Origin of the sequence: Tenacibaculum adriaticum (assembly GCF_008124875.1) — a bacterium.
Taxonomy (GTDB): domain Bacteria; phylum Bacteroidota; class Bacteroidia; order Flavobacteriales; family Flavobacteriaceae; genus Polaribacter; species Polaribacter adriaticus.
In genome coordinates, this window is the sequence record NZ_VNIA01000001.1 from 628,063 (window position 1) to 685,733 (window position 57,671).

Below are 57,671 nucleotides of genomic sequence, written 5' to 3' on the forward strand. Positions count from 1 at the left end.
ATTCTTAAAAAAATTATGGAAGTTATACCACAACGGAGATAATTTTGAAGTTTCAGATGCTGAACCAACCAAAGACGAGTTAAAAACCTTACATAAAACCATCAAAAAAGTAGAAGAAGATATCGAGAATTTCTCGTTCAATACATCAGTTTCTACTTTTATGATTGCAGTGAATGAATTATCTGCTTTAAAATGCAACAAACGAGTTATTTTAGAGCCTTTATTAGTATTGGTTTCTCCGTATGCACCGCATATTGCTGAAGAATTATGGGATAAATTAGGTTATAAAGAATCAATTTCAATTGCCGATTTCCCAAAGTTTGATGAGAAACATTTGGTAGAAAGTGCTAAAAACTATCCAGTTTCATTCAACGGCAAAACGCGTTTTACCTTAGAATTGCCATTAGATTTATCAAAAGAAGAAATAGAAAAAATTGTGATGGCAGACGAAAGAACGCAAGCACAATTACAAGGACGTACACCTAAAAAGGTAATTATCGTCCCTGGTAAAATCATTAATTTGGTAGGGTAGTTACCTTTTTATAAAAAGACGATAGAACCACTATGAATTTATCATAGTGGTTTTGTTTTTTAGTGACTTTTTTAAATATATTCGCAGCTTTAAAACAAAAACAAAAACATGAAATTGCTAAAAAAAATATTTCTACTATCAGTAATTATTTTATTAACGAGTTGTGCTTCTGGTTATAAAACAATCAATCCGAACAGTTTAAATTATATATCAAACAGCACAGATAAGGGAGTTTTATTAGAATATAAATATGAACTTCTAGAGAAAAAATATGAAAAGAAAGAGTTAGCAAAAGGAGTTAGGTTAATTGCAATAAAAATAACTAACAATTCAGATAAGGATTTGGTTTTCGGAAAAGACATCAAATTAGCGTATGGAAATGAGAGTAATCTTTATATCATGGACAATGAAAAAGTTTTTAAAACCTTAAAACAAAGTCCTGCTTCATATTTATGGTATTTACTATTAACTCCATTGAATTTATACACAACAGAGAGCACTAATGGATATCGAACAGAAACTAATTCTATACCTATCGGGTTAGTTGTAGGACCTGGATTAGCAGGAGGAAACATGATTGCAGCAGGGAGCGCTAACAAAAAATTTGAACAAGATTTGATGAATTACAACATCAATGGAAAAATTATAAAAAAAGGAGAAACAACTTCAGGCTTAATTGGAGTAAGATCAGATAATTATGATGCAATTCAAATTGAGGTTAAATAAACAACGACATTTAAGTATAAAAAAAGCACCACTTCAATTTTTGTTGTGGTGTTTTTTTTATTTAAAAAAGAGTTTATTATGTAAAGATTACTTAATTTACCGACAAATTTAGGGGTTATTTTATCACATTTGGATTTCTGTATAAACACACATAACGCACATTATTTTTCTTCCGTAGAGGAAATTCCTGAAGAAATTTGGCATAGTTTGGATTGTATCCATAATGTGTATTTTCATCCAAATTATTTGTCGGCACTGGCCAACAATCACCCAGAAATTGAATTTTCATACGTTGTTTTGTTCGATGAAATTAACAAACCAATTGCTTTTTCAACTATTCAAATTGTAAATTTTCAGTTAGAAAGTGTCCAAAACAAATCAGAGTTATTTTTAGAAAAAGTAAAATGTTTGGTACGTAATTTAGGGGTTATTTTACCAAAAAAACCTTTTAAAATAATAACTTGTGGAAACACGTTTGTGAGTGGAGAACACGGTATTTTTATTAAACAAAATCAAAATAAACAAGCTGTGATCAAAGAATTAGCAAAAGCGGTTTTGCACTTTGTAAATTCTAATCCAAAACTTAAAAAGGAGATTAGTGCTTATATGTTAAAAGATTTTGTAAAAGAATCGTTAGTCATTACCAATGAATTGCATGAATGTAATTACTATTCCTTTAATGTGGAGCCTAACATGATAATGTCTATTGATGGAGAATGGCAAAATTTTACTGATTATTTAGCCGATATGAAAACGAAGTTTCGTGTAAAAGCTAAAAAGGCAATGGAACGAAGTTTTGTGTTAGAAACAATTGATATTTCAGAAGAAAATATTGAAGACTATCTTTCTGAAATGACTTATTTGTATAAAAATGTTTCCTCTAAGGCTGGGTTTAATTTAGGTGAGTTTAATATTCAAAGTTATAGAGAACTTAAAAATAACTTGGGAGAAAACTATGTAATTAAAGCGTACTTTTTAAAAAATAAATTGGTTGGGTTCTTATCTGCTATCGTTAATCAAAAAACATTAGATGCTCATTTTGTAGGTATAGATTACCAATACAACAGAGAGTATGCAATTTATCAACGAATGTTATATGATTATGTAGATATAGCAATACAAAGAAAATTATGCCATATCAACTTCGGAAGAACAGCAAGTGAAATAAAAAGTTCGGTAGGTGCTGTACCTCAAGATTTAACAATTTATTTGCGTCATAAAAACACTATTCCTAATCGATTTTTAAGCTTGTTGTTGAGCAGGATAGAACCTACACCTTTTCATCAAAATTATCCTTTTAAAGTTAAAAATTTTGTTGCACAAGTGTAATCGGGTATCTTTACTTTTTCAAAAAAAGTATCCCCGATGAAAAACACACAAGAGCTATTAAATATACTTACACTTGAAGATAAAGGAGATGATAATTTTGAAGGGGATAGTAGAGATATTGGGAGTCCGAATGTATTTGGAGGTCAAGTATTAGCACAGTCTTTAAATGCAGCCTATAGAACGGTTCCTAAAGAACGAATTTTACACTCATTACATGCCTATTTTCTAGAAGCAGGAAACCTAAATTTACCTATTACTTATAGCGTACAATCGATCCGTAACGGAGGTAGTTTTTCTACGCGACGTGTTACTGCTCATCAGGGAGAAAAAACCATTTTTATTTTAGCGTGTTCTTTTCATAAAGAAGAAAAAGGATATGAGCATCAAAGACCAATTAAAACAGCTATAAAACAACCAGAAGAATTGTTAAGTTGGTCGGATATGTTAGAGCAATTTGGTGACTTTTTACCCCAAAGAACGAAGGCTTTTTTAAGTATTGAGCGACCTATAGATTTTAAACCTGTTCATTTACCTAATCCGTCAGAAAAAAAAGATTTACCACCGATAGTTGATGTTTGGTTTAAGTTAAAAGGAGATGTTAAAGGATTAGAATTACCTATAAAACAACAAATTTTAACCTATTTGTCTGATTATAATATTTTAACCGCTTGTTTAAATCCGAATGCAAGCGAAGCTAATTTTGGAAACACACAAATGGCAAGTTTGGATCATTCTATGTGGTTTTATCGCGATTTTGATTTTGATGATTGGATGTTGTTTTCAATTGAAAGTCCAAATTCATTTGGAGCGCGTGGTTTTGCTCAAGGAAATATTTACACTCGAGATGGAAAATTAATTGCTTCCGTTGCACAAGAAGGATTAATAAGACCTAAAAAGAAGAAATAAAATGAACCAGTATTATTATGTTTTATCAGTAAACGGATTACTTTTTATTTTTAGTTTGATCTTTTACTTTTTTCCACCAAAAAAAATTAATTCTTTATATGGATATCGAACCAATAAATCTATGAAGAATGAAGATGTTTGGCAGTTTGCGAACCAATTTTTTACCAAGCAGTTTATTATATATGCTGCAATTTCACTTGTAGCAGCAGTAATTTTAGCATATATAAACCCTAAAATCACATGGCAACCGATGGTTATTTTGTTACTTTCTTTAGCGGTATCGGTAATTAAAACAGAACAAGCACTTTCTCAAAATTTTGATGACGACGGCAACAGGAAGTAGTTTATTTCTTATACTCTTCTTTTAATAGTTTAATATCTTCAATAATTTTTTGCATGTTTTCTTTCTTGGTTCCATCGTACGAACCACGGATGCGTCTGTCTTTATCAATTAGCACAAAGTTTTCGGTGTGAATAAAATCATTTTCATCACCACTTCCTTCATCTAATACTGCAAAATAGCTTTTGCGAGCTAAATCATAAATGTGTTTTTTGTCTCCGGTTGTTATATTCCATTTTCCGTCAATAACACCTTTAGCATCTGCATAAGATCGTAAGACTGGAACACTATCCATTACAGGGGTTACAGAATGTGATAGAAACATTACTTCATTATCATTTTTAAAATGCTCTTGTAATTCACTCATGTTGTACGCCATGGCTAAACAAATGGTTTGACAACGTGTAAAAAAGAAATCAGCAACATAAATTTTTCCTTCATAATCTTTGTTAGTGATAATGTCTCCGTTTTGATTAATCAATTTAAAATCAGATACTTTATGATTCTTTGTTTTACTTCTAACAGACTTATCTACCAGCTTAGGGTTAACATCTGCTGGATTGTAAATAGGTAATTTTTCATCTGTCTTTACCAAATGATAAAAAACTGGAAGTCCAATCAAGGTAAAACCAATAAGAAAAAAAAATGTTTTTTTAGATTTTTTAAAGAAATTTGTGTCCATTTTCATGAATTATATTGCAAAAATACAGCTAAAAGCAACAGTTTCCTAAAATCTTTGTTAAAACCTAGACAAGATAAATACGATACTTTTACAACTGTTTTGAAAAACGTACATTTGCTCAATTTTAAATTAGATAATAACCCTTTATGGAAATATTAATAAAAGCATCACAATTTATTTTAAGCTTATCATTACTAATTGTTTTGCACGAATTAGGGCATTTTATACCAGCAAAATTATTTAAAACCAGAGTAGAAAAGTTCTATTTATTTTTTGATTATAAATTTTCATTATTTAAGAAGAAAATTGGAGAAACGGTGTATGGTATTGGTTGGATTCCGTTAGGAGGATATGTAAAAATTGCGGGTATGATTGATGAAAGTATGGATACTGAGCAAATGAAATTACCAGCGCAACCATGGGAATTCCGTTCTAAACCTGCGTGGCAACGTTTAATAATTATGTTAGGAGGAGTTATTGTAAATTTTGTGTTAGGATGGTTAATTTATGTATTTTTAATGTTTGCTTATGGTGAAAAATTTTTACCAAACGAAAACGTAAAAGATGGTATTTGGGCACAAGATCAATTAGCTATCGATTTAGGTTTACAAACTGGAGATAAAATTTTATCAGTAGATGGTAATAAAGTTGAAAAATTTGGTCAGTTACCTCTAGAATTCATTAATGGAAATTCATACAGTATTGAAAGAAATGGAGAAGTAATTGAAAAGGTAATTCCAGTTGATTTTATTTCAAAAATTGTGGATAGAGGCAAAGAAGCAGGAAACTTCATAATGCCACGGTATCCATTTACAATAGGGCAAGTTTCTAAAGATTCACCAAATATTAATTCTGGTTTACAAGCAAAAGACATTGTGGTTGCAGTAGGAGAAACTCCAATAAAATATTATGATGAAGCTAAAGAAAAATTGTCAATTTATAAAGGACAAGAAACAACGGTAACGGTAAATAGAAATGGAAAGTTAAAACAAATTCCTGTAAAAATTTCTGAAGAAGGAACTATAGGTGTTGGTCTTGGATACTTGCCATTTACAGATTTAGAAAAATTAGGTTATTATAATTTAGCAGAAAAAAATTATTCGTTTGCAGAAGCAATTCCTGCTGGAACTCAAAAAGCATGGAGCACATTAACCAACTATATAAAACAATTAAAAAAGATTTTTAACCCGAGCACAGGAGCTTATAAAGGTTTAGGAGGGTTTATTTCTATAGGAAGTATTTTTCCTTCAGAATGGAGTGCAGAAAGCTTCTGGAACATTACCGCGTTTTTATCGATCATGTTAGGATTTATGAACTTATTACCAATTCCTGCGTTAGATGGGGGGCATGTATTGTTTACTTTATGGGAAATGATTACAGGTAAAAAACCAAGCGATAAATTTTTAGAATATGCTCAAGTTGCAGGATTTATATTATTACTAACGTTACTAATTTTTGCTAACGGAAATGATATTTTTAAACTCTTTAAGTAAAGTAGTAAAAATAAAATTCATAAAAAAAGCAGCTTATTCAAGCTGCTTTTTTTATGAATTTTATTTTAATTTTTTTTTACAGGAGTATTTATTAACGAAACCCAATGGTATTTTTTTCCGCATTGCAAACAATAATACGTTTTTACCAAAGGTATATACCTTACAAAACCATTTCTCTTTGTCCTTCTTCTATCCGAAGAACTACAGTGTGGGCATCTTTTCATCTCTTTTTTTTAACGAATTTATGAAATTAATTATTAAAAACTTGTTTTAATATCTGATATATAAGTATTTAACAATAAAATAAAAAAGGGACTCAATTGAGTCCCTTTTTATGATGTTATTTATTAACCACATTAGTTCTTATAATGGCTTGTTCATTTTTCCAGTCTATCCATTTTTGACCTCTAATTTTACGCATCATATTATCAATTGTACGCATAATAAAGACATTGTAAATGGCTTTTCCTAAATTTTTTGGATTACGTGCGATAGCACGTAAACTCATCGAAAAACCTGGAGTTACATAGCGCATATAATGCCAGTACCCTTCTGGCATATATAATATATTACCATGTTCTAATTCTGCAATATATCCTTTTGCATTTTTTAGTGCAGGCCATTTTTCAAAATCTGGATTGTTAAAATCAATGTCTTCTCGAGTAATTAACGAATGAGGAATTTTATATAAGTACTTGTTTTGCTTTTGATCAAATAAAATAACCTTCTTTTTTCCTTCAAAATGAAAATGAAAAATATTCGCTAAATCAATATCATAATGCATAAAAGTGTAAGAGTCTCTACCTCCAAAAAATAACATTGGTAATCCTTTCATTAGGCTTAACCCAAAATCAGGAAACTTAAAATCTTTTTGTAAAACAGGTATTTCCTTTAAAATATTCCAAAGAAAAATCCTGAATTTTGTAGGCTCTCTTTTTAATAAATCTACATACTCACTCATTTTCATAGTAGTATGAGGCTCGTTAAAACCGTCTTTATAATCTACCGGCCTATTATCATATAAAGGTACTGTTACATCACCAGCAACCTCTTTCATATAATCTAATGACCATTTGTTATATGCTGGCCAATCTTCAATAAAATGTTCAATTACCACAGGTTTTTGTGGCTTAAAATACTTTTTGATAAAGTCTTCCTTTGTTATAGTACTAACTCTATCTATTTGAGAAAGATCTAAACTCATTTTACAGTTTTTAGGAGCAAAGTTAAGAAATCGTTACGAGTTTTATTTAAAGATAATTTGTTAAAAATAAAACCCTCAAATTAATTTGAGGGTTTTATAAATATTGTTTAAGCTTCAATTTTTTTAGCTTCTTGCTTTTTAAGTTCGTTGCGTTCAATTTTATGCTCTGGGCGTGTCCATTTTGGTTTTTCGCCTAAAGCTTCAAATTTAGAATCTTTTGCTTCCACGGTTTGTGGCTGTACTTTTTTAGTAAATGGTTTTTGAGGAGTTAATCCTAATAATTTAAACATTTTCATGTCCTCATTAACATCTGGATTTGGGGTTGTAAGTAATTTATCACCTGCAAAAATTGAATTTGCTCCTGCAAAGAAGCACATTGCTTGTCCTTCTCTACTCATTTGAGTTCTTCCTGCAGATAAACGAACTTGTGTTTCTGGTAAAACAATTCTAGTGGTTGCAACCATTCTTATCATGTCCCAAATTTCTACTGGTTTTTCATCTTCTAATGGAGTTCCTTCTACGGCAACTAATGCATTAATAGGTGTAGATTCTGGCTGCGGATTCAAGGTTGATAAAGCGACTAACATTCCTGCTCTATCTTCTGCGCTTTCTCCCATTCCAATAATTCCACCAGAGCAAACAGTTACATTGGTTTTACGAACATTATCTATGGTATCTAATCTATCTTGATAACCACGCGTAGAAATTACTTCTTTATAATATTCTTCAGAAGAATCTAAATTGTGGTTATAGGCATATAAACCAGCTTCTGCTAAACGTTGTGCTTGATTTTCGGTTACCATTCCTAAGGTACAACAAACTTCCATGTCTAGTTTGTTAATGGTTCTAACCATGTCCAAAACTTGATCAAATTCGGGTCCGTCTTTTACATTTCTCCATGCAGCTCCCATGCATACTCGAGAGCTTCCACTCTCTCTAGCTCTTAAAGCTTGTGCTTTCACTTGGTTTACCGTCATTAGGTCATTCCCTTCAATACCTGTGTGGTAACGTGCTGCTTGTGGACAATAACCACAATCTTCTGAGCATCCACCTGTTTTTATAGATAGTAAAGTAGAAACTTGCACAACATTCGGGTCGTGTTGTTTTCTATGAATTGTAGCAGCTTCATAAAGCAACTCCATCATAGGTTTATTATATATTTCTAATATTTCTTCTTTCGTCCAATTGTGTCTTATCTCACTCATAAAATCGTTGTTTGTCAAAGTCAAAAATAAAAAATTCCGCTTTAGAAACGGAATTTATTATGGCTTATTTGTTTTCTTCAGAATTTTCTCCTGTTACATCTTCAACAACATCTGCAGGAGTTTCTTTACCTTTTAAATAATCAGGTAATTGCATACCTGCCATGTTAAACATTTCTTGCAATGGAGGAACAGATTTATACATTCCTGAAATGAAGCTTGAAGTAGATGATTTTCCATCCTTGCCACCACCATTTTCCCAAACAGTAATTTTATCAATTTTTATGTTTTTAATAGCTTCAGCTTGTGTTTTAACCAGTTCTGGTAATTTGTCAGCAATTAAAAGCAGCACAGCATCTTTAGAATTATTACCAGCTGCTTTTACAATTTGATCTAATCCGGCAGCCTGTTTTGTTAAAACTTCATACAACCCTTGTGCTTCTGCTTGTGCCTTAAATAAAATAGCATCAGCTTCCCCTTTCGCTTTTCTTCTAATTCTTTCCGCTTCCGCTTCTGCATCTATTTCTACTTTCTTCTTATCTATTTCCGCAGGTACAATAATATCTGCCATTTGAGATGAGCGTTCTCTTTCAGCTCTGGCAGTTTCAGCTTCCTTCTCTGCAGCGTATGATTCTTCTAATGCTTTCGCTGTTTGTACTTTTTCAGAAGCGATGGCAACTCTTTCTGCTTCGGCTTCTCTTTGTCTTCTTAAGGAATCTGAATTTGCAACGGCAATTTTTGCTGTGTTTTCACCTTCTATTGCTTTTGCATTAGCAGCAGCAACTTGTGTTTTTTCATCTTGTACAGCGTTTGCTTCACCAATAGAACCATCTCTAGTTTTTTCAGCAACAGATTTACGAGCTGCGTTAATAGCATGTGCAGCTGCTTCTTTTCCTAATGCTTCTATATATCCTGATTCATCAACAATATCCGTAATATTTACGTTGATTAATTTTAGACCTACTTTTTTTAATTCAGATTCAACACTTTGAGAAATATTTGTTAAAAACTTATCCCTATCAGAGTTAATCTCTTCAATATCCATGGAAGCAACTACCAAACGTAATTGACCAAATATAATTTCTTGAGCTAATTCTTGAATTTCATTTTGCCCCAAACCTAAAAGTCTTTCAGCAGCATTTTGCATAATTCCAGGTTCGGTAGAAACACCAATGGTGAATCTAGAAGGAACATTTACACGAATATTTTGTTTAGAAAGTGCATTTATTAAATTCACTTCTATTGATATGGGTGTTAAATCTAGAAATTGATAATCTTGAATTACAGGGAAAATAAAAGCGGCTCCACCATGAATACATTTTGCAGATTCACCACCTCCGACTTTTCCATAGACTACTAAAATCCTATCAGAAGGACATCTTTTATATCGCTTTATAAGCGCTGTAATTAATATAAAAATAAATAGAATAGCAATACCAATAGCTGCTAACCCAGCAAAAGGTGAAGTTTGTAATACAATAAAGTTTAGCATAGTAATTTTTATTTTTGAGGTTCGATTATTAATATTCCGTTGTTTGTTACTTCAATAACTTTAATAACATTTCCTTGTGTGAGATCTTCATTAAAATCTGTTAAAGCTTCTAATTCTCTTAAAGCGCCTTGTACTTTTACTTGTACTTTTCCTATTTTAGATCTGTTGGCACCTACTGTTAAATAGACTTCTCCAATAGCATTTAATGCATTTTTCATTTTTAGAGTGCCACTAGAGGTTAATTTGCTGATATAATAAAACATTGCCGCCATAATTGTCATCATTATTAAGCCACAAGTAATTGAAATAAGGATAGTGATTAATTTCGAATTACCTGCATTAATACTTGCAATTCCAGTCCAACCAAATATGGTAAAAAAGGCCACTAAATTTTTTAAGGTAAAGAATTGGAAACTCGCGCCAGTATCAGCATCTATTTCTGCATCGACATTGCCAATATCATCACCATCAACACCTATAAAAGCACCGATTAACACAAATAAAAAGATTAGTGTAAATACAGCTGTAATAATCCAGTATGTTTTTTCAAAAGAATTTAATTGATAAAAAGAGTCTAACATAGAGCAATTAATTTAAACGATTCTAAAGTATATAATTGAAAATAAATGAACAATTTATTTTGAAACTAAAATTGAGACTGCATTACCTCCAAAACCAACAGCATTCACTAATATTTTTCTTAGTTTTTTAGGTTGTTCTTGGGTAGCGGCAAAAGGAACTTGAATAGCTTGTTGATGTTGTAACATTAATAAGGCTAATTCAAAACTTAATAAACCAGATGCGCCAAAGGTGTGTCCTAACTTCCATTTATTGGTAGTTAGAAATGGTGTTTTGTTACAAAAAACTTTTTTTATTGCATTTACTTCAGATAAATCCCCTTTTATTGTGCCAGGAGCGTGCATTACAATGGCATCAATTTCTTCTAAATTGACGTTTTGAGTCGCCATTTTCATCGATTTTTGAAAACATTCAGCATCTGTAGTAACCGATGTATTGTGTTTTAAAATTTCGGTAGCATAACCAATACCTTCTATTTTGGCAATGGCATTTTTAGTAATTCCTTTTTCTAAACAAACAGCAGCAGCACCTTCACCTAACACCATAGTGTTTTTTGTTTTATTTAAATCGAATGCTTTACAAGGATAGCCTTCTGTTTCTTTAGAATATACTTTTAGAGCTTGCATTTGTGCAATCGTAAAATCTGTTAACGGAGCTTCACTACCCCCTACTAAAAACTTATCACTCATTCCTGAGTTTATCCAGGCAATTCCATTTAATAAGGAATGTAATGCTGTGGAACACGTAATCGAGTGAGAAATTTCTGGCCCCTCGGTTTGTAAATCGTGAGCAACCCAAGAAGATATATTTCCTAAAGTGGTGGTTGGAGAACTTAAGGTTGACGAAACTCCCTTGTTTAAAAATTCTTCATGATATTTCTCAAATAAATGAGTAGCTCCACGAGAAGAACCAAAGTTAATACCGAAGTTATCATTTGATTTCCATCCTGCTTTTTTTACAGCATTTCTTGCAGAGAAAATAGCAAATAAAACTGTTTTATCGAGATTTTTATACTTGTTGTCGGAATTTTTAATTTCCTCAATTAACGCATTGTTTTCTTCAGAAAGATGTGCTACAAAAGTTGTTTCTTCGTTAATAGTTTTAGTAGAAATTCGATGTTTATCATCTAAATATGCGCTCCAAATACTATTTTCATTACTTCCTAAGGAAGAGATTGAATCAAAAGAAATTATAGAAATTGGTGTTGTCAAATTTTTTTTTTTGTACAAAAATAAGGTTTCAAACTATTTTATATGGAGGAATATCAAGAAAGAAGTTGGTTTAGTAAAAATTGGCCTTGGGCTTTGCCTTTAGGTTGTTGTTCTGGGTGCTTGTTATTATTTATTTTATTTATTGGAGGTATTGGAACTGCTGTTTTCGGCGTATTTTCCGAGCTGAAAGAAGCTACACCGATTGAGGAGATTCTTATTACGGTTAATAAAAATCCAAAAGCGACGGCAATTTTAGGAACCAATATTGTAAGTGATGGTTTTCCGTCGGGTAATATTTCTTTAAATAATAATGATAGAGAAGTTGCATTTACAATCCCAGTAAAAGGAAGTAAAGTAGAAGGTGTTTTAACCGTTAATGGTATTCGTGTAGATAAGAAATGGTTTTATGAAGACTTGTATGTAACAATTAAAGAAACACAAGAACAAATTAACTTATTAGAAAAAGCATTAGAGGATTTCTAATGCTTTTTCTATAGTTTTATATATTTTTTCTAATTGTTCATTGGTAATTACAAAAGGAGCTAAAATGTAAATAGTGTTACCTAACGGACGTAAACAAACGCCGTTTTCCATGAAGAAATTGAAGAGTTTGTAGCGTAAATCACCGTAACGTTCCATTTCAACATTTAAATCCAATGCATAAATAATTCCTTTTTGTCTGGTTGATTTTACTTTTGGATGCTTTTTTATTTTAGAGTCAAATTCTTGATGCGATTTAATAATTCTTTGGATATTACCCTGAATTTCTTCAGATTGTAACAATTCTATTCCAGCTAAAGCAGCAGAACATGCTACTGGATTTGCAGAATAAGTATGTCCGTGAAAAAAACCTTTACCAATATCATCACTTAAAAAAGCGTTGTATACTTTTTGAGAACAACTTGTAATTGCCATAGGAACCAAGCCTGCGGTTAATGATTTTGACAAACAGATGATATCTGGTTTGTGCTCCAAATATTCAGAAGCAAAATTCTTACCTGTTTTTCCAAAGCCAGTCATTACTTCATCTGCTATGGCTAGAACATTGTTTTCTTGTGCAATTTTAATAAGCTCGTTTAATAAGTTACCATCAAACATTTTCATGGCAGCAGCACCTTGTACTAAAGGTTCATAGACAAAAGCGGCAACGTTATGTTCTGTAATTAATTTTATAAATTCCTCTTTTACGTGTTCGAAATTCTCCTGTGTTGGCACAGGGATACGGGCTACATCAATAAAAAAATCTTCGAAAGGTCCGTTGTAAACCGACAAACCAGAGACTGACATGGCACCAAAAGTATCACCATGAAATCCGTCTTCAAGAGCAATAATTTTCCCTTTTTTTTCTCCTTGATTAAAATGATATTGCAAGGCCATTTTTATAGCAACATCTACGGATGTTGAGCCATTATCAGAAAAGAAGACTTTTTCCTGATTTTCAGGAAGTATTTTTATGAGTTCTTCAGATAGTTTTATAGCGGGTTCATGAGTAAACCCAGCAAAAACAACATGATCTAATTGTTGCATTTGCTTATAAACGCTACTGGTAATGTATTCATTACAATGTCCATACATACAGGTGTACCAAGAGGCAATGCCGTCTATATATTCATTGTTTTTGTCATCGTATAGAATTGCTCCTTTAGCTTTGGTAATTGCTAAATGATTTGGATATAACTGATGCTGAGTTAGCGGATGCCAAAGGTGTTTTTTATCGCGTTCGGTTAAGTTCATAATTTATCTTTAAACAATTCTGCGTATTCTTTAATTACGTTTTTATCAAAGTAAGGCTCTTCTTCTATGCGACCAATAACAGGAATATTAGTCATTTTCTGAATGATTTCCTCCGTGGTTTTATGTTCATCACCTGAAAAAATTAATGAAACATCAAATCCTTTTTCTTTTAACAGGTTTATTGTTAGTAATGTGTGATTGATGCTTCCCAAATAATGACGAGAAACCACAATTACTTTATAATCGGGTTTTATAATGTCTAAAATAGTATTTGTGTCGTTTAACGGAACTAACAATCCGCCAGCACCTTCAATAACTAGGTGGTTTTTGGTTTTCGGTTCTTTTATTTTTTTAATATCTATTTTAATTCCATCAATTTCAGCAGCAGCGTGCGGACTCATTGGGGTGTTGAGCGCATAGCTATTTGGATGAATAATCGTTGTTGAATTTGAGATTAATTTTCCAACTTTATGAGCATCGGAATAATCAAGTTCTCCTGCTTGAATAGGTTTCCAATAGTCGGCTTCTAAAGCTTCTGTTACAATTGCAGAAGCAATGGTTTTGCCAACTTCCGTAGAAATTCCTGTGATAAAATATTTTTGTTGTTTCATGTCATTACGAGGAACATTGCGAAGAAGTAATCTTTAATAATTAAAGTAGATTGCTTCACTTCGTTCGCAATGACGTTTAATTTACAAAAGTAGCAAGGTTCTCTAAAAGATTGGTGATTTCTTTGGTAGAATTATAACTGTGTAAACAAAAACGCAATCGTTCTTTTCCTTCTGAAACCGTTGGAGAAAGAATTGGTTTTATGTCAAATCCTTTTTGTTGCAGTTTTTCAGCGATATTTTGTGTTCTTGTATTGCCAGAAATAACACAACAATGTATGGCTGAATTACTTTCAATAAATCGCTCGCTGAGGGATAATCGCTTAATTTCTGTTTTAAAATGATGAATGTTTTGATGTAGTTTATTAATGATAGAATTATTCAACTCTTCATACGCGATCTTAATAGTTGCTAAAGAATGAGGAGATAAACCTGTTGTATAAATAAAACTACGGGCAAAATTTACTAAGTATTGAGTCAGTTTTTCACTTCCTAATATTACTGCTCCGTGGCAACCCAAGCCTTTTCCGAAGGTAACAATACGAGCAAAAATATCTTTTTCTAAATTTAAATGTTGAGATAACCCACAACCATTAAGGCCAAAAACACCTAAAGCATGTGCTTCATCAATAATTAAGAGAGCATTGTGTTTTTTACAGATGTTATTTATCTTAATCAAATCAGGAGTATCCCCATCCATAGAAAAAATACTTTCTGTTACAATATATACATTTAACTGAGTTTCTGTAATAGAATTGGAATGACGGATTAGTAATTTCTCTAATTCTTCAATATTATTGTGTTTGAATTTAAATGATTTTGCATTTGATAGTTGAATTCCGTCTCTAATAGAAGCATGAATATATTCGTCGAATAAAATAATATCTCCACGTTGAAGTATTGAAGAGAAAAATCCGAGACTAGCATCGTAGCCAGAATTAAATATTAAAGCGCTCTCCGAATTGTGGAAGTTACTTAGGTGCTTCTCAAGTTCAGTGTGTAAAAAATGATTTCCAGAAAGCAAACGAGAACCTGTTGCTCCGTTGATTTTGATGTTTTTATCAATTAAAAATTGATGTGTTTTTTCAAAAATAACTTCAGATTTAGCAAAGCCTAAATAATCATTAGATGAGAAATCTATCAAATTTATAGTGTTTTTAAGACTTCTCAACGTGTTGTTCTCTTCACGTTGTTGGACTTTGTTTTGAAGTTTTTTTGGAAAATGCATGGTGTAAAAATAAAAAAAAGACTTACATAGAAGTAAGTCTTTTTCGTTCGCCCCCGAGCAAGCTCTTTTTTCAGAGCTTGTTTATTTATACTATTTAAGTAAGCTCTATATTTTAATAATGTCTGTAGGTGTTTCAATCAAGATGGTTATATTACCTCTTAAAGCAATGGGTTGTTTCATGATTTCTGGATTGTGTTGTATCATTTTTATCCAGTCATCAGAAGAAAAATCATGATGTTCAAAACGAGAGGTATAAGAAGGGTGTTCTTGGTTTACCAAATCTCTAATTTCAATATTGAGTTTGTCTGCAAGTTCTGCTATCTGTGTTCCCGTAAGACGCGTTTTTAAAATGTCAATTTCTTGAATTGGTAACCCTTCTGCTTTGGCATAGGCTAAAGTCTGTTTAGCTCTTGTGGATTTAGAACTATAAAATAAAGTAATTTGCCTGTTAGATGTCGCAATTTCTCCCATAATGAATAGCTTTATTCTTCAGTCAAAAATAGTTATGAGAGCAAATAGATAAAATGATATTTATCAGTATAAAACATTAATAATTTTATGGTTTAAATAAAAAATCTATTTTTATAAATATTTATTGAATTAGTTCTAAAGTTGTTTTAAAAAGAAGAAGTTATTTTTAAAGAATTTAATTAAAAAACATTAAAATGAAGTACAAACTTGTCTGGTATTTAATAAGTATACTGATAGTATCTTGTGTAGAACAAACAAAAAAAGAAACAGAAACTTTAGCTAATACAAATCTGGTAGATTATGTAAACCCTTTAATGGGAACAGATTCTAATTATAGTCTGTCAAATGGAAATACTTATCCCGCTATTGCAACACCCTGGGGAATGAATTTTTGGACTCCAATGACCTCAAAAATGGGAGATGGATGGACATATAAATATGATGAAAATAAAATAAGAGGAATTAAACAAACTCATCAACCAAGTCCATGGATTAATGATTATGCTGCATTTTCATTAATGGCGGTTACAGGGGATCTTAAATACAAAGAAGAAGAACGAGCTTCGTGGTTTTCTCATAAAGCAGAAACGGTAAAGCCTTATCACTATAAAGTATATTTGGCAGATTATGATGTGGTTGCTGAGGTTGCCCCTACAGAACGTGCAGCACATTTTAAGTTTACGTTTCCAGAAGCTGAAAAATCTTATATTATGCTAGATGCCTTTTTTAAAGGCTCTATGGTGAAAATTTTTCCTGAAGAAAGAAAAATCATTGGGTATTGCAGAAATAATAGTGGTGGAGTTCCTGATAATTTTCACAATTATTTTGTAGCAGAATTTGATAAAGATTTTGAAATAAACCATACTTGGGGAGATGATTGGAAATTGCTTGAGAATTCTACAGAAAATGAAGGGAAGCATGTAGGAGGAATTATTGGGTTTAAAACCAAGAGGGGAGAAACAGTACATGTAAAAGTAGCTTCATCTTTTATTAGTCCAGAACAGGCACAACTGAATTTAAACAGAGAAATAGGAAATGATACGTTTGATGCAACAAAGAAGAAAGCTAAGAACGCTTGGGAAGAAGAATTGAATAAAATTCAGATAGAAGATAATAATACAGATCATATTAAAACCTTTTATTCTTGTTTGTATAGAGTGCTCCTTTTTCCAAGAAAATTCTACGAGTTTAATGAAAAGAATGAAGTAGTACATTATAGTCCTTATAACGGAAAAGTATTACCAGGTTATATGTTTACAGACAATGGTTTTTGGGATACTTTTAGAGCTGTGTTTCCTTTTTTTAATATGATGTATCCAGAGTTAAATAGTCATATTATGGAAGGGTTGGCAAATACTTACGTAGAATCTGGTTGGTTGCCAGAATGGGCAAGTCCTGGACATAGAGATTGTATGATAGGCTCTAATTCTGCACCAATTATTGTAGATGCATTTTTAAAAGGAAATGTAAATAAAGAAACGGCAACTATTTTATTTGAAGCAATATTAAAGAATGCTACCACTTCTCAGGGGAGACCTTTGTCTAAAAAGGGTGATGAAATGAGTTCTGTAGGAAGAGAGGGGATAGACTATTATAATACATTGGGTTATGTACCTTATGATGTAAATATTAACGAAAATACGGCAAGAACGTTAGAATATGCGTATGCTGATTTTACGATTGCTAAAATGGCAGAAAAATTAGGTAAAAAGGATATTGCAGATACTTTTTATAGGAGATCTCAGAACTATAAAAATGTTTACGATCCGTCAACCAAATTAATGCGAGGTAAAAATAAAGATGGTAGTTTTCAATCCCCTTTTAACCCTTTAAAGTGGGGGGATGCTTTTACAGAAGGAAATAGTTTGCATTATACATGGTCAGTTTTTCATGATATTGAAGGTTTGATTCAATTAATGGGAGGGAAATCAGAATTTGAAAAACAATTAGATAATGTATTTACAATGCCTCCAGATTTTGACGATTCCTATTATGGAGGAACAATTCATGAAATTAGAGAAATGCAAATTGTAAATATGGGTAATTATGCGCATGGAAATCAACCAATTCAACATATGATTTATTTGTATAATTATGCGAATGCAGCTTATAAAACCCAAGAAAAAATACGCAATGTTTTAACAAAGTTATACGCAGCAACACCAGATGGTTATTGTGGAGATGAAGATAACGGACAAACTTCTGCTTGGTATGTATTTAGTTCTTTAGGGTTTTACCCAGTTACACCAGGAGTAAATGAATATGTAATAGGAAGCCCGTTGTTTAAAAAAGCGATAATTAGACTAGAAAACGGAAAAACATTTGAAATTAATGCTTTAAATAATTCTAAAGAAAACATGTATATACAATCAGTTTCTCTTAATGGTACTGAATATGATAAAAATTATTTAGACTTTAAAAGTATTCAACAGGGAGGGACTTTTAATTTTACGATGGGAAATGTTCCTAATAAAGATTGGGCAAAGACAAATAATGCAGTACCATATTCTTTGAGTAAAGAGAGAAAAGACAACTAAAACAAGGTTTTAAATTATACGAAAATAAAAAAGTCTAGCTAAATGCTAGACTTTTTTTTGCTCCTCAACCTGGACTCGAACCAGGGACCCTCTGATTAACAGTCAGATGCTCTAACCAACTGAGCTATTGAGGAATTTGCGTAACACTATTTGTGTTTTGCGAGTGCAAATATAATACGGTTTTTTGAATCTGCAAATAAATTTTGAAAAAAAATTGATTTTTTTTCAATTGAATTAAAACTCAAAAAAAGAAAACTTTTTTAGTAAAAGTTGTACTTTTGTATCTATTATTCTTATTTAGAAAAGTACGATAGTATATATGGACAAGTTTTCGTTCTTAAACGCAGCACATACGGGATTTATAGGTGATTTGTATGAACAATATCAAAAAAACCCTGATACTGTAGAACCGAGTTGGAGAAGTTTTTTTCAGGGATATGATTTAGCAAACGAGAATTATTCGTTGACTGATGAAGAAGTTTCAGTAGAAGTTCCTGAAGGAGTTCACAAGGAATTTTTAGTGATAGACTTAATAAATGGTTACCGTACTCGCGGGCATTTGTTTACTAAAACGAACCCTGTTCGTGAAAGAAGACAATACACACCTTCCTTAGATATCGAAAACTTTGGATTATCACAAGATGATTTATCGACAGTATTTAACGCTGCAGAAATTTTAGGAATAGGGTCTAAAACTTTATCAGACATCATCAATCATCTAAAAGCTATTTATTGTGATAGTATTGGGGTTGAATATATGTATTTAAGAAATCCTGAAGAGTTAAAATGGTGGCAAAATCGTTTAAATAAAAATGATAATCACCCTAATTATGATTTAAACGAAAAAAAATACATACTTTCTAAACTAAATCAAGCGGTTGGTTTTGAAAACTTTTTGCAAACAAAATATGTGGGTCAAAAACGTTTCTCTTTAGAAGGAGGAGAAACCTTAATACCAGGAATTAGTGTTGCACTTCGTGATGCTGCAGAATTATATGGTGTTGAAGAATGTGTGTTAGGAATGGCTCACCGTGGTCGTTTAAACACCCTAGTAAATATCTTCAAAAAACCAGTTAGAGATTTATTTAGCGAGTTTGAAGGAAAAGATTTTGAGGATCAAGATATCGATGGAGATGTAAAATATCACTTAGGGTTAACACTTAGTAAAGCATATAAAGGCGGACAAAAAATGAAGATGAATTTGGTGCCAAATCCATCACATTTAGAAACGGTAGCTGCTGTAGCAGAAGGAATTGTTCGTGCTAAAATAGACTTAGATTATAAAGGTGATAATGGTAAAATATTACCAATTATAGTACATGGTGATGCCGCTGTTGCAGGTCAAGGTATTGTGTATGAAGTTGCACAAATGATGACCTTAAATGGTTACAAAACTGGAGGAACTTTACATATAGTGGTAAATAACCAAGTTGGATTTACTACAAACTATTTAGATGCACGTTCAAGTACGTATTGTACAGATGTTGCAAAAGTGACTTTGAGCCCTGTTTTACATGTTAATGCAGATGATGCAGAAGCTGTATGTCATGCGATGGAAATAGCGGTTGAATATCGCATGAAATTCAAAAAAGATATTTATATAGACTTATTAGGATATCGTAAATATGGGCATAACGAAGGTGATGAACCTCGTTTTACCCAACCGAATTTATACAAAGCAATTGCAAAACATAAAAATCCTAAAGATATTTATGTAGATAAATTAATTCGTGAAGAAAGTATAGATAAATCTTACGTAAATCAAATTACAGAAGATTTCAAAGCAATGTTAGAGGTGGAGTTTGATGAATCTAAAAAGAAAGAGACTTCTAAGATTAGCGAATTTATGCCAGAGGTTTGGGAAAACTTTGTGCGTAAACAATTGCAAGACATGTTGCACCCTGTAGATACGACTTATTCTGTCGACAAATTAAAAAATATTGCAAAAATTGTTTCTAGTGTACCAGAAGGTGTGAAATTTGTTCGTAAAGCAGAGCGTATATTAGACGGAAGAAAAAAAATGGTCTTTGAAACCAATGAATTGGATTGGGGAATGGCAGAAACGTTAGCATATGGATCATTATTAGAAGAAGGATATGATGTGCGAATTTCTGGAGAGGATGTAGAAAGAGGAACTTTTTCTCACCGTCATGCCATTTTACGTGATGAAATTTCCGAAGCAAGAATTAATTTGTTAAACACAAATGAGAAGAATAAAGGTGAGATGACTATTTACAACTCACATTTATCAGAATACGGAGTACTAGGCTTTGATTATGGTTATGCTATGGCAGCTCCAAATACATTAACTATTTGGGAAGCTCAGTTTGGTGATTTTGCTAACGGAGCACAAATAATATTTGATCAGTATGTTTCTTCTGCTGAAGATAAATGGAAGTTACAAAATGGTTTGGTAGTGTTATTACCTCATGGTTACGAAGGTCAAGGACCTGAGCATTCATCAGCAAGAATAGAACGTTTTTTACAATCATCTGCAGTAGATAATTGGACGATTGCGAATTGTTCTACGCCAGCAAACATTTATCATTTGTTACGTCGTCAAATAAAACGTGATTTTAGAAAACCATTAATTGTTTTCACACCAAAGAGTTTATTACGTCATCCCAAAGCGGTAAACCCTATTGAAGATTTAGCAAACGGAACTTTCCAAGAAGTAATTGACGATACGGTAGATACTTCTAAAGTGAAGAAAATGGTGTTCTGTATGGGTAAATTTTATTACGATTTATTGTCAGAGCGTGAAAAGTTAGGTCGTGAAGACATTGCGTTAATTAGAATTGAACAATTATTCCCATTACACAACAAGAATATTGGGAAAGTAATGGATAGATATCCAAATGTAGAAAGATATGTTTGGGCACAAGAAGAACCTAAAAATATGGGTGCTTGGGGTTATATGTTAGAACGTTTTGAATTAGCTAAATTAGAATGTGCGTCGAGAGATTATCATTCGGCTCCTGCTGCAGGTTCAAGTGCGCGTTTTAAGCGTAGACATCAAGCGGTTATTGACAAAGTTTTTGATCAGGAGCGTTAGGGTTTGAAGGGAGCTACCATGTAGTGCGTAAGCCCGACCCAAATGGGATCGTGCCAAAAAATAAAATAAAAAAAATTCAGATATATAAAATTTAGAACTGATGGTTTTAGAAATGAAAGTTCCTTCTCCGGGGGAGTCAATTACAGAAGTAGAAATAGCAACTTGGTTAGTTGAGGATGGTGATTATGTTGAGAAAGATCAACCGATCGCCGAAGTAGATTCAGACAAAGCAACCTTAGAGTTACCTGCGGAAGAAAGTGGAATTATTACCCTAAAAGCAGAAGAAGGTGATGCCGTTGCCGTTGGTGCTGTAGTGTGTTTAATTGACATGGATGCTAAAAAACCAGAAGGTAGTGAAGCTCCAAAAGCTGAAGAAAAACCTGCAGAAAAGAAGGAGGAAGCTCCAAAAGCAGCTCCTGTAGAAACAACATATGCAACAGGAACAGCGTCTCCAGCAGCAAAAAAAGTCTTAGCTGAAAAAGGAATGAGTGCTTCAGATGTTTCAGGAACTGGTAAAGCGGGGCGTGTTACAAAAGACGACGCTATAAAAGCGGTACCTTCTATGGGAACACCAGGAATGGGGTCTCGTAGTACAGAGCGTAAAAAATTATCTATGCTTCGTAGAAAAGTAGCACAACGTTTAGTTTCTGTTAAAAATGAAACGGCAATGTTAACTACGTTTAACGAAGTGAATATGCAACCAATATTCGACTTGCGTAATCAATTTAAAGAGGATTTTAAAGCGAAACATGGTGTTGGTTTAGGATTTATGAGTTTCTTCACAAAAGCGGTTACAAGAGCTTTACAATTGTATCCAGACGTAAACTCAATGATCGATGGAGATTTCCAAGTAAAGAATGACTTTCAAGATATTTCTATTGCAGTATCGGGTCCTAAAGGATTAATGGTTCCTGTAATTAGAAATGCGGAAAACTTAACCTTTAGAGGTGTTGAAAGTGAAGTAAAGCGTTTAGCTTTACGTGCTCGTGACGGACAAATTACTGTCGATGAAATGACAGGAGGTACATTTACCATTACTAACGGAGGTGTATTTGGTTCTATGTTATCTACACCAATTATCAATCCACCACAAAGCGGTATTTTAGGAATGCATAATATTGTAAATCGTCCGATGGCTGTAAATGGTGAAGTTGTAATACAACCAATTATGTATGTGGCGTTGTCTTATGATCATAGAGTTATTGACGGTCGTGAGTCTGTTGGATTCTTAGTTGCTGTTAAAGAGGCATTAGAAAATCCTATAGAGTTATTGATGGATAACAACCCAGCGAAAGCTTTAGAAATGTAGTTTTCTTTGAAAATAAAAATAATTAAATCCTGCACTTTTAGTGTGGGATTTTTTCTTATTTTTAACCATAACCCACTAGGTAAATTTTCATTTTAATGAACAAAAGAATCATCTTTCTTATTTTTTTTCTTGCTTTTTGGTTAGTTGATTTATTAATGATTTATTTAGATGAGAGAGTTTTTTTAATTATTCCCAGAGTATTAAGTTTGTTATCTTTGATTTTGTATTGTTTTTTTTCTGTAAAAAAAATTACTCTAAATTTTTGTGTTTTATCATTTTTTATAATGTTAACAGGGGCATTGTTTTCAGTTAATGATTATACACTAATAGGAATGTTAAGTCTTATAGCTTTACGCATAACGTGGATTAAGTTGCTACTTTCATACAAAGAAAAAACAGAGGCTAAAATTATATTATTAGTGTTCATATTATCATTAACTATAACTAGTATTGTAATATACACTATGTATGCAAATACATACTTCTTTTGTTTATCAATACTAACTTCAGGTCTTTTATTATTTCTATTAGCAATTTCTTTTTCAAGATTACTAACCGCCAGTCCACTGTTTGGTAATAAAGAAATGTTTATTTCTATAGTTATCTTTATTTTTTCGGATGCACTTTCAGGGTCAAAAAAAATTGAAGGAACAAGTACTTTTTTTCTTATTTTAAGTGTTTTTCTGTATAATATTGCTTATTTTTTTCTGATAAAATCTCTTATAAAAAAAGATGTTAAGTTTCAATTAGCAGCATAGTTACTTATTTTTAATGATTAAAAACAAAAACTACATCCTTTCTTAATAAACATATTCATTCTTTATAAGATGTCGTCAATTGTATTCCGATTAATCGAGTTTAACATTTTACCGTTTTTTGTTGTATAGAATTTTGTAAATTGCTAAAAGATCTAACCGTAAAGTTATAAAATGAGTACTACAACAGATAAACACAACGAGCGTATTGCAAGTATGACCTTTGCATCTGTGTATCCGCACTACATTACTAAAGTAGAAAAGAAAGGTAGAACTTTAGAAGAATTACATCAAGTGATAACATGGCTTACAGGTTTTGATATTAATAAACTTAACGACCTTATCGATGAAAAAGTAACCTTTAAAACTTTTTTTGAAGAGGCATCTCTTCATAAAAATGCGTATTTAATAAAAGGTGTAATTTGCGGTTATAGAGTAGAAGAAATAAACAATAAACTTACGCAGCAAGTTCGTTATTTAGATAAACTGGTTGATGAATTGGCAAAGGGTAGAAAAATGGAAAAGATTTTACGTACAGAATAAATTAAACTAAATACTATGAAAATTTGAGATTTTTCAATCAGTTTAGTGGGAAAATATTTTTATAAAACAGTTGATTTCCTGTGTTTACAGTGAGTATTGAACATAATTACTGAATTATATAAAATGGTAATTCGTACATTGGTTTATTTCAATGAATGTTCGAAAACAACATTTTAGGGTTTATCCAAGGTGGGATGAAAACGCTAAAAAACTTGATGACTTTGATGCTGAGAGAGATATTTACAAACATTAAAAGCTAATCATATTAAGCTAGATACATAAGCAGATAAAAAAAATTTAGGACTGGCAAGTATTGTGTTTTTTGACCTGAAAGAAAATATTATTTTAATAAATCGACATGTATATAAATTATAATAAGAATAGGAAAATTTTACTTGAGTAGAATTTGAATTTCATTTAACTTAGATAATGATGAATAAAATGTCAATTTCCAAGCAGAATTTATGGATTAAGATAATAGCATCTGTCAACGGAGTTGCAGCTGTTATTCATGCATTTTTTTGGGTATTAGTTTTTGTCAAATCACCTACTATATCTTCAAAAGAAAACATTTTAGAGAAGACAAATCTTGCAACAACTTACGGGTTTGGTATTGCCGATTTAATATGGTCGGTACCTCTTCTTGTCATTGGTTCTGTTTGGCTTTGGAAAAAAACTCCCATAGGTTGGTTAGGTGCACAATTTGCAAACGTTTTATATTGGTATTCTTTTACGGTTATAATTACTAGAGATTTTCATTCAGGCACAATTTCTCCAGGAACCATGTTGTTCTTACCTTTTGCAATTTTTTCGTTTTGGGCAGCCTCTTTTTTATGGAAACAACGAAGTGTTTTTTTTTGATTAATGAAGGTTAAATGTAATTTGAAATAGATTAAGAATGAAAAAATATTCAGAAGCTGAAGTAAATAAACTAATAAGTAGTTTTACAAGTAAAAAACTTCCAGTAAATGAATGGACTCATGAAGCTCATGTAATTGTAGCGATTTGGCATAATTGGAATTTTGGTTTTAATGAAGCTTTAGAAATGGTGAGGTCAAAAATAATTAGCTATAATGAATCGGTTGGCACTCTGAATACCGAAAACTCTGGATATCATGAAACATTAACTGTTTTTTGGATGATACACACTAAGAGTTTTGTTAATGAAAACAATTTTTCATCAATAGAAGAAGCTTCTAATGCGATTTTAAATAGTGAAATATCTCTCAAAAACATACCATTCGAATATTATACCAAAGAAATATTATTTTCTCCAATAGCAAGAAAAAAATGGGTAAATGGAGATTTGAAAGAAATTTCATTAATCAATGATAAAGATCAAACTAAATTAATATTTTATTATGAAGAATAATATTACTAATGACTAACGAAAATAAAATGTCAACATACAAAACTTTCGAAACAGCACGACTTATATTAAAACCAACGCAAGTTGAGGATGCAGCGTTTATTTTAGAGCTTTTAAACACTCCTAAATGGATTGAGTATATTGGTGATAGAAAAGTCTATACTCTTGAGGATGCTAAAACATATATTAAAACACGTATGTTACCTCAATTAGAAAAGCTAGGCTATGGTAATTTTACGCTTGTTAGAAAAGAAGACAATGCTAAAATGGGCTGTTGTGGTTTGTATGATAGAGAAGGAGTGGATGGTTTAGATATCGGTTTTTCATTTTTGCCTGAATATGAAGGAAAAGGCTATGCTTTTGAAGCTTCAGAGAAACTTAAAAATGTGGCTTTTAATGAGTTTGGAATTGAGAAGATTTCAGCAATAACTACAAAAACTAATTCATCCTCTCAAAAGCTATTAGAAAAGCTTGGGTTAAAGTTTGTAAAATACACTACAATACCAAATGACGAGGAAGAATTGATGTTATATGAAATAACAAAATAAAAAATCCCAAGTTTTTAACTCGGGATTTTTATATATTAAATGTGTTTAAAAACCTACAAATCAAAACCAATATTTACTCCTAATTTGGTCGCTATTAATTTTGTGATTCGTTGTTTTACTTCCGGAATTTTTACACTTTCTAAAACCGTATTTGCAAAAGCATACATCAATAAAGCTTTTCCTTCTTTCTTAGGAATTCCACGTTGTTGCATATAAAATAACGCATCGTCATCTAACTGACCAATGGTACAGCCATGAGAACATTTTACATCATCCGCAAAAATCTCTAATTGAGGTTTCGCATTAATGGTAGCTTTATCACTAATTAAAACATTGTTGTTTTGTTGATAAGCGTTGGTTTTTTGAGCTTCCTTTTCAACAATTACCTTACCATTAAAAACTCCAGTAGAGCGCTCATTATAAATACCTTTATAATCTTGATGACTTTCACAATTCGGCTCTATATGATGTACTAAAGTATGGTGATCTACATGTTGTTTCCCTTCAATAATGGTAATTCCTTTTAAAATAGAATCGATATGTTCTCCTCTTTGATAAAAATTTAAATTATTTCTGGTGATATTTCCTCCAAAAGAAAATGTATGTACAGATACAACACTGTTAGATTTCTGCTCGATGTAGGTGTTATCTACTAACGATGCATTATCATCATCATTTTGGATTTTATAATAATCTACAGTCGCGTCTTTTGCTGCAAAAATTTCAGTAACAGCATTTGTTAACACTGCATTTTCTGTTAAACTCTGATGACGTTCTATAATTTGAACATGTGCATTTTGCTCTACCACAATTAAATTCCGTGGTTGCACCATAGTTGCAGCTTCAGAGCCTGTGGTAAAATTGATAATTTGTATTGGTTTTTCTACCTCAACATTTCTTGGAATATATATATAAGCTCCTTCGTTAGCAAATGCTGTATTTAAAGAAGTCATATTATCTTGTTTGGCAATTTTATTGAAGTAATTTTCAACAACTACCTTGTATTTTGATTTAGAGAATGCTGCGGATAATAAACAAATATCTTTTCCATCGTGTGTGGTATCAGAAAGGAAAGAACTATATTTTCCATCAATAAAAACAATTTTATAAGTGTCTATATCATGAATAAAATACTTCTTAACATCTGCAAATTCTACAGTATTATCTTTATTGGCAAAAATGCTATAATCGTTCTTTAAAACGTTGTTTAAAGAGGTGTACTTCCAAGCTTCTAATTTCTTGGTAGGAAAACCTAACTTTTCAAAATTATGAAACGCTTCTGAACGAATATCATGAATATCAGAATTGATGTCCATTTCGTTTTCAAACGCTACATATGACGATACTATTTTTTCTTTTAACTCCATTATTCTTTCTTCTGTCATTCCGCACTTGTTGCGGAATCTTAATTATTGAAATCTCAAAATTTTGTGAGATTCCCGCTTGCACGGGAATGACAAATCGGATTATACCAACTCGTTCTTAATCCAATCGTACCCTTTTTCTTCCAACTCTAAAGCTAAAGAAGCATCGCCAGTTTTTACTATTTTACCATCATGTAAAACATGTACAAAATCTGGAACAATATAATCTAACAAACGTTGGTAGTGTGTAATTACAATTACAGCGTTGTCTTTAGATTTTAACTTGTTTACACCGTTTGCAACAATACGCAAAGCATCGATATCTAAACCAGAATCTGTTTCATCTAAAATAGCCAATTTTGGTTCTAACATGGCCATTTGGAAGATTTCGTTACGTTTCTTCTCACCACCAGAAAAACCTTCGTTTAACGAACGCGATAAAAACTTTCTGTCTATTTCTAACAATTCAGATTTCTCGCGAATCATTTTTAACATGTCTTTAGCAGGCATGTCTTCTAAGCCTTTTGCTTTTCGAGTTTCGTTAATAGCTGTTTTAATAAAGTTTGTTACCGAAACACCAGGAATTTCTACAGGGTATTGAAATGATAAGAATACACCGTTATGTGCTCTTTCTTCTGGAGCTAACTCGCTAATATCTTCACCACTTAATTCTATGATTCCTTCTGTAACTTCGTATTCTTCTTTACCTGCAATTACAGAAGCCATTGTGCTTTTTCCTGCACCGTTTGGTCCCATAATAGCATGAACTTCTCCTGCTTTAACTTCTAAATTAATTCCCTTAAGAATTTCTTTATCTTCTATGCTAGCGTGTAAGTTTTTTATCTTTAACATTGTTCTATTCTCTTTATAATTGATAGCTTTTAATTAGTAATTAAACTAATTATCCAACCGATCCTTCTAAACTAATTTCTAATAATTTTTGTGCTTCTACAGCAAATTCCATTGGTAATTTATTCAATACCTCTTTACTGAAACCATTCACAATTAAAGCGATTGCTTTTTCAGTGTCAATTCCACGTTGATTACAATAGAATAATTGGTCTTCACCAATTTTACTAGTAGTTGCCTCATGCTCTACTTGTGCTGATTTATTCTTAACTTCAATATAAGGGAATGTATGTGCTCCACATTCGTTACCCATTAACAAACTATCACATTGCGAGAAGTTACGAGCGTTTTCTGCTCTTGAGTTAATTTGTACTAATCCACGGTAACTGTTTTGAGATTTTCCTGCGGAAATTCCTTTCGAAATAATGGTTGACTTAGTGTTTTTGCCTAAGTGAATCATTTTTGTTCCTGTATCTGCTTGTTGATAGTTATTGGTAACTGCAATAGAGTAAAATTCACCTACGGAGTTATTTCCTTTTAACACACAACTAGGGTATTTCCATGTAACAGCAGAACCTGTTTCTACTTGCGTCCAAGAAATTTTCGCATTTGTTTCACATAATCCTCTTTTGGTTACAAAGTTAAAAACTCCACCTTTACCATTTGCATCTCCAGGAAACCAGTTTTGTACTGTAGAATATTTAATTTCTGCATCATCCATGGCAATTAACTCAACGACAGCTGCGTGTAATTGGTTTTCATCACGTTGTGGTGCAGTACAACCTTCTAAATATGATACATAACTTCCTTTGTCTGCAACTACTAATGTTCTTTCAAACTGACCTGTTCCTCCTTCATTAATTCTAAAGTAGGTTGATAATTCCATTGGACAACGAACTCCTTTTGGAATGTAACAGAAAGACCCATCAGAAAATACGGCTGAATTTAGTGCTGCGTAGAAATTATCTGTTGTTGGAACAACAGTTCCTAAATATTTTTTGACCAATTCAGGATGTTCTTGAATTGCTTCTGAAATCGGCATAAAAATAATCCCTTTTTCAGCAAGAGTTTCTTTAAATGTAGTTGCTACGGAAACAGAATCCATTACAATATCAACCGCAACATTAGCCAATTTTTTTTGCTCATCTAAAGAAATTCCTAATTTTTTAAAAGTTTCTAACAGATCAGGGTCAACCTCATCTAAACTATTTAATTTAGGTTTCTTTTTGGGTGCAGAATAGTAGGCGATTTCTTGAAAGTTAGGTTTAGGGTATTTAACATTTGCCCAATCTGGCTCTTCCATTTTTTCCCAAACTCTAAACGCTTCTAAACGCCATTCGGTCATCCATTCTGGTTCGTTTTTCTTTTTTGAAATAGCACGAACAACATCTTCGTTTAACCCTTTTGCAAAGGTTTCACTTTCAATATCTGTATAAAAACCGTATTCGTATTCTTTGGTTTTTAACTCTTCTCTTAAATCATCTTCTGTATACTTACTCATTATTTTCAGTAATCAATTATCAGTTATTGTTTTTCTATAAAGAAAAACTTTCTCCGCATCCACACGTTCTATTAGCGTTCGGATTGTTAAAAACAAATCCTTTACCATTTAACCCTCCAGAATATTCTAATGTTGTTCCTACAAGATATAAGAAGCTTTTTTTGTCGACTACAATTTTTACATCGTTTTCTTCAAAAACCTTATCATTTTCTTGTGTTTTTTTATCAAAAGTTAAATCGTATGATAATCCTGAACAACCTCCACTTTTTACGCCTACACGAACAAAGTCTGTTGTAGCGTCAAAACCATCATCAGTCATGAGTTCAATGACTTTCTTTTTTGCTGTGTCTGAAACTTTTATCATTTTAAATAGATTAAATCTAAATTGGATGCAAATATACGAATAAAGAATTTCTTAGACACACTTGTGTAAGAAGGATTTAGAGCAAGTGTTATCTATAGTTTCTATGATAGAATTGAATATGCTTATAGTTCGTTTTTATTGCTGAAACTTAGGATTGTTTATGAAGTCATAATCAGAAAGTGATAATAAAAATGCTTTTAAATCGGCTTTGTCTTGTGAGGTTAGATTTACACCTCCTTGATCTATTTTTTTCATTAGAGGATCAATCGTCTCTGAGTTTTGCAATCCTTCGGAATAATGATTAATAACTTCATCGATGGTTAAAAAACGACCATCGTGCATATACGGTGCGGTAAATGCTAAATTACGAAGCGAAGGAGATCTAAATTTTCCGTTATCGTTAGTGTCTCCAGTAACTCCACCTAAACCAAGATCAGTAAATGTAGCGTCTAATCCGTTATTATGAAATTTATTATCTGTCCATAGAGGATTATTGTTGCTTCCGTGACAATGAAAACAATCTCCTTTAGTCTCGTCCATAAATACGTTGAATCCATTTAGTTCGTTATCGGTTAATTCTACTTGGCCAAGTAAATATTTATCAAATTTAGAATTAGCAGATATTAAAGTTCGTTCGAATTGAGCAATAGCTTTTACGACTAAGGCAGAGTCAATCGCAACGGTTTTAAAAGCTAATTGAAATAAAGAGGGGTATTCTGGATGGTTTTGTAATTTTTTTTCAACATCAATCCAGTTACTATGCATTTCTATTGGATTGGAAACAGGTTCAAAAGCCTGTTTTTCTAAACTAAATTCTTTTCCATCCCATGTAAAACGCTCATCGAAATTCCAAACTAAATTAAATAGAGGCATCGAGTTTCTTGTTCCTCTAATTCCGTCGATACCGTCACTAAATTGATCGGTATCTGTAAATGAATTTTCAGGATTATGGCAAGTGGCACAAGATTGTGTATTGTCTTTGGATAAAATAGTATCAAAGAACAATTTTTTACCAAGAGCAATTCCTTCTTCTGTCAGCGGATTGTCAGCTGGAATTAACGGGGCAATTAACTTCTGTTGAAATAATATTGGAACTTCTAAAGAAACAGGAATGGGTATATACTCTTCTTGTTGATCACTTCCCGATGAACAGGAAATAAAAATTAAAAGAAAGCATATGTGTAGCCATTTTTTCATTTATAAACTAAAAACTGATTTCCCGTTTGCATTCATCAATAATTGTGCTTCATAATTTGGCATTAACATTTGATTTAATACATTTAAATCCCATTCATTTGGATTTTTAAACCATTCGGCAATATTCATTTTAACATTAATTGTAGCTGAATTATCTTTAACAATTACCTCCCCTAAAGTAACACTAAAAGAAGTATCTTTGAGAATTAAGTTATCTGGATCTGTGTTGTCTACAGCACGAATTGCATGATAATTAAAACCAACGGTTGTATCGTTCATGTCAATAAATTTGCCATCAAATTGCATGTAATGATAGCCACCACCCATTATCATTGGTACTTCGAAACTAGCTATATTTAAATCTGGATATTCTCCGTCTATATTATTTTCATCCGAAAAACCAAAGCGAAAAGAAAAGTTGTAGGTTCCGTTAGGTAGAAGGGTGTTTGTAGTATAGGATAAAGTTTCTTCATCATTAACATCTACTAAAAGGTAATCTTCTACTTTATAGCTAGAGCCACTGGTATGGGTTAAATAAATATTAGAGACTAAATAGCGAAGTCTTTCTATACTTAATTCTTCGCCGTGTTCATTAGTGAATTTAATATTATTAAAATCATCTTTTGTAACTGAATCTTCCTCCCAGTTGTGGGTAAAGTTAATATTGATGGTAGTTTCTTTAGGTGCAACATCACTATCTGAACTACATGATGTAAAAGCAATTGAAAGTCCTAAAAAAAGTGTAATTAATTTTTTCATTTTATTATTTTAGTTTGATAATTAGTAGGTCTGAAAAACCTCTGTTTAATAGTATATCTCCATCATTACTTGAGCTTTCACCAACAGCAATAACAGTTCCGTCATTTAATTCAACAGCATCATATAAAAAATCAATATTTGAGCCTCCTATAATTTGTTGCCATTCTTGGTTTCCTTCGGAAGATATTTTTAATATCCAAGCATCATTTTCACCTTGATTTGTAAATCCGTTATCGATACTGCGTGAACTTCCAGAAATGATAAATCCACCATCGTTTGTTTTACTTATAGATCTTGCAACATCAAAACTACTTCCTCCAAAACTCTTTTCCCAAAGTAAATTTCCTTCAGGAGAAATTTTAATAAGCCATAAATCGGCACCGCCATTGTTTAAGCTTACATCTATATCGGTACTACGAGTATCACCCACAATTATAAAATTACCATCGTTGATTGTGCTAATAGCTCGAGCTTCATCAATTTCGGAGCCACCGAAATTTTTTTCCCAAATTAAATCACCTGTTGAAGAAATACGTATAATCCAAAAATCGTAAGTTCCTTTGTTATTGGTAATGTCAACATCACTACTATCTGAAGTTCCTGTTATAATATAACCACCATCAGAGGTTTTTGCAATTCCTTGAGGTGTATCGGTAAAGTTGCCGCCGTAATATTTACTCCATTCTTTATTACCAATATTATCGAGTTTTATTACCCAGTAATCTCCACCAGCATGACGGTTAGCTGTACGAGAATTCCCTTCTCCACCAGAAGCTGTTACATCTAATTCACCAGTAATTAAATAACCCCCATCGTTGGTTTCAATAAGTTTTGTGCCATCATCTCTACCTTGAAAACCGAAAGATTTTTGCCAAGAAAGGTTTCCGTTTTCATCTAGTTTGGCAAGCCAGAAATCACGATCACCAGCATTATTTGTAACATCTAAGTCGTTACTTTTACTGTACCCGAAAATAGCAAAACCACCATCTTGGGTTTGGATAATGCTTTTACCTCTATCGTCTCCGCTTCCCCCATAAGTTTTACTCCACTGTAAAACATCCTCTGAAGAAAATTTTAACACATAATAATCGAAGCTTGTATCGTTTTTATATTCAACATCATTATCGTTGCTTTGTGTATAACCAAGTATTGCATAACCGCCGTCAGAAGTCTTTACAATTGATTGTGCTGCTTCATTATTCGTTCCTCCAATTGTTTTTATTAATTCAATTTTTGGTTTAGTTTGAATAGGAATGGTTAAGCTACCTTCAGAACAGCTTACTAATGTTATAAAAATTATTACAAAAGAAATATTTCGAATCATGATTAGGATCCTGATTTTCTAATAACGAATAAACCTCTCTCTATGTCGTTTATGATAATATTACCACTTGAGAAATAAGGGTAAACACTCCAAGCACCATTAAAAGCTGTAGCATCGTCAGCAGGATAAGTGTCAAAGTATCCAATTTCTGTCATAGAGTTTGTAGAAGCGGAAATATTAGAAATATCTAACACACGCATACCGGCTCTATAATTAGCCACATAAAAATTATTATCTAAAACATAACCATTATGATCAATTGCTTTAGAAGATCCTGAATAAGTTGATGATAATATGGGGTTATTCAAGTCTTGCAGGTCAAAAACTAAAGTACGTGTGTTCATACCAAAGTTTTGTTCATCAGTTTCATCTCCTAAAATGAAGTATTTATGATCATCTGTAAACCATCCTTGGTGTGTGTATCCAATTTGCGAGTAGCTTATTGATGATAATTTTACTATATTGGTTTTGTCTGTTACATCTAATACAACCACTTCATTTTCATTGCTGCCTACATAAATTTCTTTGCCATTGTATTCTATGTCTGGTCCGTTATACGTTATTACTTGAGCGTCGTGAGAATACCCGTCTGCAGTATGATCTCCTAAATAAGTAGGGTTCGTAGGATTGGTTATGTCAATAAAAATTGGACCTCCTCCATTAGTACTTCTACATCCCACTAAATAAGCGATACCTTTATCTTCATTAATAACAATATTGTGGCAACTTTCTACTCCGGTGTAGATAGCATCTGCAGTAAAATTAATAGGAGGATTTGTTACATTTCTTAATTTTGTTAAGTCAAAAACCTGCATACCATGAGCTCCTACACCGTCAGCTACAATAAATGCATGATTATTAAATACCTTAATATCTCTCCAATAATTGGTTCCTGCATTTGTGTTTAATCTTCCTAAGAATATAGGGTTTAGAGGGTCGCTAACATCTACAAATGCAGTACTGTTTGTTGTTCCAACAAGAGCATATTCTTTATTCGTTGTAGAATCCGTCCACCCCCAAACATCACTTCCTTCGGGTGTTCCAGTTGAACTAGCTAAAATTGAAACAGGAATGTTTGACATTAAATCATAATCATTACATGGGTAATCTCCAGCAAAACCATTTATACATGGGGTTCTTTCTGTATTATTATCAGTATCCGTGTTTTGAGGGGCTGTATCTGTTGAAGAACAAGAGAATAAGCAGAATAAAAAAGTAATTACAAAGACAAATTTAATTTTCATAAGTAAGGGATTAAAGTTATGCTTAACCTAAAAAATAATAGTATAGTATTCAAAGTTATAGTTTTATTTAGTAGTTAGCTAACGAAAACTTGTTAAAATATTACTTTGAACTATCTTTGCAGTATGTTAGAAGATAAAAATACTGAAAAAACTTCATTAGCTGAACTAGGAGAGTTTGGTTTAATAAGCCATTTAACAAAGCATTTTAAAATTTATAATTCAACCACTAAAAAAGGAATTGATGATGATTGTGCTGTAATTTCTGCTGGAGGAAAAGAAACGTTAGTTACAACAGATTTATTAATAGAAGGAGTTCATTTTGATTTGAGCTACATGCCTTTGAAACATCTTGGTTATAAAGCTGTCATGGTTAATTTGTCTGATGTATATGCAATGAATGCAAAAGCAGAACAAATAACCGTTTCTTTAGCAGTTTCTAATCGTTTCCCTTTGGAAGCATTAGAAGAATTATATGCTGGAATTCAGTTGGCTTGCGATACTTATAAAATAGATTTGATTGGTGGAGATACCACTTCATCTACAAAAGGAATGTTAATTTCTATTACAGCTATAGGAATAGCAGATAAAGAAGATATTATATATAGGAATGGAGCAAAAGCTACTGACTTAATTGTTGTTTCTGGAGATTTGGGTGGAGCATATCTTGGTTTACAAGTGTTAGAGCGTGAAAAACAAGTGTACCAAGTGAATCCAAAAAATCAGCCAGATTTAGACGCTTACACTTACATTATTGAGAGACAATTAAAGCCTGAGGCTAGAAAAGATATTCCAGAACTATTAAAAGAATTAGGTGTAAAACCAACTTCTATGATTGATATTTCTGACGGACTCTCTTCTGAGTTGTTTCATATTTGCACACAAAGCAAAGTAGGGTGTAAAATTTATGAAGATAAATTACCATTAGATCCCCAAGTTATTTCTACCTGTGAAGAATTTAATATTGATTCTACTATGGTTGCCTTAAGTGGCGGAGAAGATTATGAATTATTATTTACGGTTCCTATTTCCGAATTTGATAAAATAAAAGGAAATCCAAATTTATCAATTATCGGCCATATGACAGAAGAGAATCAAGGAATGAATTTGGTAACTAGGGCAAACCAAGAAATTGCATTAAAAGCACAGGGGTGGAATTCGTTTAGTTAATGATTTCATTTTGAGTGAGGTAAAAATCATTTTTAGAAATATTAAAAAATGGTATAAAATTTGTATCTTGCTCTAGAGAAAAAATAATAATTAACAAAAAAAATTAAAAAAGAAATGGGATTATTTTCATTCATTAAAAATGCTGGTGCTAAAGTGTTTGGTATCGGAAAAACAACTGAAGAGGAAGCAGTAGAAAAAGCTGTAAAATTAACAGACGCTGTAAAAGCATTAGAATTATCAGTAGAAAATTTAGAAGTATCTGTTGATGACGATAAGGCGACAATTTATGGTGAAGCAGCTGATTTAGCTACCAAAGAAAAAGTTGTATTAGTAGTAGGAAATACAGATGGTATTGCTTCTGTAGAAGACAACATGACTGTTGCTGAAGTAGAAGAAATAAATGAAGCTGAAATGGCTCAGTTTCATACAGTTGAAAAAGGGGATACTTTAGGTAAAATCGCAAAAGAATTTTATGGTAATGCAATGAAATATCCTGTGATTTTTGAAGCAAATAAGCCAATGTTATCTCACCCAGATAAAATTTATCCAGGTCAGGTATTAAGAATACCACCTTTAGTGGACTAATCAAAAGTTAATCAACCAAAGGAAAAGCGTTACTTTATTGTAACGCTTTTTTTGTTTTTAGGATGAATATAATGGTTAATTTTGTGTCTTAACCAAACATCAATGAACCAAAGAATTTTAGCATTAACAGCAACTTCAATTGCGACTATTATTTATGGCGTAACTTTTACAATTGCTAAAGAGGTAATGCCTTTATATATAAAACCTTTTGGATTTATTTTACTTCGTGTGCTAGGAGCTACGATAATATTTTGGATAATCGGACTTTTAGTTAAATCACCTTCAGTTGAAAAAGAAGATTATAAACATATTGCGTTAGCAGCATTTTTTGGAGTAGGATTAAATATGCTTACTTTTTTTAAAGGGTTAAGTTTTACAACTCCTATAAGTGCATCGGTAATTATGGTAACAGCACCAATATTAGTGCTTGTTTTTTCAAGTATTATTATAAGAGAAAAATTAATTCTGCGGAAAATAATAGGTATAGTTGTTGGGCTAATAGGAGCAGTTGTATTAATAACCTACGGAAGCTCACCTTCAGGAGACGCAAAAAATGTTATGTTAGGTAATTTCTTGGTTTTTGTGAATGCATCTTCGTACGCCATGTACTTGGTGCTTGTAAAAAAATTAATAACTAAATACAATCCAATTGTTTTTGTAAAGTGGTTATACTTTTTTGGGTTGCTTTATGTTTTGCCTTTCGGTTTTTCAGAATTTACAGAAGTGCAATGGCAAATCATACCAACTTCCATTTATTTAAAAATAGGTTTTGTTGTCTTGTTTACAACATGTATAACGTATTTATTTAATTTATTCGCATTGTCAAAACTAAAACCAACCACAGTAAGTGTATTTATTTATTTGCAACCAGTAATAGCTACTATTTATGCCTTATTCGTTGGAAGTGATCAGCTAAGTTTAATTAAAATAATAGCAACAGTGTTCATTTTTTCAGGAGTGTATTTGGTTACAAAACAAGTGAATCCGAGTACCAGCAAATAATGTATCTTTGCCAATTAACAAACCAAAGTTATGATACAGTCAATGACAGGTTACGGGAAATCCGTATTACAATTACCTACGAAAAAAGTGACAATTGAGATAAAATCGTTAAACAGTAAAAATCTCGATTTAAATGCACGTATTCCGTCGTATTATAAAGAGAAAGAATTAGATGTTCGTAAAAAATTGGCGTCTGCTTTGGTAAGAGGAAAAGTTGATTTTTCTATTTATGTAGAAATGACTGCGGATGAAACTTCAACAGTTATTAATAAAGGAGTTGTTGCCGAATATATGCAGCAATTAAGAAATGTTGTGCAAACAGGTTCTTCGGATGATGTTGAGCTTTTAAAAATGGCAGTTCGTATGCCAGATGCATTAAAGACAGAGCGTGAAGAATTAGATGAAAATGAGTGGAAGGAGATCGATAAACATATTGATATTGCTATCAATGAGATTATTCAATATAGAGTAGATGAAGCTGCTTCTTTAGAAGAAGATTTTAAGCAACGAATTACCAATATTAAAAGTTGTTTAGAACAAGTGAAGGAAATGGATGGTGAACGTGTTGAAAATGTAAGAATACGTTTACGAAAAGCTATTGATGACCTAAAAGTAGAAACAGATGAAAATCGTTTTGAACAAGAATTGATTTACTATTTAGAAAAATTAGATATTAATGAAGAAAAAGTACGTTTAGCAAATCATTTAGACTACTTTTTACAAGAATTAGACAGTACAGATTCTAACGGAAAAAAATTAGGATTCATCGTACAAGAAATTGGTAGAGAAATTAATACGACAGGTTCTAAAGCTAACTTTGCACCTATGCAAAAAGTGGTAATTCAAATGAAAGACGAGTTAGAAAAGATAAAAGAACAAATTTTAAACGTTTTATAGTAGTATGACGAAAGATTTTAAAGGAAAGTTATTTGTATTTTCAGCACCATCTGGTTCAGGAAAAACAACGATTGTACGTCATTTGTTAAAACAAGAACGATTTAATTTAGAGTTTTCAATCTCTGCAACTTCTCGTGAAGCAAGAGGAGAAGAAAAAGATGGTATTGATTATTATTTTATTTCTGCAAAAGAATTTATTCAAAAAATAAAAAATGATGAATTTTTAGAATGGGAAGAAGTATATCGCGATAATTTTTACGGTACATTAAAAACCGAAGTGGAACGAATTTGGGCTAAAGGGAAACATGTAATTTTTGATATTGATGTAGCTGGTGGATTGAGAATAAAAAAGAAATTCCCAAAAGAAACGTTAGCAGTTTTTGTAAAGCCACCAAGTATTGATGAATTAAAAATTAGACTTAAAAAACGCAGTACCGAAAGCGAAGACAAAATTAATATGCGAATTGCTAAAGCATCTGTAGAGTTAGCAACGGCGCCACAGTTCGATAAAATTATAAAGAACTATGATCTAGATATCGCTTTAAAAGAAGCAGAAGAATTAGTTGGTAATTTTTTAGCATCAAGAATAACATCAAACGAAGAAGAGTAGATGAAAAACATTGGGCTGTACTTCGGAACTTTTAACCCTATTCATATTGGTCATTTAATTATTGCCAATCATATGGTAGAAAATTCTGATTTAGACGAAATTTGGATGGTCGTTACACCTCATAATCCGTTTAAGAAAAAAAGTTCGTTGTTAGATAATCATCATCGGTTAGAAATGGTATACCGAGCTACCGAAAGTTACGATAAGATTATTCCTTCAGATATTGAGTTCAAGCTACCGCAACCTAATTACACAGTTTATACGTTAGCGTATTTATCAGAAAAATACCCAAGCTATAAGTTTAATTTAATTATGGGAGAGGATAATCTAAAAAGCTTTCATAAATGGAAAAATTATGAAACTATTTTAGAGCTTCATGATATTTATGTGTATCCAAGAGTTTCTGATGGAAAAATAGAAACACAATTTCATAATCACCCTAAAATTCATCATGTACAAGCACCTATTGTAGAAATTTCTTCAACAATGATTCGCAAGGGAATTAAAGAGGAAAAGAACATGCGTCCACTTTTATCAAATGCTGTTTGGCAATACATAGATGAGATGAATTTTTATAAAAAATAGTTTCCCTATTTTTTCGTTGTATATTTGAATTATAAAGGCAATTTTTGTGGCAAAAGACAAGAAAAAAAGTAAGTTAAAACAAAAACTAACCGATAAGTATCGCTTGGTTATTTTAAATGAAGACACTTTTCAAGAACGGTTTTCTTTTAAACTTTCTCGGTTAAATGTATTTGTATTTGGTGGAGTATTTTCGGTTTTACTGATTACTCTAACTACATTTTTAATAGCATTTACAGGGTTACGAGAATACATACCAGGTTACTCGTCAACTGAGTTAAAAATAAAAGCTACAAGGTTAACTTACGAAACAGATTCGTTAAAAAATCAATTAGCAGTTTTACAAAATTTTACAGAAGCAATCAGACCTGTTTTAACAGGAGAAATTGAACCCGAAGTTATAGACTCTTTAAAAAGTGAAGCTGAACAAATAGTTGTAGATGAAATCAAGTTAAGTGCCTCTAAGCAGGATTCTTTATTTAGAGAGGCAATGGAAAGTGAAGATCGTTTTCCTTTATCTGAAAACTTACAAAATAGAGCAAAAATTGTATTTTTTGCACCTTTAACGGGAAGTCTTACTCAAAAGTTTAATGCTATAGATAAGCATTATGCTATAGATATTGTAGCTAAAACAGATACTCCAGTTAAAGCTATTGCAGATGGAACCGTGGTTTTTTCTGAATGGACGGCCGAAACAGGATATGTGTTGATGATTCAACATGCAAATGAGTTTATTTCAGTATATAAACACAATGGAAACTTGTTAAAACAACAAGGAGATTTTGTAAAATCGGGTGAGGTAATAGCCAGTGTGGGTTCTACTGGAGAGCTTAGTACAGGACCTCATTTACATTTTGAATTATGGAATAATGGATATCCTGTAAATCCAATAAATTATATTGATTTTCAATAAATGAGCATTAAATCTTTTTTAGCGATTCCATTTGCCAAACTTGCTAGAAAGCAAGTATATAAGTGGGCAAATAATCCACACGAAACACAAGAGAAAGTTTTTCAATATTTAGTTTCAGAAGGAACTGCAACAGTTTTTGGTAAGGATCATGATTTTGTCTCTATCAATAATTATGAAGATTTTAAGAAGCGTGTTAAAGTAAATGATTACGAAGGTTTACGTCCATACATAGATAGAGTTGTTACAGGTGAAGAAAATGTTTTGTGGAAAGGAAAACCAATCTATTTTGCTAAAACTTCAGGAACAACTTCTGGAGCTAAATACATCCCTATTACAAAAGAATCGATGCCAACGCATATAAAATCGGCAAGAAATGCTTTGTTGTTTTATATTGCCGAAAAAAAGGATGCTAGTTTTGTAAATGGAAAGATGATTTTTTTACAAGGAAGTCCAATTTTAGAAACTAAAAACGGAATCAAATTAGGACGATTAAGTGGTATTGTTGCGCATTATGTTCCATCATATTTATTAAAAAATCGTTTACCAAGTTGGGAGACCAATTGTATTGAAGATTGGGATGTTAAAGTAGGTAAGATTGTAGATGAAACATTGCCAGAAGATATGACGGTAATTAGTGGAATTCCGTCTTGGGTACAAATGTATTTTGAAAAGTTGATTGAAAAAACGGGAAAAAAAGTTTCAGAAATTTTCCCAAACTTCAACTTCTTTATTTACGGAGGTGTAAACTTTGAGCCATATAAAAATAAATTCGAAGCTCTTATAGGGAAAAAGATCGATTATATTGAGCTATATCCAGCATCCGAAGGGTTTATCGCTTATCAAGATAGTCAAACTGAAAAAGGAATGTTATTACAACTCGATAACGGAATTTTTTATGAGTTTATTCCTGCAACTGAGTTTTTTGATGAAAATCCAACACGTATTTCTTTAAAAGATATTCAACTAGGAGTTAATTATGTAATTATTTTAAATACTACAGCAGGACTTTGGGGGTACAATATTGGTGATACAGTTGAGTTTACTTCGTTGAGTCCATATAGAATTAAAGTTACAGGTCGTATTAAACATTTCATTTCTGCCTTTGGGGAACACGTAATAGGTAAAGAAGTAGAGAAAGCGTTAAACGAAGCTATTGTGGGAACAAATATTACTGTTAGTGAATTTACGGTTGCTCCACAAGTAAGTCCATCTGAAGGGTTACCATATCATGAATGGTTTATTGAGTTTGAAAATGAACCTAATAATCTTGACGATTTAGTTGTTAAAATTGATGCTTCAATGCAACAACAAAATATTTATTACCAAGATTTAATAAAAGGAAAAGTATTACGCCCGCTTATTATTAGAAAAGTAAAAAAAGGAGGGTTTCATGAGTACATGAAATCAATTGGTAAGTTTGGCGGTCAGAATAAAATTCCGCAGTTATCCGATAACCGTAAAATCGCTGATGTATTGCAAAATTTTTTAGTTGAATAATATTGTTATTGCGACAAAGTATAAAGCGCTAACCTCTTCTATTTAATTGATTGCTTTATTTTGTTTGCAATGGTGTTAATCCTGTAATTACATGAAAATCATATCAACAAATATTGGTAAACGAATAGAAATTGATTGGAAAGGTGTAATGATAACTACAGGAATTTTTAAATTCCCTGTAGACAAGCCTGTTTTTTTAGATGTTGAGGATGTAAAAGGGGATGCTATTTGTGATCGTGAAGAGCATGGAGGAATAGATCAAGCGGTATATGGATATTCGTTAAAACACTATGATTACTGGAGAAAGTTATATCCAGATTTAGATTGGCAATTAGGCATGTTTGGTGAAAACTTAACAATAGATGATTTAGAGGAAACAAAAATCTATATAGGAGATACTTTTAAGGTTGGTGAAACGATTTTAGAGGTAACGAAACCACGACAACCTTGTATTAAGTTAGGTGTTCGGTTTAATAATATGAAGATTGTAAAGCAATTTTGGAACTCAACGAAAAGTGGAGTGTATTTTAAAGTTTTACAAACTGGTTTTGTTAGTGCAAATGATGAATTTAAACAAATTAAAAAGTGTGTTGAAAACCCAACCATAGCTGAGGTTTACGAAGCAAAAAAAATAAAAAACGGAATATAAAAAACCTCGCTATTAGCGAGGTTTTTTATTTATTGTTTTTCTAGCTCAAAAACTTTCTCGAGCATTTTATCATCGGGTTGATTAACACGATACAAACCTTCATCGTTAAACAATTCACGTGCAATAGACGTTTTTAAATACTTTCTAAGTTGTTCTTTTGTTCGTTGAGAAGGATTATAATCTTTTAATTTACTTAAGAATTTGTCTGAAATAGTATGATCTTCGTCGAAGTTTTTAATATAATCTTCTACAGATAATTTTGATAGTGTTTTACGGTTTTCATCCACATGGGTAAAAGCAAAATCATTAAGCTGTCTAAAATAAAATGCAGGTATATACGAAGTTGTGTCAATGGGAACAAAAACATCAGGTACAATACCTCCACCACCATACACAATTTTCCCTTTAGGAGTTGTATACCGTAAGCTATCGATAGTTTTTATACTGTCTTTGTTGAATAATTCTCCGCTACGATAACGATCTTCAATGTCATGATCATAATCAATTATGTCATTGGTGTCAAAAGGATCAATTGTTTCATCTTCTTCTTTTTGACCGCTATATGGTTTTTGAATGGAACGTCCTGTAGGAGTGTAATAACGAGCGGTGGTTAATCTAACTGCAGAACCATCCCCTAAATCCATTTCTTCCTGTACTAATCCTTTTCCGAAAGAACGACGGCCAATAATAATTCCTTTATCATTGTCTTGTAGGGCACCAGCTACAATTTCTGAAGCAGAAGCCGAGTTTTCATCTATTAATACATATAATCCTCCTTTTTCGAAAGCACCTTTCTCTGTTGCATAAGATTCAATAATATTACCTTTATTGTTTTTGGTAAATACCATGAGTTTATTATCTTCTAAGAATTCATCAATAATACTGTTTGCGATATGAATAAAACCACCTCCATTGCCTCGTAAATCTAATACCAAATCGGTCATTCCTTTAGACAATAATTTATCTAATGAAGTTTTAAATTCTTGATAAGTATTTTGAGCAAAACGATCTAGTTTTATATAGCCGATGCTGTCATTTAGCATATAAGCTACATCCACACTTTTAATATTTACCTTTCCTCGGTTAATGACTACGTTAAATAAACTATCGTTGGTTTTTCGGTAAATCTGTACTTCTACTTTTGTGTTAGGTTTCCCTTTTAAGATTTTTAAAATTTGAGAGTTCTGGAGGTTTTTACCATATAAAGTATCTTTATTAGCTATTAAAATTCGATCTCCTGCTTTAATACCCACTTTAATACTCGGTCCGCCTTTTATTGGTTGAATAACCGTAATGGAATCATTAATCATTCTAAATTGAACACCAATACCTACAAAATTTCCTTGCATGTTTTCGGTAACAGCTTGTAAGTTTTCTTTCGGAATGTATACCGAATGAGGGTCTAATTTACCTAACATTTCAGCAATAGCCCCATCTAATAACTCGTCTGTATCCACACTGTCAACATAATCATGTTGAATAAAGTTAATCAAACGTTTTATTTTTTGCTCTTTTGCAGAGCCTCCAGTTATGGTTAATCCTGAATTACCACCATTTAAAAAAGTTCCTATAAGAACTCCGAAAACAACGGCGATTGCTAAATAAATGGGTAAATTATTCTTGTTCATTAGGTAAATAAATAAGTTCTACACCTGCTTTTTTTAAAAACTCTAAACCAGATTCATCTTTGTATTCATTGGCATATACAACACGTTTTATACCAGCTTGATGAATAAGTTTACTACATTGTTGACAAGGTGATAAAGTAATATATAACGTAGCACCTTTACATGATTGTGTTGAGCTAGCAACTTTTAAAATTGCATTTGCTTCTGCATGTAGTACATACCATTTTGTGTACCCTTCCTCATCTTCACAAGCATTTTCAAACCCTGTTGGAGTTCCGTTGAATCCGTCGGAAATAATCATTCTATCTTTCACAATAATCGCTCCAACTTTTTTACGGTGGCAGTGAGATAATTTTCCCCACTCATGAGCCATTTTTAAGTAAGCTTTGGCGTATTTTAATTCTTTTTTAGTCAAGTTTTTGAGTTTATATAGCTAAAATAGTGAGATTTTATTTTTTGAGAAGTTAATTATTTACCAAAAAACACGATTTATCATCATTTGTATTGCGAACCCAATTACGATTGAGGATGCTACTAAAATCCAATCACGACGATTTACACCTAAAACAGACTGCACAAGAGATCCGATTAATAAAATACCAAGTACTATAATTACTTGAGCTGCTTCTACACCTAAGGCAAATTCAAGTAAAGGAATGAACTTGTCTTGACTTTTACCAATCATCATTTTAAAATAATTTGAAAAACCAAGTCCGTGAATTAATCCAAAGAATAAAGCAAAAATTAAATTCTGATTTTCTTTTCCTACAGATGCTTTTCTGGCGGTTAACACATTCATTAAACCTGTAATAAAAATGGTTAACGGAATTAAAAACTCTACTAAGTTGGCACTAACTTTTAAAATGCCATAAGCAGATAAAGCTAAGGTTATAGAGTGACCAATGGTAAAAAGTGTAATTAACCAAAGTACTTTTTTCCATTGTTTAAAAAGGTAAACAACCGTTAAAACTACAAGAAATAAAATATGATCATAGGCTTTGAAATCTAAAACATGGAACAAGCCCATTTTAAAGTAAAGAATAAATTCGTTCATAAAGGGGTTAAATTTTTATTTGTCTGTCTATTTGTTGGTCTAAAGATATAAATGTTTCGGTTCTTGAAACACCTTTTATATTTTGAATGTCCTTATTTAATAAGTGCATTAAATCTTCGTTATTTTTACACATTATTTTAATAAAGATAGCGTAATTACCTGTTGTATAGTGGCTTTCAACAACCTCGGGAATCTCTTTTAAACGCTTAATTGCTGATGAATATAAACTGGAGGAATCTAAAAAGACTCCTACAAAAGCGGTAGTTGTATATCCTAAGGCTTTAGGATTGAGTACCATTTTAAAACCGTCTATCAAATCAGACTCTTCTAATTTTCGTAAACGTTGATGAATAGCTGCTCCAGAAATGCCTACTTCACGAGCAATACTTAAAATAGGTGTACGAGCATCTTCTACTAATCGTTTAATAATGATTTTATCAATCCCGTCAATTTTTAGTTTTTTTATCATAATGAAACAAAAGATAAAAGTAAAAAAATCCGCTCAACTGAGCGGATTTTTATTGTATTTAAAAGTTTAATCTTTTAGCTTAACAAAACTCATCATAAGCTTGCGCTAAATTTTGCGCAATCATTTGTGCAGAACGACCTTCAATATGATGACGTTCTAACATGTGTACTAATTTACCGTCTTTAAATAAGGCAATAGCTGGTGATGATGGAGGAAAAGGAATCATATGCTCACGTGCTTTTGCTGTAGATTCTTTTTCTACTCCAGCAAAAACTGTTGTTAAATGCATTGGAGTTTTATCTGCTCCTAACGATGCAATTGCACCAGGTCTTGCCGTTCCTGCAGCACAACCACAAACAGAGTTTACCATTACTAAGGTTGTTCCTTTTTTAGCTAAAGCATTATCAACATCTTCAGCAGTATATAAAGCTTCAAAACCAGCGTCAATTAATTGATCACGCATTGGTTTTACTAATTCTTCTGGATACATAATTATTAAATTTTAGACTGCAAAGATACTTATAATCTGTTTATATTTGAAATTCATTAAAAATGATATTTATGGGCAAATTTGCAAAATGGCTTGGTGCAGGTGTTGGATTTACGTTAGGCGGACCAATTGGAGCTATTTTAGGATATACATTAGGTAGTTTTGTTGATGGTTTTTCTATTCAAGATTTTACGCAAGAACAAGAGGAGTATAAGCAACAAACACAGCAAAGAACACGAGTTCATGCAACATCGGGCGATTTTGAAATTAGTTTATTGATTTTAGCATCAGTTGTTATAAAGGCAGATGGAAAAGTAGACCGAAGAGAATTAGATTACGTGCGCATGCATTTTGTTAAAATGTATGGAAAGGATCGCGCAAACCATGCCTTTAAGCTTTTTAGTGGAATTATTAAAAGACAAATTTCTACTCGTCAAGTATGTATGCAAATTCGTCAGCATATGACACATTCATCTCGTTTACAACTTATTCATTTTCTTTTCGGAATAGCAAAAGCCGATGGAAATGTGTCTTCATCTGAAGAACAAGAAATACATAAAATTGCAAGTTATTTTTATATAAATGATTATGATTATACTTCTATAAAAGCGATGTTTTATAATGAAAGCGATAGTGCTTATAAAATTTTAGAAATCACCAAAAACGTTACGGATGATGAAGTAAAAAAAGCGTATCGTAAAATGGCTAAAAAATATCACCCAGATAGAGTTCAAAGTGTAGGGGAAGAGCATTTGGTGGGAGCAAAAGAAAAATTTCAAAAAATACAATCAGCTTACGAAAAAATTAAAGATGAAAGAGGAATGAGTTAATTGTATTAACGAACATAACAATTATATAACAAAACGGCCTATATTTGGGGCGTTTTTTAATAGATCAAAACTAAGAATTACAATAAAATACGTAATTTCGCACATCTAATATACAGAACGACAAAATGAGCAAGAATTTTACTGAATACAAAGGATTGGATTTACCAAAAGTAGCTGATGAAATATTAAACTATTGGGAAGAAAACAACATCTTTGAAAAAAGTATTACCACACGCGAAGGCAATAAGCCATTTGTGTTTTTCGAAGGACCGCCATCTGCGAATGGTTTACCAGGAATTCACCATGTTATGGCACGTGCCATTAAAGATATTTTTTGTCGTTATAAAACTCAAAAAGGATACCAAGTAAAGCGTAAAGCAGGTTGGGATACCCACGGGTTGCCGATTGAGTTAGGTGTAGAAAAAGAGTTAGGAATCACTAAAGAAGATATTGGTAAAAAACTTACCGTAGAAGAGTATAATCAAGCTTGTAAAACTGCAGTAATGCGTTATACAGATATCTGGAATGAAATGACTCGTAAATCGGGTTACTGGGTAGATATGGAAGATCCGTATATTACATATAAACCAAAGTATATGGAGTCTGTTTGGTGGTTATTAAAGCAAATTTATGAGAAAAACTTGTTGTACAAAGGGTACACAATTCAACCGTATTCACCAAAAGCAGGTACAGGTTTAAGTTCACATGAGTTAAATCAACCAGGAACGTATCAAGATGTAACAGATACAACTGTTGTTGCACAGTTCAAAGCACTAGAAGAAACATTGCCTGAGTTTTTAGAAAACGAAGGAACCGTTTACTTTTTAGCATGGACAACAACTCCTTGGACACTTCCTTCGAATACAGCACTAACCGTTGGGTCAAAGATTGATTATGTGTTAGTTGAAACCTATAATCAATACACATTTAAACCTATGAATGTTATTCTGGCTAAGAATTTAGTTGGTAAGCAATTCAGTGGAAAATATTATCAAGTTGAAAAAGATTCAGAATTATTAGCATATTCAGATGGTGATAAAAAGATTCCTTTCTTCGTAAAAAAAGAATTTAAAGGAACCGATTTAGTTGGAATTAGATATGAGCAATTATTACCATATGCACTACCATATGAAGCAGCAGAAAATGCATTTAGAGTAATTTCTGGTGATTTTGTAACAACAGAAGATGGTACAGGTATTGTTCATACGGCACCTACTTTTGGTGCAGATGATGCATTGGTTGCAAAACAGGCAGAACCAGAAATACCACCAATGTTGGTATTAGATGAAAACGCAAATCCAGTTCCGTTAGTAGATTTACAAGGGAAATTTAGACCAGAAATGGATGAATTTGCAGGTAAATATGTGAAGAATGAATATTATGCAGACGGAGAAGCACCAGAAAAATCTGTAGATGTAGAACTTGCTATTAAACTTAAAACAGAAAACAAAGCCTTTAAGGTTGAAAAATACGTACACAGTTACCCAAATTGCTGGAGAACAGATAAACCTATTTTATATTATCCGTTAGATTCTTGGTTTATTAAGGTAACAGACGTAAAAGATAGAATGTTCGAATTAAACGAAACGATTAATTGGAAGCCAGAGTCTACAGGAACTGGTCGTTTTGGTAATTGGTTAAAAAATGCCAATGATTGGAATTTATCGCGTTCTCGTTTTTGGGGAATTCCTTTACCTATTTGGAGAACAGAAGATGGTTCAGAACAAATTTGTATAGGTTCTGTAGAAGAATTAAAAGCTGAGATTAAGAAATCAATTGAAGCTGGAGTTATTTCAGAAGATATTTTTGCTGACTTTGAAGTAGGAAATATGTCGGATGAAAATTATGATAAAATCGATTTACATAAAAATGTAGTTGATAAAATTGTATTAGTTTCACCTTCAGGAAAGCCAATGAACCGCGAAAGTGATTTAATTGATGTTTGGTTTGATTCTGGTTCTATGCCGTATGCACAATGGCATTACCCATTTGAAAATAAAGAGCTGATAGATAATAAAGTAAGTTATCCTGCTGATTTTATTGCAGAAGGAGTAGATCAAACGAGAGGTTGGTTTTATACGCTTCATGCTATCGGAACCATGGTTTTTGATTCTGTAGCTTATAAAAATGTGGTTTCTAATGGTTTGGTGTTAGATAAAAACGGACATAAAATGTCGAAACGTTTAGGAAACGCTGTAGATCCGTTTACAACCTTAGCAGAATTTGGTCCGGATGCCACACGTTGGTATATGATATCAAATGCGAATCCTTGGGATAATTTAAAATTTGATGTTGCAGGAATAGAAGAGGTAAAACGCAAGTTCTTTGGAACCTTATATAACACTTATTCATTCTTTAGTTTGTATGCTAATATTGATAACTTTAATTATTCAGAAGCAGATATTCCTTCAGAAGAAAGACCAGAAATTGACCGTTGGATTTTGTCAGAATTACATACGCTAATTCAAAAAGTAGATGAAGCATATGCAGATTATGAGCCAACAAGAGCAACCCGTTTAATTAATACGTTTGTACAAGATCATTTAAGTAATTGGTATGTGCGTTTATGTAGAAGACGTTTTTGGAAAGGAGAATATGCGCAAGATAAAATATCTGCATACCAAACTTTATATACTTGTTTAGTTACGGTGGCTAAGTTAGGATCGCCAGTAGCACCATTTTTTATGGACAGATTGTATAAAGACTTAACCAAAGCAACGAATAAAGATGCATTTGAAAGTGTGCATTTAGCTAATTTCCCTGTTTTTAATGAGTCTTTAGTAAATAAATCTTTAGAAAGAAAAATGGAGAATGCGCAAACAATTTCTTCACTAGTTTTATCGTTAAGAGCTAAAGAAAAGATTAAAGTACGTCAACCCTTACAAAAAATAATGATTCCGGTTTTAGATACGAATCAAAAGGAAGAAATTATTGCTGTTTCAGATTTAATAAAATCGGAAGTAAATGTTAAAGAGATTGAATTGTTAGACGATGCTTCGGGTATTTTAGTGAAACAAATTAAGCCGAATTTTAAAGGATTAGGTCCAAAATTCGGAAAAGATATGAAGTTGATTTCTAACAAGATACAAAATTTTACTCAAGAAGAGATATCTGTAATTGAAAAAGAAGGGCAAATTTCTGTAGAAATTAATGGAAAAATGATTACTTTGGAACTCGCAGATGTAGAAATTTCATCGAAAGATATTGAAGGTTGGTTGGTTGCAAACGCAGAAGGGTTAACGGTGGCTTTGGATGTTACAATAACTGATGAATTGCATAAAGAAGGTATTGCAAGAGAGCTTGTAAATCGTATTCAAAATGCAAGAAAAGAGACTGGATTAGAAGTAACAGATAAAATAAAATTAACACTGTTAAACTTCGCTGATTTACAACAATCAGTATCTGCAAATGAAAATTATATAAAAGCAGAAACGTTAATCAAAGAATTGGTTTTCGTTGATGCATTAGAAAATGGTACGGAAATTGAGTTCGATACCATTAAAAGTAGAATGTTAATCGAAAAAGCATAGCAATATGGCAGAAGATGTAACCGTAAGATACTCAGATAGTGACTTACAAGAATTTAAAGAAATTATTTTAAAGAAAATAGAAAGAGCTGAAGAAGATTTAGAACTTTTAAATGCTTCATATAAAAATGGTTCTGATAATGGTACTGAAGACACTTCACCAACGTTTAAATCGTTTGAAGAAGGTACAGACACGATGGCAAAAGAAGCGAATATGCAATTAGCCATTCGTCAAGAAAAATTTATTCGTGATTTAAAAAACGCGTTAATTCGTATTGAAAATAAAACTTACGGAATATGTAGAGTTACTGGAAAATTGATACAAAAAGAACGTTTAAAATTAGTGCCCCATGCCACGTTAAGTATTGAGGCAAAAAGAAACCAATAAACCAAAGCTTCCTATTAGGAAGCTTTTTTGTTTTATGAAGAATCTAGTTTTTATATCCTTTTTTTTAGTGAGTAGTATTATTTACTCACAACAAACGCTTATGAGAAGTTTTGACACTTCGGTTAACGAAATCGAGTTGTCTACAACGGGTTTAGATGAAATCCAAATTATAAACTCAGAATCAAACAGTATTGAAGTTAGTGTATTTGATGAAAATCCGAACTCGCATTATATTATAGTGGATGAAGAAAATGATTTATTAAAAATTGAGTTTAATCTTCAGTTTATAAATGATGAATCAACTGTTTTTAGAAAGTTTATTACAGAACGCTTAAATAGAGCTTCCGCAGTTGTTAAAATTCCTAAAAACAAATCGATAATCATTTATGGAACCAATATTGATCTAATTTCTAAAAATTATGAAGGAGATTTAAAAATTTATATCGATAAAGGATTATTAAAACTGAATAAAGTTGAAGGTAATATAGAAGCAAAGCTCTTTCAAGGAAATGTTTTTGCTGAGGTTAAAAATTCAAATATTGAGGTAGTTTCTAACAACGGAAAAATTATGGTGAATGAGGAAATTCATTCGAAGAAATATAAAAAATCAAGTAAATTTACAAGTAAAATCTTCAAGATAACTTCTATAAACGCTAATGTTATGTTAACCACTAAATAAACACAATACTTTTCTTATTTTTGTCGCACTTAAATTTTAAAAATGTCTAAAAAGAACATCGCTATTCTTACTGTTGCCCTAGCAATCTTAATTGATCAAATTAGTAAAATATACATTAAAACACACTTTATGTTAGGAGAAGAAGTCGTGGTTTTTCCTAATTGGTTTATTATTCATTTTACAGAGAATAATGGAATGGCTTGGGGATTTGAATTCGGTGGAAGAGCAGGAAAACTCTTTCTTACATTTTTTAGATTAGTTGCTGTTTCAGGGATTGTGTATTGGCTGTGGCAAACCATAAAAAAGGCAACTCACAACGCTGTAATTGTTGCGATCTCGCTTATTTTAGCTGGAGCGGTTGGTAATATTATAGATTCTGTTTTTTACGGAGCAATATTTGATTCTTCTAGAGGAAAAGTAGCAAGTTTATTTTCAGAGAATCCATATGGAGAATTTTTCCATGGGAAAGTAGTTGATATGCTTTATTTTCCTATGTGGGAAGGTACTTTACCAAATTGGTTGCCTTTTGTTGGAGGAAATTACTTTACTTTTTTTAATGCTATTTTTAACGGGGCTGATAGCTGGATAACTATTGGAGTTATTATTTTATTCTTTTTTCATAAACAAGCTTTTCCTAAAGAAGAGAAAGCATAATTTATTTATATTTATAGGAAAAATATATGCGCTTTTTAAAATACGCTGCCATTTTTCTACTTGGTTTTTTAGTAGCTAAACTTTTCTACGAAGAAAAAGAAGAAATTTATCAACAAGAAGAAATTAAAGTGATGCTCAATGAAATTAATAATTTGAGTAAATTGGTGGTTTCAGAAGGGAATTTTTCTGAAATGTATAGTTTTTCTGATACCAAAAAGTATTTCTACGATTATTTCGAGTTTGAGAAAAAAGCAATGTTATCGGTTAATGCGAAAGTTGAAGTTGGATATGATTTATCTAAGTTAGAAATTCAAATTGATAGTATTGGCAAACAAATCATTATCAACAAAATACCAGAGGAGGAAATTTTGATTTCACCAGACATCAAATACTTCGATTTACAGCAAAGTCAATTTAATACATTTTCAAAACAAGAATTAAATGGATTAAATGATAAAGCGATTGAAAAAATAAAAGAAACAATAGAAGTAAGTCAGCTTAAAGCAGCAGCCAAAATCAGATTATTTGAAGAACTTTCTAAAATCTATCAGCTTTCTAAAATCTATCATTGGAAAGTGGTTGATAATACAAACTCAACGATATTTGAAGAACTACAAATAAAATATTAGTTAGGTAACTTCTTACTTACTAATCCGAATACAAAAACACCTAAAAGAGCTCCAATTATGATGACTAGAGCAGGTAAGAAGTCAAACCCAAATAAAATAAATAAAGGAGCTACACAAGCTCCAGATAAAGCCCAGCCTAATCCGAAAATAGAACCACCTAAAAGTGTTCTTACATAACCTTTACTTTTTTCGTTAGGGACAATTTTATTTCCGTTAACATCTTTTATTTTTTCATTTTTAAATAACTGCATTATTAGGAATGAAATGATCACAGCAGATCCTATTACTCCGTACATATGAAATGATTGAAACTTAAACATTTCATAAATTCTGTACCAAGAAATAATTTCAGCTTTACTTAAAACAATTCCGAAGAATACACCGAGAAATAAAAATTTTATGTTTTTCATTTTAACCAAAAATTAAAGGAAGCAAAACCCAAGTCATAAATAAACCACCAGCAAAAAAACCAATGGTAGCTAGTAAAGAAGGTAGTTGTAAACTACTTAAACCCGTAATGGCATGCCCAGAAGTACATCCGCCAGCGTAACGAGTACCGAAACCGATTAAAAACCCAGAACCAATTAGAATTAAAAACCCTTTTAAAGAGAAAATTACATTCTCACCGTACAGTTCTTTTGGTAAATATGATTTTCCAGCGTCAGTAAATCCTAAATCAGCTAAATCATTTACTGTTTTCGGATTCAAATCAATCGTTTGATCAGGAATTAAAAAATTAGCAGCTATCAATCCTCCAATAACCAAGCCTACTACAAAAGTTAAAGCATAATCACGTTCTTTCCAATCTTTTTTAAAGTAATCAGAAAACTTACCAGCACCTACAATAGTACACATGGTTTCGAAATTACCAGAAACGCCAAAGTTTTTACCAAAAAAGAAATATAAAAATAATGTTAAAGCTATTAAGGGACCAGCAGCATACCAAGGCCAAGGTTGTAAAATAAAATCCATCTATAATTTCTTTTTAATATAATCAATTACTAAATCTGTCGCACCAATATTACTTTTTACATACGCTTTATTGATGTTTCCCATTTTAGATTTTAAATTAAAATCAGTTTTTAGTTGCGCAAATATACTTGAAAATTCTTCTTGATTTTTAATGGGTTTAACACCTTTTAGTTTTTCTAAATCGGTTGCTTCTTTAAATTTTTTATAATTATTCCCGCCAAAAACTATAGGAATTCCATAAGTTGCTGGTTCTAAAATATTATGCAAACCAGTTGCTAATCCACCCCCGACATAAGCTACATCGCCATAAGAATATATTTTGGTTAGTATACCAATGGTATCGATGATGAAAACTTCATATTTTGATAAATCTTCACCTTCTTTTTCAGAATACAAAATTACTTTTTTATCAATTGATTTTTTTAGTTCTTCAATTTGATTGGGATGAATGTTGTGAGGAGCAATGATAAACTTTTCTTCTGGTGAAGAGCTGTTATTAATATAGTTTATCAATAATTCTTCATCTTCTTTCCAAGTACTTCCTGCTACTAGAGTGTGTTTGTTGTTTTTAAATTCAGTAACAAAAGCAAGAGAATTATCTTGTTGTAAAATTTCATAAACCCTATCAAAACGGGTATCTCCAGACATGGTTATATTATTATAACCTATCGTAGTTAATAATTTTTTAGAAGTTTCGTTTTGAACAAAAAAATGATGAAAAGCTTTTAAAGGTTTTTGCATCCAAGTTCCATAGGATTTAAAAAATAATTGATCTTTTCTGAAAATACCTGAAACTAAAATAGTTTTTGTTTGTGATCTCTTCAATTCTTTTAAAAGATTAGGCCAAAACTCGTATTTAACAATAATTGCCATTTCCGGATGAATCTGTTTAATAAATTTTTTCACGTTCGATTTTGTATCAAAAGGGAGGTAACAAACAATATCTGCCAAGTCATAATTTTTTCGGACTTCATAACCTGAAGGAGAGAAAAATGTAATTACAATTTTATAATTTGAATACAAAACTTTTAGCTTTTCAATAATCGGTCTTCCTTGTTCAAATTCACCTAAAGATGCAGCATGTAACCAAATTACTTTGTCATTTTTTTTTATGGAAGATAGTTTTTTAAATGTTTCATTTCTTCCATCAATAAAAAGTTTTATTTTTTTATTAAAAAGCGCTATTATTTTTAAAATAAAGTAGGAAATAGAGATAATGATATTGTATAGGAAACTCATGAGTACGAAAGTATGAAATAAAAAAATCAGTGAAGAAATTCACTGATTTTTTTATTGTTATATTTTTAAAACCTTAAGTTAAGATTCTGGTTCCATTTTAAAATCTTCCATAAATTTAGTAGTGTAGTTACCTGCTACATAATCTGGATGATCCATTAATTGTCTATGGAAAGGAATAGTTGTTTTTACACCTTCAATCACATATTCATCTAAGGCACGTTTCATTTTATTAATTGCCTCTTCACGTGTTTGTGCTGAAACAATCAGTTTTGAAATCATAGAATCATAGTTTGAAGGAATCATATAACCAGCATACACATGTGTGTCAATACGAACTCCATGTCCACCAGGAGCATGATATGATACTATTCTTCCTGGAGCAGGTCTAAATCCGTTATAAGGATCTTCTGCGTTAATTCTACACTCAATTGAATGCAATTGAGGGGTATAATTTTTACCAGAAATTGGTACACCAGCAGCTACGAGGATTTGCTCACGGATTAAGTCGAAATCTACAACTTCTTCTGTTATAGGATGTTCTACTTGAATACGTGTGTTCATTTCCATAAAGTAGAAATTACGGTGTTTATCTACCAGAAACTCTACAGTACCAGCACCTTCGTATTTAATATATTCTGCTGCTTTAACTGCAGCATTCCCCATTGCATTTCTAAGTTCATCTGTCATGAACGGAGAAGGAGTTTCTTCCGTTAATTTTTGATGACGACGTTGAACAGAACAATCTCTCTCAGACAAGTGGCAAGCTTTTCCGTAAGAATCTCCAATAATTTGGATTTCTATATGACGAGGTTCTTCAATTAATTTTTCTAAATACATACCGTCGTTACCAAAAGCAGCTTTTGCTTCTTGACGAGCTGAATCCCATGCGTTTTGTAACTCTTCAGGTTTCCAAACGGCACGCATTCCTTTACCACCACCACCAGCGGTTGCTTTTAACATTACAGGAAATCCAGCTTCTTTAGCTAGTTTTTCACACTCAGCAAAATCTTTGATAATACCTTCTGAACCAGGAATACAAGGAACTCCTGCAGCAATCATAGTTGCTTTTGCAGAGGCTTTATCTCCCATTTTGTCAATCATTTCTGAAGTAGCTCCAATAAATTTTATATCATGCTCTTCACATAATTTTGAAAATTTAGCATTTTCAGATAAAAAACCGTATCCTGGATGAATTGCATCGGCATTGGTAATCTCCGCTGCAGCTATTATATTAGACATCTTTAAGTACGATTCACTACTTGGTGCAGGGCCTATACAAACAGCTTCATCAGCAAAACGGACGTGTAAACTTTCAGCATCTGCTTTAGAATAAACAGCAACGGTCTTAATGCCCATTTCTTTACAGGTTCTGATTACACGAAGTGCAATTTCGCCTCTATTGGCAATTAATATCTTTTTAAACATATTTTTAAAGTTTAAATTTTTATATTTTACCAACCAACTAACTTATAAGGTTTGGAAGATAAAATTTCAGATTTAATTATGATGGGTCTACTAAAAATAATGGTTGATCAAACTCTACAGGTGAAGAATCATCAACTAAAACCTTAACAATTTTACCAGATACTTCTGATTCAATTTCGTTAAATAATTTCATAGCTTCAATAACACATACAGTGTCTCCAATTTTTACTTCGGTACCAACTTCTGCAAAAACAGGTTTGTCTGGTGAAGGTTTACGGTAAAAAGTTCCAATAATTGGTGATTTTATAGTTACGTATTTTGAATTTTCTTCAACTGGTGCATTAGCTATAGGAGTAGTTGCTTCAACAACAGGTTGAGCAACGGGAGGAGAAGCCATTAATTGAGGTCCAGCAGCCATAGGAGCAGCTTGTATTATAGTAGTTTCTGTAGCACCACTACCAGTTTTAATGGTAATTTTCACATCCTCCATTTCTAACTTCACCTCACTTGCGCCAGATTTAGCTACGAACTTAATAAGGTTTTGGATTTCTTTAATGTCCATATTGTATTGTTTTAAATTTTAGTTGATTTGTCTATGCGTTATATGCCCATTTTAAATAAATAGCTCCCCAAGTGAAGCCACCACCAAATGCAGCAAAAATTAAATTATCTCCTTTTTTTAATTCTTTTTCGTAATCACTCAATAGCAAGGGTAGAGTTGCTGATGTTGTGTTTCCATATTTATGGATATTCATCATCACCTTTTCATTTTCTAAGCCAATACGGTTGGCCGTTGCTTCTATAATTCTTTTATTAGCTTGATGCGCCGCTAACCAATTTACATCATCTTTTGTAAGATTATTTCTTTCTAGTATCTTTTCAGATACATCAGCCATATTAGAAACTGCAAATTTAAATACTGTTTTTCCTTCTTGATGAACAAAATGTTGTTTGTTTTTTACTGTTTCTTCACTAGGAGGAAGGATTGAGCCGCCTGCATCTATTTTCAAGAATTCTCGTCCAACACCATCACTTCTCAAGTATTGATCTTGATAACCTAAACCTTCATTATTTGGTTCAAATAAAACAGCACCAGCACCATCTCCAAAAATGATACAAGTTGCTCTATCGGTATAATCGATAATAGATGACATTTTATCAGCTCCAATTAATAATACCTTTTTGTAGCGACCAGATTCTATATAGCTTGCTGCGGTAGACATTCCGTATAAAAAACTTGAACAAGCAGCCTGTAAATCATATGCAAAAGCATTGGTGGCTCCGATTTTTGAAGCAGTAAAAACTGCTGTAGAAGCTACAGGCATATCTG

The 57,671-nt window shown here is 32.0% G+C and carries 59 protein-coding genes and 1 tRNA gene (2 of these 60 only partly in view); 30 read left to right on the plus strand and 30 right to left on the minus strand.

Annotation, left to right across the window (positions count from 1 at the left end; genetic code table 11):
* From C7447_RS02890 to C7447_RS02910, 5 genes are all read left to right on the plus strand, one after another.
* Positions 1-532, plus strand: partial view of a leucine--tRNA ligase gene (locus C7447_RS02890; protein ID WP_148868675.1) — the 3' portion only. The gene continues 2,405 nt to the left of window position 1, outside the view; only the last 532 of its 2,937 coding nucleotides appear in the window; the start codon falls outside the window, past its left edge; its stop codon occupies positions 530-532.
* A 108-nt stretch (positions 533-640) separates the two neighbouring features.
* Positions 641-1,258: a hypothetical protein gene (locus C7447_RS02895; protein WP_148868676.1), complete on the plus strand. Its 618-nt coding sequence runs from the start codon at positions 641-643 to the stop codon at positions 1,256-1,258.
* A gap of 129 nt (positions 1,259-1,387) precedes the next feature.
* A complete protein-coding gene (locus tag C7447_RS02900) occupies positions 1,388-2,587 on the plus strand; it encodes a GNAT family N-acetyltransferase (protein WP_211354888.1) in 1,200 nt (399 codons plus the stop codon).
* A 36-nt stretch (positions 2,588-2,623) separates the two neighbouring features.
* Complete coding sequence (locus C7447_RS02905; protein WP_148868677.1) at positions 2,624-3,493, plus strand: acyl-CoA thioesterase; 870 nt, start codon at positions 2,624-2,626, stop codon at positions 3,491-3,493.
* A 1-nt stretch (position 3,494) separates the two neighbouring features.
* Positions 3,495-3,836: an SdpI family protein gene (locus C7447_RS02910; protein WP_148868678.1), complete on the plus strand. Its 342-nt coding sequence runs from the start codon at positions 3,495-3,497 to the stop codon at positions 3,834-3,836.
* Position 3,837: 1 nt separating this feature from the next.
* On the opposite strand, the gene C7447_RS02915 is transcribed toward C7447_RS02910, so the two are convergent.
* Entirely contained in the window at positions 3,838-4,515 is a 678-nt protein-coding gene (locus tag C7447_RS02915; protein WP_148868679.1) for an SCO family protein, read from the minus strand.
* Between the two features lie 146 nt (positions 4,516-4,661).
* Between C7447_RS02915 and rseP the strand changes: the two genes are divergently transcribed.
* Positions 4,662-6,008: an RIP metalloprotease RseP gene (gene rseP / locus C7447_RS02920; RefSeq protein WP_148868680.1), complete on the plus strand. Its 1,347-nt coding sequence runs from the start codon at positions 4,662-4,664 to the stop codon at positions 6,006-6,008.
* 340 nt (positions 6,009-6,348) lie between these two features.
* Here rseP and C7447_RS02925 read toward each other — a convergent pair whose 3' ends face one another.
* The 5 genes from C7447_RS02925 to C7447_RS02945 all read right to left on the minus strand — a co-directional run bounded on the left by C7447_RS02925 (position 6,349) and on the right by C7447_RS02945 (position 11,696).
* Positions 6,349-7,212, minus strand: coding sequence for a cupin-like domain-containing protein (locus tag C7447_RS02925; protein WP_148868681.1), 864 nt, complete (start codon positions 7,210-7,212; stop codon positions 6,349-6,351).
* 107 nt (positions 7,213-7,319) lie between these two features.
* Positions 7,320-8,417, minus strand: coding sequence for a biotin synthase BioB (bioB, locus tag C7447_RS02930; RefSeq protein WP_148868682.1), 1,098 nt, complete (start codon positions 8,415-8,417; stop codon positions 7,320-7,322).
* A 64-nt stretch (positions 8,418-8,481) separates the two neighbouring features.
* A complete protein-coding gene (locus tag C7447_RS02935; protein ID WP_148868683.1) occupies positions 8,482-9,906 on the minus strand; it encodes a flotillin family protein in 1,425 nt (474 codons plus the stop codon).
* Between the two features lie 8 nt (positions 9,907-9,914).
* Complete coding sequence (locus tag C7447_RS02940) at positions 9,915-10,487, minus strand: hypothetical protein (protein WP_148868684.1); 573 nt, start codon at positions 10,485-10,487, stop codon at positions 9,915-9,917.
* A 54-nt stretch (positions 10,488-10,541) separates the two neighbouring features.
* A complete protein-coding gene (locus C7447_RS02945) occupies positions 10,542-11,696 on the minus strand; it encodes a beta-ketoacyl synthase N-terminal-like domain-containing protein (RefSeq protein ID WP_148868685.1) in 1,155 nt (384 codons plus the stop codon).
* Positions 11,697-11,738: 42 nt separating this feature from the next.
* Between C7447_RS02945 and C7447_RS02950 the strand changes: the two genes are divergently transcribed.
* On the plus strand, positions 11,739-12,179 hold the full coding sequence (locus C7447_RS02950) for a cytochrome c oxidase assembly factor Coa1 family protein (protein ID WP_148868686.1): 441 nt from the start codon (positions 11,739-11,741) through the stop codon (positions 12,177-12,179).
* Here the strand turns inward: C7447_RS02950 and bioA are convergent.
* The 4 genes from bioA to C7447_RS02970 all read right to left on the minus strand — a co-directional run bounded on the left by bioA (position 12,165) and on the right by C7447_RS02970 (position 15,737).
* A complete protein-coding gene (gene bioA, locus C7447_RS02955) occupies positions 12,165-13,430 on the minus strand; it encodes an adenosylmethionine--8-amino-7-oxononanoate transaminase (protein ID WP_148868687.1) in 1,266 nt (421 codons plus the stop codon). The two genes, C7447_RS02950 and bioA, sit on opposite strands and share 15 nt — an antisense overlap.
* Entirely contained in the window at positions 13,427-14,041 is a 615-nt protein-coding gene (gene bioD / locus C7447_RS02960) for a dethiobiotin synthase (protein ID WP_148868688.1), read from the minus strand. The genes bioA and bioD overlap by 4 nt, the downstream gene beginning before the upstream one ends.
* Positions 14,042-14,117: 76 nt before the next feature.
* Complete coding sequence (locus C7447_RS02965) at positions 14,118-15,266, minus strand: aminotransferase class I/II-fold pyridoxal phosphate-dependent enzyme (RefSeq protein ID WP_148868689.1); 1,149 nt, start codon at positions 15,264-15,266, stop codon at positions 14,118-14,120.
* Positions 15,267-15,371: 105 nt separating this feature from the next.
* Entirely contained in the window at positions 15,372-15,737 is a 366-nt protein-coding gene (locus tag C7447_RS02970) for an arsenate reductase family protein (RefSeq protein ID WP_148868690.1), read from the minus strand.
* 194 nt (positions 15,738-15,931) lie between these two features.
* Between C7447_RS02970 and C7447_RS02975 the strand changes: the two genes are divergently transcribed.
* Positions 15,932-18,274 carry a GH92 family glycosyl hydrolase gene (locus tag C7447_RS02975; RefSeq protein WP_148868691.1) on the plus strand — a complete coding sequence of 781 codons (2,343 nt, stop codon included), beginning with the start codon at positions 15,932-15,934 and terminating at the stop codon, positions 18,272-18,274.
* A gap of 60 nt (positions 18,275-18,334) precedes the next feature.
* Here the strand turns inward: C7447_RS02975 and C7447_RS02980 are convergent.
* Positions 18,335-18,408: transfer RNA gene (locus C7447_RS02980), tRNA-Asn, on the minus strand.
* Between the two features lie 185 nt (positions 18,409-18,593).
* Here C7447_RS02980 and C7447_RS02985 point away from each other — a divergent pair.
* From C7447_RS02985 to C7447_RS03015, 7 genes are all read left to right on the plus strand, one after another.
* The gene (locus tag C7447_RS02985) at positions 18,594-21,329 is read left to right on the plus strand and encodes a 2-oxoglutarate dehydrogenase E1 component (RefSeq protein WP_148868692.1); all 2,736 of its coding nucleotides are present in this window, start codon (positions 18,594-18,596) and stop codon (positions 21,327-21,329) included.
* Between the two features lie 100 nt (positions 21,330-21,429).
* Complete coding sequence (odhB, locus tag C7447_RS02990) at positions 21,430-22,638, plus strand: 2-oxoglutarate dehydrogenase complex dihydrolipoyllysine-residue succinyltransferase (protein WP_211354889.1); 1,209 nt, start codon at positions 21,430-21,432, stop codon at positions 22,636-22,638.
* 284 nt (positions 22,639-22,922) lie between these two features.
* Positions 22,923-23,396 (plus strand): hypothetical protein, encoded by a 474-nt coding sequence (locus C7447_RS02995; protein ID WP_148868694.1) that lies wholly within the window; start codon positions 22,923-22,925, stop codon positions 23,394-23,396.
* A 171-nt stretch (positions 23,397-23,567) separates the two neighbouring features.
* Positions 23,568-23,936 (plus strand): DUF2200 domain-containing protein, encoded by a 369-nt coding sequence (locus tag C7447_RS03000; protein ID WP_148868695.1) that lies wholly within the window; start codon positions 23,568-23,570, stop codon positions 23,934-23,936.
* A 441-nt stretch (positions 23,937-24,377) separates the two neighbouring features.
* Positions 24,378-24,797: a hypothetical protein gene (locus C7447_RS03005; RefSeq protein WP_148868696.1), complete on the plus strand. Its 420-nt coding sequence runs from the start codon at positions 24,378-24,380 to the stop codon at positions 24,795-24,797.
* Between the two features lie 37 nt (positions 24,798-24,834).
* Entirely contained in the window at positions 24,835-25,308 is a 474-nt protein-coding gene (locus C7447_RS03010) for a hypothetical protein (RefSeq protein WP_148868697.1), read from the plus strand.
* A 26-nt stretch (positions 25,309-25,334) separates the two neighbouring features.
* Positions 25,335-25,853, plus strand: coding sequence for a GNAT family N-acetyltransferase (locus C7447_RS03015; protein WP_148868698.1), 519 nt, complete (start codon positions 25,335-25,337; stop codon positions 25,851-25,853).
* A gap of 53 nt (positions 25,854-25,906) precedes the next feature.
* On the opposite strand, the gene sufD is transcribed toward C7447_RS03015, so the two are convergent.
* From sufD to C7447_RS03055, 8 genes are all read right to left on the minus strand, one after another.
* A complete protein-coding gene (gene sufD / locus C7447_RS03020; RefSeq protein WP_148869488.1) occupies positions 25,907-27,220 on the minus strand; it encodes a Fe-S cluster assembly protein SufD in 1,314 nt (437 codons plus the stop codon).
* A gap of 99 nt (positions 27,221-27,319) precedes the next feature.
* Positions 27,320-28,069 (minus strand): Fe-S cluster assembly ATPase SufC, encoded by a 750-nt coding sequence (gene sufC / locus C7447_RS03025; protein ID WP_148868699.1) that lies wholly within the window; start codon positions 28,067-28,069, stop codon positions 27,320-27,322.
* Between the two features lie 49 nt (positions 28,070-28,118).
* Positions 28,119-29,567 carry a Fe-S cluster assembly protein SufB gene (sufB, locus tag C7447_RS03030; protein ID WP_148868700.1) on the minus strand — a complete coding sequence of 483 codons (1,449 nt, stop codon included), beginning with the start codon at positions 29,565-29,567 and terminating at the stop codon, positions 28,119-28,121.
* A 34-nt stretch (positions 29,568-29,601) separates the two neighbouring features.
* Entirely contained in the window at positions 29,602-29,931 is a 330-nt protein-coding gene (locus C7447_RS03035) for a HesB/IscA family protein (RefSeq protein ID WP_148868701.1), read from the minus strand.
* 135 nt (positions 29,932-30,066) lie between these two features.
* Positions 30,067-31,128 (minus strand): cytochrome-c peroxidase, encoded by a 1,062-nt coding sequence (locus C7447_RS03040; protein ID WP_148868702.1) that lies wholly within the window; start codon positions 31,126-31,128, stop codon positions 30,067-30,069.
* Complete coding sequence (locus C7447_RS03045; RefSeq protein ID WP_211354890.1) at positions 31,129-31,887, minus strand: MbnP family protein; 759 nt, start codon at positions 31,885-31,887, stop codon at positions 31,129-31,131.
* A gap of 4 nt (positions 31,888-31,891) precedes the next feature.
* Positions 31,892-33,211, minus strand: coding sequence for a hypothetical protein (locus tag C7447_RS03050; RefSeq protein WP_148868703.1), 1,320 nt, complete (start codon positions 33,209-33,211; stop codon positions 31,892-31,894).
* A 2-nt stretch (positions 33,212-33,213) separates the two neighbouring features.
* Positions 33,214-34,455, minus strand: coding sequence for a choice-of-anchor B family protein (locus C7447_RS03055; protein WP_148868704.1), 1,242 nt, complete (start codon positions 34,453-34,455; stop codon positions 33,214-33,216).
* A gap of 123 nt (positions 34,456-34,578) precedes the next feature.
* Between C7447_RS03055 and thiL the strand changes: the two genes are divergently transcribed.
* From thiL to C7447_RS03100, 9 genes are all read left to right on the plus strand, one after another.
* On the plus strand, positions 34,579-35,622 hold the full coding sequence (thiL, locus tag C7447_RS03060; RefSeq protein ID WP_148868705.1) for a thiamine-phosphate kinase: 1,044 nt from the start codon (positions 34,579-34,581) through the stop codon (positions 35,620-35,622).
* A 114-nt stretch (positions 35,623-35,736) separates the two neighbouring features.
* Positions 35,737-36,207 (plus strand): peptidoglycan-binding protein LysM, encoded by a 471-nt coding sequence (lysM, locus tag C7447_RS03065; RefSeq protein WP_148868706.1) that lies wholly within the window; start codon positions 35,737-35,739, stop codon positions 36,205-36,207.
* Positions 36,208-36,309: 102 nt separating this feature from the next.
* Positions 36,310-37,209 carry a DMT family transporter gene (locus C7447_RS03070; RefSeq protein WP_148868707.1) on the plus strand — a complete coding sequence of 300 codons (900 nt, stop codon included), beginning with the start codon at positions 36,310-36,312 and terminating at the stop codon, positions 37,207-37,209.
* A gap of 30 nt (positions 37,210-37,239) precedes the next feature.
* Positions 37,240-38,106 carry a YicC/YloC family endoribonuclease gene (locus tag C7447_RS03075; protein WP_246143004.1) on the plus strand — a complete coding sequence of 289 codons (867 nt, stop codon included), beginning with the start codon at positions 37,240-37,242 and terminating at the stop codon, positions 38,104-38,106.
* A gap of 4 nt (positions 38,107-38,110) precedes the next feature.
* On the plus strand, positions 38,111-38,716 hold the full coding sequence (gene gmk, locus C7447_RS03080) for a guanylate kinase (RefSeq protein ID WP_148868708.1): 606 nt from the start codon (positions 38,111-38,113) through the stop codon (positions 38,714-38,716).
* Positions 38,717-39,301, plus strand: coding sequence for a nicotinate (nicotinamide) nucleotide adenylyltransferase (gene nadD, locus C7447_RS03085; protein ID WP_148868709.1), 585 nt, complete (start codon positions 38,717-38,719; stop codon positions 39,299-39,301).
* 46 nt (positions 39,302-39,347) lie between these two features.
* Positions 39,348-40,211 (plus strand): M23 family metallopeptidase, encoded by an 864-nt coding sequence (locus tag C7447_RS03090; protein WP_148868710.1) that lies wholly within the window; start codon positions 39,348-39,350, stop codon positions 40,209-40,211.
* The gene (locus C7447_RS03095; protein WP_148868711.1) at positions 40,212-41,708 is read left to right on the plus strand and encodes a GH3 auxin-responsive promoter family protein; all 1,497 of its coding nucleotides are present in this window, start codon (positions 40,212-40,214) and stop codon (positions 41,706-41,708) included.
* Positions 41,709-41,799: 91 nt separating this feature from the next.
* Entirely contained in the window at positions 41,800-42,357 is a 558-nt protein-coding gene (locus C7447_RS03100; RefSeq protein ID WP_148868712.1) for an MOSC domain-containing protein, read from the plus strand.
* 29 nt (positions 42,358-42,386) lie between these two features.
* Here C7447_RS03100 and C7447_RS03105 read toward each other — a convergent pair whose 3' ends face one another.
* From C7447_RS03105 to C7447_RS03125, 5 genes are all read right to left on the minus strand, one after another.
* Positions 42,387-43,985: a S41 family peptidase gene (locus C7447_RS03105; RefSeq protein WP_148868713.1), complete on the minus strand. Its 1,599-nt coding sequence runs from the start codon at positions 43,983-43,985 to the stop codon at positions 42,387-42,389.
* Entirely contained in the window at positions 43,972-44,400 is a 429-nt protein-coding gene (locus C7447_RS03110) for a deoxycytidylate deaminase (RefSeq protein WP_148868714.1), read from the minus strand. Before C7447_RS03110 ends, C7447_RS03105 begins: the two co-directional genes overlap by 14 nt.
* Positions 44,401-44,457: 57 nt before the next feature.
* Positions 44,458-45,039, minus strand: a complete 582-nt coding sequence (locus C7447_RS03115; RefSeq protein WP_148868715.1) for a HupE/UreJ family protein — start codon at positions 45,037-45,039, stop codon at positions 44,458-44,460.
* Positions 45,040-45,046: 7 nt separating this feature from the next.
* Positions 45,047-45,508: an Lrp/AsnC ligand binding domain-containing protein gene (locus C7447_RS03120; protein ID WP_148868716.1), complete on the minus strand. Its 462-nt coding sequence runs from the start codon at positions 45,506-45,508 to the stop codon at positions 45,047-45,049.
* Between the two features lie 79 nt (positions 45,509-45,587).
* Positions 45,588-45,998: a BrxA/BrxB family bacilliredoxin gene (locus tag C7447_RS03125; RefSeq protein WP_148868717.1), complete on the minus strand. Its 411-nt coding sequence runs from the start codon at positions 45,996-45,998 to the stop codon at positions 45,588-45,590.
* 71 nt (positions 45,999-46,069) lie between these two features.
* Here C7447_RS03125 and C7447_RS03130 point away from each other — a divergent pair, with 71 nt between their 5' ends.
* From C7447_RS03130 to C7447_RS03155, 6 genes are all read left to right on the plus strand, one after another.
* On the plus strand, positions 46,070-46,828 hold the full coding sequence (locus C7447_RS03130; RefSeq protein ID WP_148868718.1) for a TerB family tellurite resistance protein: 759 nt from the start codon (positions 46,070-46,072) through the stop codon (positions 46,826-46,828).
* Between the two features lie 125 nt (positions 46,829-46,953).
* Complete coding sequence (gene ileS, locus C7447_RS03135; RefSeq protein ID WP_148868719.1) at positions 46,954-50,358, plus strand: isoleucine--tRNA ligase; 3,405 nt, start codon at positions 46,954-46,956, stop codon at positions 50,356-50,358.
* 4 nt (positions 50,359-50,362) lie between these two features.
* A complete protein-coding gene (locus C7447_RS03140) occupies positions 50,363-50,743 on the plus strand; it encodes a TraR/DksA family transcriptional regulator (protein ID WP_148868720.1) in 381 nt (126 codons plus the stop codon).
* A gap of 100 nt (positions 50,744-50,843) precedes the next feature.
* Positions 50,844-51,422 carry a hypothetical protein gene (locus tag C7447_RS03145; protein WP_148868721.1) on the plus strand — a complete coding sequence of 193 codons (579 nt, stop codon included), beginning with the start codon at positions 50,844-50,846 and terminating at the stop codon, positions 51,420-51,422.
* Between the two features lie 42 nt (positions 51,423-51,464).
* Positions 51,465-52,076: a lipoprotein signal peptidase gene (locus C7447_RS03150; RefSeq protein ID WP_148868722.1), complete on the plus strand. Its 612-nt coding sequence runs from the start codon at positions 51,465-51,467 to the stop codon at positions 52,074-52,076.
* Between the two features lie 26 nt (positions 52,077-52,102).
* Positions 52,103-52,705, plus strand: coding sequence for a DUF4230 domain-containing protein (locus C7447_RS03155; protein ID WP_148868723.1), 603 nt, complete (start codon positions 52,103-52,105; stop codon positions 52,703-52,705).
* On the opposite strand, the gene C7447_RS03160 is transcribed toward C7447_RS03155, so the two are convergent.
* The 6 genes from C7447_RS03160 to C7447_RS03185 form a co-directional block, all read right to left on the minus strand.
* A complete protein-coding gene (locus C7447_RS03160; RefSeq protein ID WP_148868724.1) occupies positions 52,702-53,115 on the minus strand; it encodes a YeeE/YedE thiosulfate transporter family protein in 414 nt (137 codons plus the stop codon). The two genes, C7447_RS03155 and C7447_RS03160, sit on opposite strands and share 4 nt — an antisense overlap.
* Before the next feature lies 1 nt (position 53,116).
* Positions 53,117-53,677, minus strand: a complete 561-nt coding sequence (locus tag C7447_RS03165; protein WP_148868725.1) for a YeeE/YedE family protein — start codon at positions 53,675-53,677, stop codon at positions 53,117-53,119.
* Positions 53,678-54,916: a 3-deoxy-D-manno-octulosonic acid transferase gene (locus tag C7447_RS03170; protein ID WP_148868726.1), complete on the minus strand. Its 1,239-nt coding sequence runs from the start codon at positions 54,914-54,916 to the stop codon at positions 53,678-53,680.
* Between the two features lie 78 nt (positions 54,917-54,994).
* Positions 54,995-56,341 (minus strand): acetyl-CoA carboxylase biotin carboxylase subunit, encoded by a 1,347-nt coding sequence (gene accC, locus C7447_RS03175; protein WP_148868727.1) that lies wholly within the window; start codon positions 56,339-56,341, stop codon positions 54,995-54,997.
* Positions 56,342-56,417: 76 nt separating this feature from the next.
* Positions 56,418-56,903: an acetyl-CoA carboxylase biotin carboxyl carrier protein gene (gene accB, locus C7447_RS03180; RefSeq protein WP_148868728.1), complete on the minus strand. Its 486-nt coding sequence runs from the start codon at positions 56,901-56,903 to the stop codon at positions 56,418-56,420.
* A 31-nt stretch (positions 56,904-56,934) separates the two neighbouring features.
* A protein-coding gene (locus tag C7447_RS03185; protein ID WP_148868729.1) for a beta-ketoacyl-ACP synthase III crosses the window boundary here: on the minus strand, positions 56,935-57,671 show its 3' portion. It continues 259 nt past the right edge of the window; 737 of the gene's 996 nt are visible here — the last part of the coding sequence; its start codon lies off the right edge, out of view — the gene reads right to left on this strand; its stop codon occupies positions 56,935-56,937.

Excerpts from the sequence above, each read along its gene's own strand:
- C7447_RS03005 (WP_148868696.1), top strand. The coding sequence starts at position 24,378 with ATGTCAATTTCCAAGCAGAATTTATGGATTAAGATAATAGCATCTGTC.
- rseP (WP_148868680.1), top strand. The coding sequence starts at position 4,662 with ATGGAAATATTAATAAAAGCATCACAATTTATTTTAAGCTTATCATTA.
- C7447_RS03125 (WP_148868717.1), bottom strand. The coding sequence starts at position 45,998 with ATGTATCCAGAAGAATTAGTAAAACCAATGCGTGATCAATTAATTGAC.
- C7447_RS03140 (WP_148868720.1), top strand. The coding sequence starts at position 50,363 with ATGGCAGAAGATGTAACCGTAAGATACTCAGATAGTGACTTACAAGAA.
- C7447_RS03150 (WP_148868722.1), top strand. The coding sequence starts at position 51,465 with ATGTCTAAAAAGAACATCGCTATTCTTACTGTTGCCCTAGCAATCTTA.
- C7447_RS02985 (WP_148868692.1), top strand. The coding sequence starts at position 18,594 with ATGGACAAGTTTTCGTTCTTAAACGCAGCACATACGGGATTTATAGGT.
- accC (WP_148868727.1), bottom strand. The coding sequence starts at position 56,341 with ATGTTTAAAAAGATATTAATTGCCAATAGAGGCGAAATTGCACTTCGT.
- C7447_RS03050 (WP_148868703.1), bottom strand. The coding sequence starts at position 33,211 with ATGATTCGAAATATTTCTTTTGTAATAATTTTTATAACATTAGTAAGC.
- C7447_RS03145 (WP_148868721.1), top strand. The coding sequence starts at position 50,844 with ATGAGAAGTTTTGACACTTCGGTTAACGAAATCGAGTTGTCTACAACG.
- odhB (WP_211354889.1), top strand. The coding sequence starts at position 21,430 with ATGGTTTTAGAAATGAAAGTTCCTTCTCCGGGGGAGTCAATTACAGAA.
- C7447_RS03040 (WP_148868702.1), bottom strand. The coding sequence starts at position 31,128 with ATGAAAAAATGGCTACACATATGCTTTCTTTTAATTTTTATTTCCTGT.
- C7447_RS02925 (WP_148868681.1), bottom strand. The coding sequence starts at position 7,212 with ATGAGTTTAGATCTTTCTCAAATAGATAGAGTTAGTACTATAACAAAG.
- C7447_RS02910 (WP_148868678.1), top strand. The coding sequence starts at position 3,495 with ATGAACCAGTATTATTATGTTTTATCAGTAAACGGATTACTTTTTATT.
- C7447_RS03000 (WP_148868695.1), top strand. The coding sequence starts at position 23,568 with ATGAGTACTACAACAGATAAACACAACGAGCGTATTGCAAGTATGACC.
- C7447_RS03120 (WP_148868716.1), bottom strand. The coding sequence starts at position 45,508 with ATGATAAAAAAACTAAAAATTGACGGGATTGATAAAATCATTATTAAA.
- C7447_RS02935 (WP_148868683.1), bottom strand. The coding sequence starts at position 9,906 with ATGCTAAACTTTATTGTATTACAAACTTCACCTTTTGCTGGGTTAGCA.
- C7447_RS02895 (WP_148868676.1), top strand. The coding sequence starts at position 641 with ATGAAATTGCTAAAAAAAATATTTCTACTATCAGTAATTATTTTATTA.
- C7447_RS02915 (WP_148868679.1), bottom strand. The coding sequence starts at position 4,515 with ATGGACACAAATTTCTTTAAAAAATCTAAAAAAACATTTTTTTTTCTT.
- bioA (WP_148868687.1), bottom strand. The coding sequence starts at position 13,430 with ATGAACTTAACCGAACGCGATAAAAAACACCTTTGGCATCCGCTAACT.
- C7447_RS03130 (WP_148868718.1), top strand. The coding sequence starts at position 46,070 with ATGGGCAAATTTGCAAAATGGCTTGGTGCAGGTGTTGGATTTACGTTA.
- thiL (WP_148868705.1), top strand. The coding sequence starts at position 34,579 with ATGTTAGAAGATAAAAATACTGAAAAAACTTCATTAGCTGAACTAGGA.
- gmk (WP_148868708.1), top strand. The coding sequence starts at position 38,111 with ATGACGAAAGATTTTAAAGGAAAGTTATTTGTATTTTCAGCACCATCT.
- ileS (WP_148868719.1), top strand. The coding sequence starts at position 46,954 with ATGAGCAAGAATTTTACTGAATACAAAGGATTGGATTTACCAAAAGTA.
- C7447_RS02970 (WP_148868690.1), bottom strand. The coding sequence starts at position 15,737 with ATGGGAGAAATTGCGACATCTAACAGGCAAATTACTTTATTTTATAGT.
- C7447_RS03095 (WP_148868711.1), top strand. The coding sequence starts at position 40,212 with ATGAGCATTAAATCTTTTTTAGCGATTCCATTTGCCAAACTTGCTAGA.
- lysM (WP_148868706.1), top strand. The coding sequence starts at position 35,737 with ATGGGATTATTTTCATTCATTAAAAATGCTGGTGCTAAAGTGTTTGGT.
- C7447_RS02905 (WP_148868677.1), top strand. The coding sequence starts at position 2,624 with ATGAAAAACACACAAGAGCTATTAAATATACTTACACTTGAAGATAAA.
- C7447_RS03045 (WP_211354890.1), bottom strand. The coding sequence starts at position 31,887 with ATGAAAAAATTAATTACACTTTTTTTAGGACTTTCAATTGCTTTTACA.
- C7447_RS03165 (WP_148868725.1), bottom strand. The coding sequence starts at position 53,677 with ATGGATTTTATTTTACAACCTTGGCCTTGGTATGCTGCTGGTCCCTTA.
- C7447_RS03115 (WP_148868715.1), bottom strand. The coding sequence starts at position 45,039 with ATGAACGAATTTATTCTTTACTTTAAAATGGGCTTGTTCCATGTTTTA.
- C7447_RS03010 (WP_148868697.1), top strand. The coding sequence starts at position 24,835 with ATGAAAAAATATTCAGAAGCTGAAGTAAATAAACTAATAAGTAGTTTT.
- bioD (WP_148868688.1), bottom strand. The coding sequence starts at position 14,041 with ATGAAACAACAAAAATATTTTATCACAGGAATTTCTACGGAAGTTGGC.
- C7447_RS03015 (WP_148868698.1), top strand. The coding sequence starts at position 25,335 with ATGTCAACATACAAAACTTTCGAAACAGCACGACTTATATTAAAACCA.
- sufB (WP_148868700.1), bottom strand. The coding sequence starts at position 29,567 with ATGAGTAAGTATACAGAAGATGATTTAAGAGAAGAGTTAAAAACCAAA.
- sufD (WP_148869488.1), bottom strand. The coding sequence starts at position 27,220 with ATGGAGTTAAAAGAAAAAATAGTATCGTCATATGTAGCGTTTGAAAAC.
- C7447_RS03160 (WP_148868724.1), bottom strand. The coding sequence starts at position 53,115 with ATGAAAAACATAAAATTTTTATTTCTCGGTGTATTCTTCGGAATTGTT.
- C7447_RS03105 (WP_148868713.1), bottom strand. The coding sequence starts at position 43,985 with ATGAACAAGAATAATTTACCCATTTATTTAGCAATCGCCGTTGTTTTC.
- C7447_RS02940 (WP_148868684.1), bottom strand. The coding sequence starts at position 10,487 with ATGTTAGACTCTTTTTATCAATTAAATTCTTTTGAAAAAACATACTGG.
- C7447_RS02975 (WP_148868691.1), top strand. The coding sequence starts at position 15,932 with ATGAAGTACAAACTTGTCTGGTATTTAATAAGTATACTGATAGTATCT.
- bioB (WP_148868682.1), bottom strand. The coding sequence starts at position 8,417 with ATGAGTGAGATAAGACACAATTGGACGAAAGAAGAAATATTAGAAATA.
- C7447_RS02995 (WP_148868694.1), top strand. The coding sequence starts at position 22,923 with ATGTTAACAGGGGCATTGTTTTCAGTTAATGATTATACACTAATAGGA.
- C7447_RS03035 (WP_148868701.1), bottom strand. The coding sequence starts at position 29,931 with ATGATAAAAGTTTCAGACACAGCAAAAAAGAAAGTCATTGAACTCATG.
- C7447_RS02965 (WP_148868689.1), bottom strand. The coding sequence starts at position 15,266 with ATGCATTTTCCAAAAAAACTTCAAAACAAAGTCCAACAACGTGAAGAG.
- C7447_RS02950 (WP_148868686.1), top strand. The coding sequence starts at position 11,739 with ATGGAGGAATATCAAGAAAGAAGTTGGTTTAGTAAAAATTGGCCTTGG.
- C7447_RS03075 (WP_246143004.1), top strand. The coding sequence starts at position 37,240 with ATGATACAGTCAATGACAGGTTACGGGAAATCCGTATTACAATTACCT.
- C7447_RS03055 (WP_148868704.1), bottom strand. The coding sequence starts at position 34,455 with ATGAAAATTAAATTTGTCTTTGTAATTACTTTTTTATTCTGCTTATTC.
- sufC (WP_148868699.1), bottom strand. The coding sequence starts at position 28,069 with ATGTTAAAGATAAAAAACTTACACGCTAGCATAGAAGATAAAGAAATT.
- C7447_RS03170 (WP_148868726.1), bottom strand. The coding sequence starts at position 54,916 with ATGAGTTTCCTATACAATATCATTATCTCTATTTCCTACTTTATTTTA.
- C7447_RS03100 (WP_148868712.1), top strand. The coding sequence starts at position 41,800 with ATGAAAATCATATCAACAAATATTGGTAAACGAATAGAAATTGATTGG.
- accB (WP_148868728.1), bottom strand. The coding sequence starts at position 56,903 with ATGGACATTAAAGAAATCCAAAACCTTATTAAGTTCGTAGCTAAATCT.
- nadD (WP_148868709.1), top strand. The coding sequence starts at position 38,717 with ATGAAAAACATTGGGCTGTACTTCGGAACTTTTAACCCTATTCATATT.
- C7447_RS03070 (WP_148868707.1), top strand. The coding sequence starts at position 36,310 with ATGAACCAAAGAATTTTAGCATTAACAGCAACTTCAATTGCGACTATT.
- C7447_RS03155 (WP_148868723.1), top strand. The coding sequence starts at position 52,103 with ATGCGCTTTTTAAAATACGCTGCCATTTTTCTACTTGGTTTTTTAGTA.